We start from the raw sequence: 57671 nt of genomic DNA on the forward strand, positions 1-57671 counted from the left end.
TTCACCTTCTTTTGCAGCACTATTCACGAGCATAGCCTTTTCGGAAAGTTCCTGAGCTGCCTTTGAGACATTTTGAGCACTTGCCGATATTTCCTCAATACCACTTGTTGTCTCTTCAATGGAAGCAGAAGCATTTTGCAAAGCTTTGTTTATTTCTTCAGTCTTTGAAGCCAGCTCTTCTGCCGTGGCGTTCAGTTCTTCAGAAGCGCTTGCAAGAGACTGAGCAGCGTTGTTTACTTCATTAGAACCAGTAGAGATTGTTCTCATGGCTTCCTTGAGTAAATCGGCCATCTGCTGGAGTGCAACTGCCATCTGAGCAACTTCATCTTTTCCTTTGGCTTCAAACTTTACAGTTAAGTCACCTTTACCGAACTTTTCTACATTTGTCATCATTGACTTTATTGGTGCAGTTATGGAATTAGTAATCATTGTTATAAGTACTGCAATAGCAACGAGCAAAGGAATTCCTATAGCCAGAAAGACTATTAGTCTTTTATTTAGCGTTTGCTTGATATCATCGATATACACTCCACTACCAACTATCCAACCCCATGGGGCAAATTTCTTGACGTACGACAATTTAGGATAGTTTTCCTTAGTTGTTCCACCGGTTGCAAGAGGTTTTGGCCAAAGATATTCGACGTAACCACCATCAACATCGGCGTTGGTAACTTCTACAAACGCTTGGAATAGGTTTTTCTTACCATCAGTTTTAGATGGTTTCCCATTGACGGGTTGGATTAATGTTGCAGAATTGTAGTTAGAACTGTCAAGAATCTTCCCTTCAAGTTCTGGTTTTGTTGGATGCATAACCATCGTTGGAAAAGGTAACTTGTCGTCATTAATCCAAAAGTATTCAACTTTCTCATATCTCATAGCCCTTATAACTTCCTTAGCTATATTTTTTGCTTCTTCTTCACTCAATGTACCAGTTTGTGATAGTTTGTAGAAATGCTCAAGTACTGAATAAGCTGATTCAACAAGATGCTTTTGTTTTAGCATTCTTTCAGAACGCAACATAGAGTTAAGATTGACTATACTACTCACTGTGATAACTAAGAATAAAACCACGGGTGGAAGCAACATATACACAAAAAGTTTCCCACGCAGTGTCTTCATTAATTCCATCACCTCGGTTTAAAGGATAGACTAATTATGAACCTACTCACAGTGAAGATATTTTTCAAAGACGCCAATTATATAGTAGTTTTAGTGTAATTTTAGTTATTTCGATTTCCTTAGCGATTCTGCTTTGTGTAACTGCTCGCACTAGGTTTCAAAAGCGAGTTACGATAAAAAGCCCTGCTCCTGGCGACAAGTATGGGCGAGTTGTTATGATGTTTCCAAATACGGTTATGGAAAAGCTTTTCAGTAATTCAGCGTTTGCACCTATTCTTGGTGAAAGGACAAACTCAATGTTTGAATTGGTCATATTGTATGCAATGATTGGTTCCCCTGCGAAGAGCTTAAGAGTAAGAAAATCACTTTCAAATAGTTTATAACCCAAATGTCCTCTTAAACCGACGGCGTTTATCCCAGACATGTTTAAATCCGGAGAGACAAACGTCTCAACTGCCAAAGAGAAGTTGCCAAACTCTTTCTCGTAACCTACAATCCAGTATCCGGGGAATGGGACTACAATTATAAGAGCTGCTACGAGAACAAACTCTACACCAAGATAGAGGATGTTATCCATAACCTGTCACCTCCCGCCAAATGTAGAACTTTTATTTTCGATAGAGACTTTTAGAGTAAATCGTTCAACTGCATTGTAATGTTAATTCATTTTCTAATTTGTGCCATTCTTAGTGTTTTTTTCGTTGATCCTGTAATTTTTTGACGAATCAACCACAGTTTTAAATTTCTGTGCATTGCATAAAAATTGGGAGCTTCTAATATATTTGACCTGGAATTCTTTGAAAAGGTTCAAATAAAATCAAAAAATAAAGAGTTTTCTAAGAACTCTCTACGAAGTGGTGAAATGAGACTTGATAATGTTTTAATTTTCAAATAATGGAAAAATCCACTGGTCGAATTACGTCATTGATGTTCCCATTGTTATGTTTCCAAAAAAATCTTAACCATATTAGAACACATAAATTAACAGCTTTCAATTTCTCAAAAACTTGCTTTAGCTGGAGAATATCTTTCAGTACGAAAAGTGCGATTCACACGTTTTCTTACCAAGAATCATTATTAATATGCAATTGACGTTTTTGAGCAAAATTTTCACCGCATTTTCATAAATACGAATGCATCAAGTCCCTCTGTGATAAGTTCAGTAAATTCTAGTTTTTCTTTACCAAATAAATTTTTGAAGAGAACTTACTTGTATCATATCTCAATACTTCAGGACATGCCAGGCAAAGACTTTGATTTATACTGTTCAGTCTTTGGGAAACAGGTTGCCATGAATTTGGGAGTATTTTTTGCTGTAAGTTCAAAGAAGGCTAACTTAGGCAAATCAGTTAGATTCGAAGACAAACTCTTCGTCTGGATAAAACTTCTTCAAAACCGTTTCAACAACGCTCTCGGCTGTTACGACTTCGTTCAGGTAATTCTCAGCTCTGAGTTGCTGAAGATGCCGTTGTTTTTGTCTTATTTCCTTTCGCATGATACTATCGATTTCGCTCATCGTTGAGAGTAAACCAGCCGTATTTTGCTCGTAAAAATTGCGCATATGGACTATTCCTTGTATAATACTTGGTGTGCTGTATTATCAAGCGCTATAATTAGAGAAAAAATCAGTCACGGTTTCAGTCCCAGATGGCAGGTTACTTGCAGGAACGTGTTTTACTGACTTGATAACAGGCGAAGAGTTTTGGATTACTGCAGGAGTTATGACTATCGATATCCCAGCTAAAGGTTTTAGACTGCTAATAGTTACGAATAAGCCAAGAAATGGGTATAACATGTATAAGAGGATTTATTAAATTAAAGTCGGCATAGACCCAAGAAAAAAGGTGGTGCTAACAACTTGTGTTGAATTATCGATTTCCCGCCGAATACTACAACTCAATAGCAAATGTCTACGACAAAATGTACGAAGACGTTTATTGGAACATTGCAAGGCAACAAATCAAAGTGACAATTGAAAAGCACATATTCTCCATGAGTGGTTTGAGTGTTATCGATATCGGCGGTGGAACTGGATATTGGAGCCTCTGGGCATTGAAGAAAGGGGCGAAAGTGCTGTTTGTTGAACCAGCCCAAAGAATGATTGAGCAAGCAAAAGATAAACTAAGGAAAGAGATGGGGATGGATTTACGAGAGGTTCCTATCGAATTTATCAATTGTCCTGCAGAGGATTTAGACTTCCATCTACATCTTGAAGAGAAGTTCGATGTTATTTTACTGCTTGGAGATGTGCTGAGTTATGTGGACAATCTTGAAAAGACAATGGAAAATATATTAAGGGCGTCCAAGAAGGGCACCCTCGTTTTTGGAACGGTTGATAATTACTTTTCGTATCTTAAGGATGTTATCATCTATGGTTCTTGGGAGGATTACAATTACTTAGTAAATCACCGAAGACTTCCCGTTGGTTCAGAGTATGGAACTTTTGAAGCAAGAGCTTTTGAACCTGTGGAAATTGAAAATATATTCGAAGATTATGGGTTTAAAATGCTCGACCTAACAGCACTTGCAAGTATGCCAAGCCTTGAATCAAGTATCAAATATGGCAAGTATTTTATTTTTGAATCTGAGCATCTGTTTTTTGTTGCGAAAAAGGTTTAGTAATACCCAAGCCCTGTCATCTTTTGGATGTTCAGTTTTTTCAATAATTCGCTGACAGTTGTGTTTTCCTTTTCAGCGAGCAACTCTAAAGCTTTTTCTATATCGTAATTTGCTTGTCTGATAGTTTCAGAAACTACTTCGTGACCAAAGTAGTTTATCAACGGTGTGAGGTTGGAAGAAGACCTTTCAAGATTTTGCTGGCACCGTTCTTTATCAACGTCTAAAAGCTCTACATATTTTGCCAATGCATTGCACGATGAAGTGAGAAGTCTCATCGATTTGAGTGTGAAATGGACAACGATAGGTGCGAACTGATTGAGTTGTAAGTTACCTTGAGCACATGAATGGGAAACTATTTCATCGTGCCCGAAGACCACAAGGGCGTTTTGTAATACGTATTCCGGTACTACCGGGTTTACTTTACCAGGCATTATTGTGCTACCAACTTGGACGGCAGGGAGAACTATTTCGCCGATGGCAGTCCTAGGTCCACTACCAAGGAGTCGTATATCGTTGGATATTTTGTACAAGTTAACAGCGAGTGATTTCAAAAGTCCATGAACTTCAGCAAATGTATCAAGGTTTTGCGTGGCATCAATTAGGTTTTCGGCTTTTGCTATTTTCACGTTTGCAATCTGTCTTAGAACTTCCACTATTCTTAGGGTGTATTCTTTGGGAGCGCCAACTCCCGTACCTATTGCGGTTCCCCCAAGGTTCACGCTTCTTATACGTTCTTCTACCTTGTTTAGTCTCCATCTGTCACGTGCAAGTGCATCAGCCCATGCACCAAATTGTTGTCCCATCATTATTGGAACGGCATCCATCAATTGAGTTCGTCCGATAGTTCGAATAGAGTAGAATTCCTTTTCTTTCTCCTGAATCACTTCTTGGAGCTTGATAACCGCATCGACAAGTTCTCTCAATCTTACGATAACTGCCATCTTTCCTGCAGTAACGAATGTATCGTTCGTTGATTGGTGCATGTTAACATGGTTGTATGGGTCAACGAGATATTCTCCCTTTTTTCCACCAAGAATTTCTGTAGCTCGATTAGCAATCACTTCGTTTATATTTAAATTCACTGATGTACCAGCGCCACCAGACAGAGGGTCAACAACTACCCATTCCTTTAGTCTTTCCCATTCATCGCATGCAGTAGTTATTGCAGCAGATATGTTTTTATCAAGCCTTCCGATTTCGGCATTGAGTAGTGCAGCTGATTTTTTTACCATGAAGTAAGCCCAAATAAATTTTTCGTCAAATTGTTCACCAGTTTTTGGGAACAATTTCAAAGCCCTGACTGTTGCTATGCCGTAATAAGCGTCAACAGGTATTTGTTCTGTGCCAAGGTAATCGGTCTCTGTTCTGAATTCTAAAGCATTTGATTTTTCCATTTTAAATCCCCCTGTTGATTTCGATACCAAGTGGCGCTAATGCCCTTTCAAGAACTCCGTGCATGTAAGATATGACTATGCCGTAGTTTGTCATGGGGATACCAAGACGTTTGAACATTCTTACCCTTCTCATCATTTGATTTCTTGTGTTTACGCATCCGCCACAGTGTATGACAAGCTTTGCATCGGCTACTTCTTCGTATTCTGGTAAATCAACCCCTGCCCAGATTTTGAAGTTCAGATTTGCTCCAGTGTGGTTGACAAGCCAACGAGGAATTTTCACCCTTCCAATGTCTTCTGTGAGAGGCCTATGCGTGCAACCTTCCATGATTATTACTGTGTCACCGTCTTGGAGTTCTTCGATTTTGTAAACACTCTCAACAAAATACCTGATATCTCCACGATAATTTGCTTCTAAGATTGAAAACGTAGTTAATGGCACATCCTCTGGAATATCCGAAACAACTTTCATAACCGCTTGTGAGTCTGTTATTACAAGGCGTGGAGGTTCACTGAGTTTTTCTATTGTGTATCGCAGTTCTCGTTCTTTAGCAACAACAGCTATTGCCTCCCTATCGAGGATTTCTCTGATTGCATGGACCTGAGGCATTATGAGTCGACCTTTTGGTGCACCAAGGTCGATGGGAACAACAAGAACAACGATATCTCCAGCATCTATGAATTCTGGTATAAATGGAAGTTCTTCGTCGCTTGGTATAATTTCATTCAATGTTTTTCCTATGTTCTCAAATCCTTCTTTGTTAAGTGTGCTCACAACGAAGGTTTTTACGCCAAAGGTTTTCTCATATTCCTGAGCAACTGTCTGAGCATTTTCACCGAGTATATCTGATTTGTTCACAACAACTATGAAAGGTATTTCCAGTTCTTTGAATATCTCGGCTATCCTTTTTTCGTATTCGCCAGGAAAATCATCAACTACGAGTATGCCGGCATCCGATTTGTAGAACGCTCTTAACGCTTTCTGAACTCTTTTTTCTCCAAGTTCGCCAACATCATCAAGCCCAGGGGTATCTATCAATGTTACAGGACCAACAGGGTAAAGCTCCATAGATTTGTAAACAGGGTCTGTTGTTGTCCCGGGCACATCGCTTACTATGGAAATCTCCTGACCAGTTAGTGCATTCATGAATGATGACTTGCCAACATTTCTTCTTCCTACGATGGAAATGTATTTTCTAAACCCGCTTGTTGGTAACAAATACTGCACCTCCATTTTTGTTTTTATCTAACAATGTAGAAAAACTTTTCATCAGGCACTTTTGGCATACCATCAGGATAAAGTTCGTTAAGCTTTTTAAGGTATGAGAGAACTTCGTCCTTACACTCTGCAGCAGAAATGTAGTTGTATTGGCTTCTTTCAAGAGATGATTTAAGGACGTTTGCAGGTATTCCGAGCTGTTTGCTTGTTATTTCAACAGCTTTATCTACGTTTTTGTATGCCCACGCAAGGCTTTCTTTGAAAGACTTTTCGAAGAGTTTGACAGTTTGTGGATAATCTATCAGTTTACCTGTTACGAAAATTCCCGTTATCGGTATTCCAAATTTGAAACCAGTTGCCTTGTTCCATTCGTCCTGCAAGTCCATTATTATCTTTCCGTTTGACAAAGTCATGGTTACGAACGGTTCTGGGATTGCTGCAATTTTAATTTTTCCACTTCTGAAAAGCGAGACTATTTCTTGGGGTTGAGCGTAAGCAAATGTAACATCCTTGTCGGGTTCAAGTCCGTTCTTCACAAGTAAGAACCTGAGAACCACATCTGCCGTTTGACCTCTACCATGAGCTGTGTATATCTTTTCTCCCTTGAAGCTTTGGAAACCTTTAAATTCAAAGTCAGGGCTTGCTACAACGTAGAACAATCTCCAGCTGTAAACACCAACAAGCCTTACATCAACACCTTTTGTGTAAAGGTTTGCACCAAAGGTTACCGGTAATGCAGCGAAATTCACTTTCTTTGAAACAATGTAAGCTGTTGCTTCGTCCATTGTCTTCCAGAATTTTATATCGAGCGCCATATCTGTCTTTACTTCTTTGCTTATCAAACCTGCTACGGGGAATATTGTGGGACCAAACGGGTTAATGAACGTAACTCCGAATACCGCAACTGTGAATAAAATAGATACGAAGATAAAAATTTTCACAAATAACTTGATACCTCTCATCCTCTCCACCTCCCTAAGATTTTTGAAAGAATTTGAGATTCTGCTTTATGAAATTCCGGATTTGATATATCCTTTGGAACATTGGAAACGTCGAGTTCTTCAATTATGCTACTGGGCTTGTCACTCAACATATAGATTTTATCTGACAACAAGAGTGCTTCTCTGACATCGTGAGTTACAACAATCATCGAAAAGTTCATATCTTTCCTTCTTTCAATTATGTCCGAGATTATTGAAACCTTTAAATGCACATCGAGTGAAGCAAATGGTTCATCCAAAAGGAGTAGCTCTGGGTCAATAATCAAAGCCCTTGCGAGGTTCACTCGTTGTCTCATCCCACCACTTAATTTTGATGGTTTGAAATTAGCAAAGTCGTTTAGTTTCAAAGCTTTTAAGGTTTTAAATATTCGTTCTTCGTTTTCTTCAACAAATTTCAGATTTTCTATAACCGTTCTCCAAGGTATCAACCTTGGCTCTTGAAAGACGTACCCTATTCTCTGTACTTTGCGTTCGATAGTTCCTTCGTAATCGTCTATTAAACCAGCAATAATACGTATGAGTGTTGTCTTTCCACATCCAGAAGGACCAAGAAGGGCTATAGATTCTCCTCTGCTCAAATCAAAGGATATGTCTTCAATTACTTTCAATTTTCCGTAAGACTTGCTTATTGATTTCACATTTAGAATAACTTCGTTTAGTGTATTGCCCAATGTTTTACGATTTATTTTATCGAAATTAGCCAATTAAACCAACTCCCAGTTCTTTAGAAGTTTCCTGACAAAGTGGTTAAGTATGTTTTCGACGATAAGACCTATGAGTATTATGATTGCTGTGTATGCGTAAACCTTTTCTACTGCAACTGATTGTCTCGCCCAAGCTATGAGTACGCCAATACCTTTGTCTCCACACATGTATTCCGCTACTACAACGACTTTCCATACGTTACCTATGATTACTTGTAGAGCACTAAGAAGTTGAGGAACAATTGAACCAAGGTATATGTTCCTAACTACTTTTGAGCGAGACACTCTATATACCTTCGCCATCTCTATTAATCTCTTGTCTGTTGTTCTTATACCAACCGCTGTTGATAATATAGTATGTGGCAAAAGTGATAATATACTGACTATAACCGGTCCAAGCCATCCTATGCCCCAAATAAACATTACCAATGCAAGCCAGGTGATGATTGGTATTGCTTGGATAATGAGAATGCCAGGTCTTAAGATGTCGTATATTACGTCATTTAAACCTATCAAAAATCCTATCAGGACACCGAATGTCACCGTAATTGCTAAGACAACCCCTATTTTGGAAAGGGTCATAAACAAAGCCTCAAAAACTTCTGGTTTCTGTATCTCTGATACCAACGTCCTCAGAACTGTCAACGGGTCGGGAAGAATTAGTTGTGAGTTGATTACAAATGAGAGCACTGTCCATGTGATAAATATAACCAATATTCCCGTTAGATATTTCCAAAGATTTTCCAATTGTATTCTCCTTTCAGGTTTTTGGCTATTTATTTCTTATAATTTGGTTCATTTAAAAAATTACATATTGTGACATTTTTGACAAAGTATAGTTTGCTCTGCTATAATTATAATACCACAAAAAACAAGGGGGTGTGTCTATGCCAAAAGATATCACGGTCAGAACGGTTATGGCAGTTCTTGTCGACAAAAGAGAGCAAGCCGCTGTTGAAGTGCAAAAGCTTTTGACAGAGTATGGTTGTTATATCAAAACACGTTTGGGACTCCACGAAGGCGCAGGTCAGTATTGTTCACCCGTTGGACTTATTATTCTTGAATTAGTTGATGATGAGACAAAGCATGAAGAACTTTGCCAGAAATTGAATGCTATCGATGGTGTTCAAGCAAAGTACATGAAACTCGAAGTGTGACAGATATAGCTTGAGCATTTTAGTGGCGAGACGATGAACGTCTCGCCATGTTTAATTTTTTTATGCCCTTTCAACGTTTATTACTTCTTTTTCTTCACTCATTTCCGTCCTCTTTCTGTACCCATATCCCTCTCCTACAACAAGTCCGACACTTCTAATCATTTGTTTTGTGCATTCAACACAAGCTGTATCTCTTTCGAATAGACATATCTTTCCAGGATACAACGAATAATTTGGTCTATATGGGTTAGGAGTCAGGTTTGGCATAATTACGTTTGCGCCATATTTTAGTCCATACTGTCTTCCAAACGGATTTATCGAACCAAGGGCGGTTGTCGCTGGTATGTTTGCAGTCGGGACCACAATTCTTGCAAGTGCAATCATTCGAAGCGTCGTTTGTAAATCTCCGCCTTTTGCATCTTTCAGTGGTGTATCCGGATTTGGTATAAAAGGTCCAATACCTATCATGTCAGCATCAAGCTCTTTAAGGAATGCAAGGTCTAATGCTAAATCATACGCTGTTTGTCCAGGCAATCCAACCATGAACCCAGCACCAGTTTCGTAACCAAGACGTTTCAGTTCATACAAGTGTGCTTTCCTATTTTCAAAACTATCGCCCGGATGAAGTTTTGCGTAAAGTTCAGGTGAAGCAGTTTCGTGCCTCATTAAGTATCTGTCTGCTCCCAATTCTTTCCATATACGGTATTCTTCAAACTCACGTTCACCTATGCTGAGTGTGATTGCAACATCAAGCTTTTTTATTTCGGTTATCAGGTAACTTACGATTTCCGTTGTATAATACGGGTCTTCACCTGATTGAAGAACAATTGTCTTGATACCAAACTTTGCAATTAGCCTTGCTCGTTCAATAATTTCTTCAGGACTCATCCTGTACCGTTGTAAATTTTTGTTATCCGCTCTTAGCCCGCAGTAAAGGCAGTGTTGGGTGCAAATATTAGAAAACTCTATGATTGCCCTTAAATGAACTTCTTCACCAACGTATTTTCTTCTTATTTCATCAGCTGTTTTGAATATCTCCTCATCGTATTTTCCGCTCTCGATTATGTGCGTAAGATAATCCAAGTCAACGTTTTGTATCTTTTTCACATCCAACATGGGAAATCACCTCATTAAAATTTTCTTAAGAACTTGTTGAGAGTTTACGGAATTTAATGATGTCGTCCAAAGCTTGCAATATTAGATTTTTCTCTTCATCCGTTATTTCGCGTTCGCAGAACACAGCGTATTTATCATCTTCGTATGCGATGAAGCTTTCGCAGTAACTTTCTTCTCCTGCTCTTGCAATACAAGACAACCTACGCCCTATCTTTTCACATACCCATATTTTTGTGTTTAGTCTTTCTGCGTATGGTTTTAATACTTCACTGAGCTTTTCAAAATCTGACATCTCTCTCACCGCGGTCAATCCGCTCAAGGTATTTTTCAACCAGTTCTCTGTTATTTACACGCTCGAGCTCTTTTTGAATTAATTCGTAACCAAGTTTTTTAGTTTCTTCTGATGCATAATCGTTCAGATATTCTCTGAGCGTAAAGAGTGCGTTTGGTGTGCAGAATCTTTTTACAAATCCAGGAATGGCGAATTCCATAAAGTGTTCTCCTGTTCGGCCCATTCTGTAACACGCTGTACAGAAGGAAGGGATGTATCCTTCTTTCAAAAGGTCTTGGATTACCTCTTCAAGTGACCTGTTATCACCAAGTATGAACTGGCTTTTTCTCACTTTCTCTGGGTCATCTTGTGAATACGAACCGATGCCAATACTGGAGCCGCCATCGATTTGAGAAACGCCCATTTTGAGAACTTCTCTTCTCAATTCCGCTGGTTCACGAGCTGTGAGAATCATGCCAGTGTATGGAACAGCAAGCCTTATGATGGCAACAAGTTTCTTGAAGTCTTCATCGCTAACTTTATGTGGTGGATTGTATGAAATCTCGCTACCAACGGCCGGTTCTATTCTTGGGAAGGATATTGTGTGAGGACCAACTCCGAATCGTTCTTCAAGGTGTATTGTGTGGTAAATCAAACCCATTACTTCGAATTTCCAGTTGAACAAACCGAAGAGTGCTCCAATTCCTACATCGTCTATACCGGCAAGCATGGCACGGTCAAGACCATATAGTCTCCAAGCGTAATTCGATTTTGGACCACGTGGATGAAGTTTTTTGTAAGTTGGTTGATGATAGGTTTCTTGGAAGATTTGGAATGTTCCAATACCAGCTTCTTTGATGATTTTGTAACCTTCCACAGTTTGGGGTGCTGCATTCACATTTACCCTTCTTATCTCTCCGTTTCCGACTTTTGTTTCATAAATTATTCTAATTGTTTCAGCTATGAACTCGGGACTGTATTTTGGATGCTCGCCATAAACTACTATCAATCTTTTGTGACCTTTGGATACAAGAGCCCTGACTTCATTTCTAAGTTCCTCAAAGGTCAACGTTTTTCTGTAAACCTCTTGGTTAGAACTCCTAAATCCACAGTAGACACAGTCGTTAACACAGTCGTTTCCTATATAGAGTGGTGCAAAAAGGACAATTCTGTTGCCGTATATACGTTCCTTAAGAGTTCTGGCGGCGTGGAAGATTTCTTCGAGCAATTCTGGGTCTTCAACGTTGAGCAAAGTAGCCACTTCCTCAGGTTCGAGCCTGTTTTTGTTCAGTGATTTGTCAAGAATCTCTAAAACTCTTTTTCTATCAGGGTTCTTTGTTCTTTCAAGCAATTCCCAAATTTCTGCCTCTGGGACGAACGTTTTTTCCGTATCAATTTCTTTTGTAAATACATACATACTTTCCACCTCCGAATTTAATCGAATTAATATTTCAGTTTACAGCCACGCTTTTCACTTTCACACCTTTTATATTCCCCAATTTTCCCGTAAATGCTCCGACGTTGTCGTTTGTTGTTTTGACTATGAGGAACACAATGGCTATATTTTCATCTGGAACGGGATAACCTACTCTGAGTTTGATAATATCTGCATATTTATGGAGAAGCTCATTTACTTTAGAATAAGCGTTTTCTCTGTCATGGACAATTATGTCAATAGTGTAGTATCTTTCTGTCTTTTCTTCCATTTACTTCCCTCCACTTGCTTTTTCTGCAGAACTTTTTTCTTGTCTTCTTTTGGCTTTTGACCTGTCCGTATAGTGAGTGTGCAGATAATGGTGTGCTACGTGACCGTTAGGTTCTCCGACGAATTCCTCGTAAAGTTGAATAATTTCTGGGTTTTCGTGTGAGCGTCTGATAACGCTCATTTCGTCTATACTATAGATTGCTCTGGCACGCTTCTTAATGATATCTGGGTCTAAACTCTTGGGTTGCCCACCACCACCGATACAACCTCCCATACAAGCCATTACTTCAACGAAATCGTAGTTTCTCTTTCCTTCCTTGATTTCTTTCAGCAACTTCTTAGCATTTCCAGTTCCATTTACAATTGCAACTTTAAGCTTTCTTGTTTTAAAATCAACCTCAGCTTCTCTAATCCCATCCAATCCCCTAACTTCAGAAAAGACAAGCCTTGGTAATTTCTCACCTGTGAATTTTTCGTAAGCGGTCCTCAATGCAGCTTCCATAACACCACCAGTGACACCAAATATAGCACCTGCACCTGAGGAAGCACCGAGTGGACTGTCGTGCTTTTCCTCAGGAAGATTAACAAAGGAAATACCTTTGAACTTCAGCATCTTTGCAAATTCACGAGTTGTTATTACGTAATCTGTAACTTTTATACCGTTCACGACATGTTGAGGTCTTTCTATTTCGTCTTTTTTTGCTGTGCAGGGCATAACTGCTACCATGACAATATTCTCAGGCGCGACCCCAAGTTTCTTTGCAAAATACTCGCGAGTACTGCTCATTATTTGCATCGGAGATTTTGTTGTTGATAAGTTTGGTATAAACTCTGGAAATTCTTTTTCAACCATGTTCACCCAAGCTGGACAACAGCTTGTGAACATAGGTAATACTCCGCCTTCCGTTAGCCTATGGAGAAGTTCGTGCGCTTCTTCCACAATTGTTAGGTCTGCTCCGAAGTTGGTATCAAAAACGTAGTCGAAGCCTAATCTTCTAAGTGCCGCAACCATCTTTCCAGTACTCACAGTTCCTGGTTCCATGCCAAATTCTTCCCCAATCGCCACTCTCACCGAAGGAGCGGTTTGCGCAATAAACACTTTTCCGTTTTTGTTTTCAAGCATGTGGAGTAGTTTTTTCCAAGTTGGAGCTTCGTATATTGCCCCAACAGGACACAAGTAAGCACATTGCCCACAACTGATACAGTTTGTCTCATAAACCGGTAGCCCGAATTCCGTTTCAGGCACCGTTTCGTAGCCACGCTCTACCATTGAGTAAATGTTCATTCCCTGTATTTCACTACACACTCTCACACATCGTTGACACTTTATACACTTCGTTAGGTCACGATGAATCGATGGACTGCTTGTGTCTATATGCTTAGGGAAACTAACGGTAATTCCAAAGGTAGGTTGAACATCATACATGTGAACAAGATTTTGGAGTTCACACCTGCCATCGGCTTCACAATACATACATTCGTGTGGATGGTTTGCCATAATTAATTCAAGGTTCATTTTCACAGCATTTTCTACACGTTCAGTATTCGTTTTAATCACCATTCCATCGGCAACTTTTGTCGTGCACGCAGGTTGAAGGGTCTTAAAACCTTCGACTTCTACTACACAAACTCTGCAAGCACCTATGGGTTCGAGTTCAGGATGATGACATAACGTTGGTATGTTATACCCAAGCTTTGATGCAACTTCAAGTATAGTTTGCCCTTCTTCGACCTCGTATTTTTTACCGTTGATATAAATTGTAACCATAATACCCCTCCTTCCAGAGCGGAGCTGAAAACAAAAATCCCTCTTTCCTTTAACCAAGGAAAGAGGGACGAATTGGATTTAATTGAGCTTAAAGATATTTGTACAATGCAAAGCCATTATTGTCTAACACAAAGCTTTGCCTTTACTCTTTAATCTCCATCCCTCTTTCCTTGGTGTCAGAGCAATTTGCTCCTTCACCTCAGAAAGCATAAACAAACACTTAGAGAAAATATTCACATGTCGAATATATTATAACACAAAGCCGTACAGTGATACAAGTTGAATTTTTGGATATATTTTTAGAAAAAGGCTAATATTGGAAAATGTATGATATATTTGTGTATTTTTTCACTTTTTCTCTTTATGACTTTCGGATAACAAATAACAAAAAAAGCTGGTGTGCATAGAGCACACCAGCAATTCTAACTATGAGTTTTAGTTAACCTTTTCAACCTCTTTTGTTTGTTGAGCTTTTCTGACGGCTCTTGACCTATCGGTGTAGTGTGTATGCAACAAGTGGTGAGCAATATGGCTGTTTGGTTTTTCGAGGAACTCTTCGTAAAGTTTTATAATATCTGGGTTTTCGTGTGACCTTCTTAGCACGCTGAGTTCGTCGATGGTGTAAATCGCTTGTGCACGTTTTTTGAGAATGTCTGGATCAAGACTCTTCGGTTGTCCACCGCCACCAATACAACCACCAAGACACGCCATTATCTCGACGAAGTCGTAATATCTCTTTCCTTCTTTCATTTCTCTCAGCAATTTTTTCACATTTGCCATACCATGTGCAATAGCTACTTTGAGTTTTCTTCCTTTGATATCAATTTCAGCTTCTCTTACACCGTCAAGACCTCGCACACTTTCGAACACAAGTTTTGGTAATTTCTCGCCTGTCAGAACCTCGTAAGCTGTTCTGAGAGCCGCTTCCATAACACCACCAGTCACACCAAAGAGTGCACCAGCACCTGTTGACGTTCCAAGTGGGCTATCGTATTGTTCTTCTGGGAGGTTTACGAACGGTATACCTTTGAGTTTAATGAGCTTTCCGAGTTCTCTTGTTGTAATGACGTAATCTGTCACTTTGATACCATCTACCAATTGTTGTGGTCTTGTGATTTCATCTTTCTTTGCTGTACATGGCATAATTGAAACCATAACGATATCTTCAGGTTTTACACCTATCTTTTGTGCAAAGTATGTTTTAACTACACTGCTCATCATCTGTTGTGGGGATTTTGCTGTTGAAAGGTGTTCTCTGAGTTCTGGCCATTCCTTTTCCATTTCATTTACCCAACCAGGGCAGCAGCTTGTAAACATTGGGAATTTACCTCCGTTCTGGAGCCTTCCAATAAGTTCGTAACCCTCTTCCATAATTGTAAGGTCAGCTGCAAAGTTTGTATCAAAGACATAATCGAATCCAAGTCTTCTAAGTGCAGCAACCATCTTTCCTGTGCTTATGCTTCCAGGTTCCATTCCGAATTCTTCACCAATTGCAACCCTGACAGATGGAGCAGTCTGTGCAACATAAACTTTGCCAGGTTCCTTGCTGTTTAGCATCTTCCAAACTTTCTTCCAGTCTGGGGCTTCGTAAATAGCTCCTACTGGACACAGGTTAGCACACTGACCGCAACTTATACAGTCAGTTTCGTAAAGTGGGATGCCAAATTCTGTTTCTGGAAGGGATTCGTAACCACGTTCAATCATTGAGTATATGTTCATACCCTGTATTTCACTACACACTCTCACACATCTCTGACACTTGATACACTTGGACAGGTCTCTGTGAACAGAAGGACTACTCATATCTATTTCTTTTTCTATGTTAACATTTACCCCAAATATAGGCTGAACATCATACATGTGAACCAGTTTCTGGAGTTCACAGCGGCCGTCCGCTTCACAGTACATACATTCGTGAGGATGGTTCGACATTATCAAAGAGAGGTTGAACCTGACGGCACTTTCCACTCTTTCTGTGTTTGTCTTTATCTTCATCCCATCCGCTACTTTTGTTGTACAAGCAGGTTGGAGAGTCCTTGCACCCTCAATTTCGACAACACATATTCTGCAAGCCCCGATTGGTTCAAGTTCAGGATGGTGACAAAGGGTTGGAATTTTGAAACCTAAATCTGCCGCTGCTTCAAGAACGGTTTTGTTTTCTGGAACTTGATAAGGCTTATCGTTGATGTAGATAGTTACCATCGGCCACCCACCTCCGTATAATGATAGCAAAGAATAAATCTAATGTTATTCTACCACATAAGTAAAAATTTCACAAGTGACAAATAGTAAAATTCGAAAAGAAAATGAGAGAATTTCCGTTTTATATTTTGAAATTTAGTTCTAATTGCTATTTTTGAGAACATGCAAAACAAAGAAAAAATATATTTTTCACATGTGCTACCATAAGTTGCAATTAGAACTTTGTTGAAAAACTAAGATAATAATCTGTTGTTATAAATGGAATTGAAATTCTTTGGTCTGGATTGGCGTAAAAAACAACATTAAAGTAATTATAAATCCAGTCTGTGAAAGTGTATCCCTGAATTAGTCTAAGCGGGCTCTCGTGACCGTGCAGAGTTATTCGATACCCGATTTCTATTCCAGAGTATCTATCGTAATACCATATGCCTCCAAATCTTGCCATTACGTACTGCGATTGCCTTCTTGCTTCTTCCAAAATACTCTGCCAATCTTCCGGCGGCGTTTGTGATTGCCAAACGTTTATCAACATACCACCCTCCAATAGCGAAAAAACTTCAAAGTCCTTGCTAAGCAAGATTCCACCACTCAAAAAACCACGTGCTACTAGAACTGAAACGTACTCAGACTGACCAGGCAAGAAAATCGTTGCAAGTGCGGATTGCAGATAAGGACGAACAATTATCGGTCCGAGTATCGTGTTGTTGTGGATATGCGCCATATTGAGAAGGATATATGTTTGGAAGCTCGGGTCCACAGTCTCACCAAGATAGGCTTTGTTAATAAAGAACGGATCCCACAAGAATGTTTCAAGGTTAAAAACTGTGGATTCTGCTGGGAAATAGCGTATTTTGAGATTGAAAGCTCCTACGATATCGAACAATGGTTGCGTAGAAATTTCCCAGTTGCCAAACGAGAAACCTACAGAGGTAAACTCAACAAACAATCCTTCCTTATGTGGCGGTACGATGCTTACCACAAAATCTCCACTTTGCACTGCCAAAGAGATACTAAATGCAATAACTAGAAAACTTAGAGCAAGTATTCTTCGCACTTTCTTCATGTTTTCACCTCCTCAAGTGATTTGAAATAAATAAATCAAAAGAGTTAGAATTATCTTTTTCTTCATCCAGCACTTTTTAGACACTCTTTTTTACTCGAACGTTCAGCAAATTGAACATTTCGTATGGGAGTGTTAGATTTAATCAATTATACCACTTACTCCGTTATTTCACCAAAAGGCTTCTTTGGTGTGGTATAATAATCAAGAAAGCATTTGCCGATATCGTTTTTAAAACTGTTCGGAGGGATGAATTGTGGATAACGCAAATCAATACCTCAGCAAACCTTACGTGGAACTGAAGGAAGGTGCAAAAGAACAAATCAAAAGTTGCCAGCTTTTCATACTTGACATTGATGGGACATTCTATCTGAGTGGAAAACCTTTCGAAGGTTCCAGAAAATTTGTGGAGGCTCTTGAAAGATTGGGTAAAAAGCTAGTTTTTCTTACAAACAACTCCAATAGAACTATAGAAAGTTACATCAACGAATTTGCAGAGATGGGAATCAGGCTTAATAGAGACCAAATAGTCACGGCTGGAGTGGCGACAGCTGAGTATCTTTTCGAAGAATTCGGTCCAAAGCGTGTGTATATCGTTGGGACTGATGATATAAAGTTCGAGTTTCAAAGAGTTGGTCACACAGTTGTCGAAGAAGACCCGGAAGTCGTGGTTGTAACGTTTGATAAGACCCTAACGTATGAAAAAATCAAAAAAGCCACACAGTTTGTTTCAAAAGGTGCACTCTTTGTTGTAACTAACCCCGACCTCAACTGTCCTTCCTCTGAAGGACCACTTCCTGATGCAGGTGCGATTGCGTCGGTCATAAGAAAGGCTTCAGGGGTTTATCCCAACATCATTTTTGGAAAACCAGAACCTAAGCTAATCGAGATGGTGATTAGGCACAACAATGTCAGCAAAAATGAGGCTTGTATGGTGGGAGATAGATTGTACACAGACATACTTGCAGGTATCCAAGCGGGAACTTGGACAGTGTTAGTACTCACCGGAGAAGCTACTATGGAACAAGCTGAGAAAAGCCCGATAAAGCCGCATCTAATTGCGAAAGACATAGGGGTGCTTGCTGACATCCTGATTGGGGAAATATAGTATAGAACAGAACTTGGTAGGTATCCTTGATGATAAAATACGCACTTAGGAGTAAGCCAACGGAAAAGCTTGTAGAACTTGCACAAAGTGGTCTGACGGAAGCGATGGACCTTATCATAGAGAAATTTTACCCGATGGTTGTGAGGATAGCCTCACAGTTCTATGCTCCTTGGGCGGAATTCGATGACATTGTTCAAAACGGGCTGATAGGACTCATCAAAGCCATATTCTACTACGAACCTGGCAAAAGTTCATTTTCTACATTCGCATGGAGAAGCATAGAATCGGAAGTCAAAACATTTATAACCTACCAAAACAGAAAGAAGAACAAAATGTTATCTGATTCCACAAGCATGGACTCAATTTATGATGAAGTCGACGATGAGCAGATAGATTACTTTGTAGCCGATACGTCAGCAACGACGAATGTTGTTAGGAATACAATTCTGAGCATAGTTCACGAAGAGATTCTTGAATCCCTGAAGGAAGACGAAATTAAAATATTCGAACTTTGGTTGGATGGGTATAGCTACAAAGAGATAGAAGAGCAAGTAGGTGTTAACTTTAAAAAAGTCGACAACACCATTCAGAAGGTGAAGAGAATCATTAGAAGCAGACTTAGTGCTTCAATTCTTCCGTTCTTGGAAGGGTGATTATCGTAGATTAAACAAAGCGAGGGATATGTTTGGCAAGAGTTAAGAAGGTGCAATCCATACATGATATAGATTTTGAGAAGCTTTTGAACTCAGGGAAGAGGATTTTTCTTTTTGATTTCGACAATACAATAAACGTATGGCGTTCAACACATGTTCCAGAACAAGCTGCAAAGTTATTTGACTATCTTAAATCAAAAGGTGCAGAAATTTATATCGTTTCCAACGGTCGTAAGCGAAACTTGGATTACGAAGTCCCAGTTATTTGGCGTGCATTTAAGCCGTTGGCTTTTAAAGTGAGATTGAAACTCAAACAGAAACTTAAGCAAAAAGAAGAAATAGTAGTTATTGGTGACCAAATCTTTACGGACGTGCTTTTTGCGAAATTACTCGGAGTTGATGTCATCAAAGTCGAGCCGATTGATAAGTCAAAGGAAGCGTTTGGGACAAGAATACTAAGGTTTTTTGAGAAATTACTCCATAGGCTTACTCATCGGAGTAGGAGGGAATAATACTCATGAACCTTCAACAAGGAAGATACAATTTGTTGCAACTTCTGGAAGCAGCCTACAAAGGTGAAGTAATGCTACCAGATTTCCAAAGAAATTTTGTGTGGAAAAGAGAGGATATAGAAGAGCTAATTAAATCATTGCTGGAAGGGATGTTCATCGGAACATTCTTGATTCTTGATACAAGCCCAAACGTAATTCCTTTTGAGCCTGTATTTATTACAGGCGTCAAAGAAGTAAACCCAGAGGTAAAAGCAAATCCACACAAGCTCATCTTGGATGGTCAACAACGTTTAACTGCTATGTTCTACGCTATTTATTGTCCAAATATCCCATTGAAAAACACAGAAGCTCCGTATAGGTTTTTTATAAACCTCGAAAAGCTTGCAAACGATAACGTTGAGGATGCTGTGTTTAGCTGGTCTGTTAAATCATACGAATATGCTTCATACCTCGATGAAAATGGAAATCTCGATATTTCAAAACTTCTAGAAAAGAAAATTTTACCTTTGAGTATCTTCCAGAGGAAGAACGAATATTACAAAAACGTTTACGTGAAGCTCCAGAGCATGTTTGATGATAAAAAGCTCAGTAAAATAGACAAGTATATCGAGAACATGTTAGGATACGATGTTTTGACACTTTCTCTGGACTTTTCTTACAACCAAAAACCCGAAGAGATAGCTATATTGTTCGAAAGGATAAATAAAACAGGTATACGACTCTCCACATACGACTTGTTAAATGCAAGGTTGTACAAGTATATAAAGTTAAGAGAAGAGTGGGAGAAAGTTTTCGAAGAAAATCCTAATATCAGAAAATTGGCGGACAGAGTAGACAATACCAATGTGCCATATTCTTTTATACAAGCTCTTGCTTTATCCAAAGGAATGGGTATTAAGTCGAGAGAACTCATTAAAATCGACAACTCGGTTCTTAACAAGGAGACTTGGAACAAGGTTGTTGATGTTGCTGAAAACAAGCTTTTGCCGTATTTGGGACAAATCGATGAATTTGGAATTCCAGATATAAACAAATGGTTGCCGTATAATCCATTGGTAACATTGCTCACAGCTTTCTACTTGAGTTTAAATCACATAGATATTGAAAAAATCAAGGCATGGTATTGGAGTGCGGTATTTACAGAGAGGTATTCGGGCTCCTCAGAAACATCCACGATGAAAGATTTCAGGGAAGTAAACCTCTGGATGAAAGATGAGGAGTCTTTACCAGAGGTTGTGAGAGATTTTTTGACTCAATTATCGAAAGATTTATTCGTATTGAAGAATTTAACAAGGAGCGGCGGAGCAAAGTATAGAGGGGTATTTAACTTAATATTCATGAACAAAGCTCGAGATTTTTATTATCCTGAAAATTTGGCTTTTAATGATTTAGAAGACCATCACATATTTCCAAAAGCGTTCTTGAAGGAAAAGAACGTTGAGGTAGAAGCTGATACGTTGATGAATAGGACGTTGATTTTCTCAGAAACAAATAGAAAAATCTCAAACAAAAGTCCGGCAGAGTATATTGAAGAGATGATAAAAAAGCAGATGGAAATAGGTTTGACAAGACAGCAAGCTGAGGAGAAAGTCAAGGAAATTTTGAAGGCACACTTTATCGACGACGAAATGTATGAAATTCTGAAGAGCACAACTAAGAATTTATCTGCTGAGGAAATAAAGAGAAATTTTGAACGGTTTGTGAGTAAGCGGGAGAAACTGATGATTGAAAGGATAAAAGAGATTATAAGTTTTGAAAAATACAGCAAGTTCTTAGACAACAACCCTCGAAAGTTAAATAAATTGTTCTGGAAATCTTTGCTTGAAAAAAGTAACCAAAAGTTCAATCTTTTCTCTACAAGATCTAGTACACCAGATACATTTTTATCAAAGAGAATTTCAAAGGGTTTGGAACTTGTGTATTACATATTCAAGAACTACGGAGCTATTGGAACGTACATTGATTTTGGGAAGGAGCACAAGGAACTAAACAAGAAAGTTTTCGACTTTTTTTACAAACACCGAGCAGAGTTTGAAAAAGTATTAGGAAACGATATAGAATGGAAAAGAAATGACAAACATAGGTCATGTTTAATTTATAAAAAGATACCTGATGGTGGAATCTACAGAACAAAAACATGGGATGAACTTCAAAATAAGATGGTTGAGCATATGTTTAACCTTTACCAGATAGTTCAAAAATTCCTGCCTCAGGTTCAACAATTAGCAGAGCAGTACTTTGAAGGTAAGGGAAACAAAATCAGTGATGATTAAATCCTAAGTGAATGGGGTGATAAAGATGAAGAAAATCCGTTTAGGTATCGTTGGTTGTGGTATTGCGGCTCGTGAGTTGCATTTTCCTGCGCTGAAAGAGCTAACAGACAAGTTTGAAATAGTTGCCGTTACGAGTAGAACCAGAGAGCATGCTGAGGATTTTGCAAAGTTGGTATCTGAGACGTTAGGTTATACTCCGCAGGTATTTAACTCCTACGAAGAGTTACTACTCTCAAAGCAAGTTGATGCAGTGGATTTAACCTTACCCATAGAGTTGAACGTGCCTTTTATAAAGCAAGCCGTTGAACATGATTTGCATGTGATTTGTGAAAAACCGATATCAACCGATGTGAAAAGTGGGAAGGAATTAGTTGAGTTCTCACTTCAAAGTAACAAAGTGATATACATTGCTGAAAACTACAGGCATGCGTTTAAGTACAATAAGATAAGAGAATTGTTGCACGAAGGAGCTATTGGTCAGCCTATTTTCGTTAACTGGCATCTATGGATTGGTATGGATAAGGAGAACAAGTACGTGAAAACAACCTGGAGACAAGTTCCAAAACACATAGGTGGGTTTTTGTCAGATGGCGGGGTTCATCATATTGCCGCACTTAGGGTTATGTTAGGAGACATCGAGTGGGTTAGTGGGCAAGTCAAACGCATCACAGATTATTTGGGAGACGTTGATTTCCTTTCTACTCTTTTTGAATTCAAAACAGGTGTTGTAGGTAATTACACAGTTAGTTACGCAGTCAAAGGTGAAGAGTATTTCGAGATTGTTGGAACAGAAGGGAAGATAAGACTAACACCGAATTCAATAGTATTGTATGGAAAGGTAAACGAAGAGATACCACTTATCCAGGAGAATACGTTCAAGAAGGAATTTGAAGACTTCTACGAAGTCCTGACAACCGAAAAGCCGAACATCCTTGGAAACCCTGCGGAAGCGCTCAAAGACCTTGCATTTTTTGAGGCGGCTATCAAGTCGAAAGGTGAAAAGGTAGAGATAGAAAGGCTGATAAAAGAGGCTTAAAAGAGGTTGAACAGTGTAGTATGGAAAACAACAAAGACACGATTATCCATGTTTCATTATTAGATAGAGATGTTCTGCTTACGCCTCACGTATACGAACGCATGGTTGAAAGAGGTATCACTTTGGAAGACCTTATAAAATTGCTTGAATCAAAAGATTCAATGGCAATGATGCAAAAGAATTTTAGGCTCAAAATCACCAACGGCGAAATCAGTGCTATATTGCAACTTTCAGGAAAAGTTTTGTATGTTATAACCGTATTCTGGGAAGATAAGAAAAAAGAAAAGAAAGGGGCTACCGTATAGGGTAGCCGTTCTTTTTAAAAAATTAAGGATTTGTCCTGATGGCTTAGTGGTAAAATTGATGTGTGGTTTGGTTTCTTGGGAAGGTGGTTGGTGTGAAGGAACCAAGAAGTATTAGAACCTTCGTTCTATCTTTTTCTATTTGGGTAATTTTATCCGGCTTGATTTTACTTACAAGCTCTTGTATTCCAGTCAGAGATACCCAAGTTCCGCAAGTGAGCTTGTTTGTGTCATACGAAGTTGTCGAAGCAAACGTGAATGTGAAGGTAAATGTTGAATTCTCCGATAACGAGTTAGTTGATAAGATAGAGCTCTACAATGGAACAGAGAAGATTTATGAAAAGGAAGTCAAATCAAAATCCGGAACAGAAATATTTCCACTTACTGTACCTATAGAAATAGATGTGGTTAAGCAGTATCAATTTAAGGCAAGAGCTATCGACAAAAGTGGTAACTCCGTCGAGTCTTCTACTTACAATTTAACGTTAGATTTCCACCGACCACAGTTAAGTATTGTAAACGATTATGTGGGTTTTAATGTCAATGTATCAATCCAGAGCGGACCTAAGGTAAAGAAAGTGGAGATATATTCTAATGATAATCTTGTGGGGATGAAAGATACCAACCTAACAAGTGGAAGTGTAATGATTCTTGTTAACCTTCCAGACGATGCTCAAGAGACGGTACAACTCACCGCAAAAGCAACAAGTGAGTTTGGCATCGTTGGTGAAGTTTCTAAGACGGTAATTGTGGATAAAGTCCAACCTCAGGTTCGCATCCTGACAACGATTAGTGAACCGTACGTGAGTGGGACAAGAGTAATTGATGTTGAAGCTTCAGATGACAAAACGCTTGAAAAAGTTGAATATTACCTTAACTCGACAAAAATCGGTGAAAAGACTTTAAGTCCTTTCTCTATTACTGTTGATACGACAAAATATCCAGATGGCGAATACACGTTTAAAGCCAAAGCTTACGATAAAGCAGGTAACACAAACGAGGCAACGATTTTGTTTAAGATAGACAATAACCCTCCAAGTCTTTCGATAAAGTCATTGACAAACGGTTCATATATCTCTGGAACGAAAAATATTGAAGTATCAGCAGTCGATGGGAATGGGATAAGTAAAGTTGAACTGTATTTAAACAACAACAAAATAGGAGAAAAGACTAATTCACCTTACACATTTGCTTTGGGCACTACGAGCTATTCAGATGGACCATACACTTTGAAGGCAGTAGCTTTCGATGTATTTGACAAACGCAGTGAAACAAGTTTACAAGTTAATTTCGATAATACGCTTCCAAATGTTAGTATTACATCACCAACAAATGGAGAAGTCATCATTGGAGTGGCGCAAGTCAATGTTAATGCATCTGATAATTTCGGAATAAGCAAAGTTGAGCTTTACGTAGGATATTCAAAGGTAGGCGAAAAGACGGAAGCACCATATACGTTTGTCATTGACACAAGGAAACACCTTTCGGGTAGTTATTCTTTGAAAGCTGCAGCGTATGATTTGGCTGAAAATAAGAAAGAGGCGAGCATAAATGTAACTTTGCAAAAGCCATCCGCTGGTGATGTTATTTGGAAGTTCAAAGCAGGTGGGGCAATATACAGCTGTCCTGCTATTGACACAAACTGGAGTAGGGAAGCAATTTACTTCGGTAGTGACGATGGATATTTGTATGCGTTATCACTTGATAGCTTATTTAAATGGAAGTACGAAACCAACGATTGGGTACACACTTCACCTGCTGTTGATTCACATGGAACAATTTATGTGGGAAGTGACGATGGATATTTGTACGCCGTCAACCCAGATGGGACTATTAAGTGGAAACATCCAGTTAACGGTTGGGTAAGGTCTTCACCAGCTTTGGACTATCCTACTGTTTACGTTGCAACTACGAATGGAGAAGTTTACGCAATTCGCACGTACGACGGCACGCGAAAATGGAAAGTTCAACTTGGGGATGCGGTGTATTCATCACCAGCTATAGGAAGTTATGGAACGATATACATAGGATGCAATGATGGGTATCTTTATGCACTTGATGATTGGGACGGCGATGAGGAATGGAAATTTAAAACTAACGGAGCTATTTACTCATCCCCGGCGATAGGTAGTGATGGAACGATATACGTAGGTAGTGACGATGGTTCTATTTACGCAATAAGGTCGGATGGTACCTCCAAATGGCAAGTTCAAACAGGTGACTGGGTACGTTCTTCACCAGTGATAGGTTCTGATGGGACGGTCTATGCCGGCAGTGATGATGGATGTCTGTATGCAATTAACAGTGATGGGACGATAAAATGGACGTTCAAAACAAATGGTTATATAAGAGCTACACCAGTTATTAGTTCAGATGGGACGATATACGTCCCAAGTAATGATGGATATGTCTACGCAATTTCATCTGATAAAAAGCAAAAATGGAAAATATTTGTGGGATACAATCCTTCTTCTGCAACTTTAGATGATGATGGGACACTCTATGTGGGAACAGACGATGGATATTTATACGCGATTTACACAGGCTTGTCTTATGGCTTGGCGTATAGTGATTGGCCTAAGTTCAAAAGGAATTTGAGAAACACTGGAAAATTATGGGATAGTCTAAGCTGGTAAAATTCTGTTACGAAGAAAACAGAAGACCACCCGGTTAGGTGGTCTTTTGTATTCATACAGAGTTTATATAAACTTTGCTACTTCTTCAAGCGGTTTTCTTTTCCTATTGCCCTGCTCAATGGTAGCGTGTTTTTCGTTCAGCATATCAAAATTTCCCCAATAGCCTACTGCTATTAAGGTTATTATTATCCCATTCAACCCAAAGAGTTCTTTGACCTTCAATGGGTCATAGCCAGCAACTGGGTGTGCAACAAGTCCCATCTGTGTTGCTTGGGCTAACAGTAATCCAACGGCAGTTCCTGTGTCAAATAGCGAGTAATTTCTCCTATCGCTCAACTGACAACCGAATTCGTCGTCTGTGTAAACGATAAGCATAACCGGTGCTTGTTTCATCCAGTAATTACCTTCAGAGAGTGTGGAATGAAGTTTCTCGAGATTTTCCTTCGTTCTCACCACAAGAAATCTCCAAGGCTGTTTGTTCATACATGAAGGTGCAAGATGTGCCGCTTTTAAAAGAGTTTCTATCTTCTCATCTTCAACAGGGTCTGGTCTTACGCCTCTGAATGCCCTTCTCACAAGGATGTTGTCGTTAAGGGTTTGGTCTTCTTCAATGATTTTTTTGTATTCTTCCAACACTTCTTCTGCGTGCCCATTTACGCTGACTTTAATCCATTCTCTTCTGATTCTCCCCCATGGGTCGACTATGAATGTAGACCTTATTAATTTTCCATCTTTTGCTGCACCAAATTGCTCTGCTACTATCTTATCCGGGTCTGAAAGTAATTTTACTCTTAGACCCTTTTTAGATTTAAAACTTGCAATAGCTTTGCAATCGTCAGGGGATATTCCTATTACATTACCGTTAAATTCATCGAGAAGTCTTGTGAAATCGATACCCTCGAGTGTACAACCTGGAGTGTTTGCTTTGGGATAGAAATAAACCACTGTATACCTTCCCAAAAGGTTTGTCCAGGAAAAATCTTTTCCTTCTTCATCTTTTAAAGTAAACTGGGGAATGAGCTTAAAGCGTGATTGAATCATAACTCCAACCCCCTCAAAGCAACAGGTGTTTTATCAATTTGGTATGGAGCGAGTTGCTCTTCGTAAACCGGCTTGTTTGGGTTCATGTATATCACTCCAAGTGCAAGCTTTGAGGTGTCAGTTGCAATTTTAAATGCAGCTTGTCTGTCGTTTGGGTCGTAACTGTCTGGAAGCAGATATGTGTTTTCTCTGTACCACTGGTATGTGTTAACTTTGTTGAACGTGACACATGGTTGCAATATATCAATTAGAGCGTATCCTTTGTGTTTTATAGCCATTTTGATGAGTTCTACAGTAAGTTGGAAATTTCCGGAAAAGCTTCTGGCAACAAAAGACGCATCAAGAGCAACAGCAACAGCAATGGGGTTGAATGGGTCAACAATAACTCCATCGAATTGGAGCGTTGTGACTTGCCCTCGTGCAGTTGTTGGTGATGCCTGACCTTTTGTCAATCCGTATATTTGGTTATCGTGCACAATGTTTGTTATATCAGGATTCTTTCTTATTGTGTGGATAAAATGATTACCACCTTCACCGTATGTACAACCATCTCCGCTCTCAGCAATTACGATAAGGTTGGGATTAACCATCTTTATAGCAACTGCTGCAGGTAGTGACCTCCCATGCAGTCCGTTAAACATATTAGCTCTAACGTACTGAGGCATTTTCGCTGCCTGACCTATACCAGAGACCAACACAACTTGGGTTGGGTCAAGTTGTAACTGTGCAAGAGCTGTTTTTAGTTCATTGATTATTCCAAAATTTCCGCATCCTGGACACCAGGCGATGTCCGCATCGGGAATGTCGTAAATTTTTGGGTCAAATGCGGTATTCGTATAGCTCATATTACTCAACCTCCTTGGAAATAGCTTCCATAACCTGTTCCACTGAGAACGGGAATCCGTCGTATTTCAATATTCTTCTTCGGGTGTCTACAGCATCAAATGTTAGTTTTATAAGATTCGCAAATTGTCCTGTTGCATTTTGCTCAAGGAATATTACCTTTTCCGCTTTTTTCAGGTAACTCTCCGCAATTGGTGGCACGGGGTACACCTGCGAGAAGTGAAGCATCGCTACATCTTTGTTACCAAGTTGTTCAAGAGCTTCCTTGACTATCAATTGAGTGGAGCCCCATGTGACAATGAGGTATCTGTAGTTCTCACTCCCGAAAAGCTTTGGAGGAACTGCATCCTGGATAATTTTATTCATCTTCTTTAACCGTTTTTCGACCATTTTTCTCCTTACTTGAGCACTTTCTGTTATGTGTCCGTATTCATCGTGCTCGTCGCTATCAACTCTTACCAGTCCCTTTCCATAACCAGGAATGCCACGTGGCGATATTCCGTCTTCTGTAAGTGCGTATCTTCTGTAATTCTCATCGGTTTTGATGATATAACGTTCTATGTTTACTTCCGGCATTTCATCGACATTGTAGAACGAATCAAGAAAATACTGGTCTGTGAGGATAAAAACTGGTATCTGATATTTATCAGCCATGTTGAACGCTTTTGCACTGAGCTCATAGGCTTCGCACAAATTTCCAGGAGCGTAAATGATTCTTGGGAAATCACCGTGCCCTGCGTATAACACGAGGTTCAAATCCCCTTGCTCAGTTCTTGTTGGTAAACCTGTAGCTGGTCCTGGCCTTTGACCAAGGTGCACAACTATCGGTGTTTCAATCATACCCGATAAACTGATGGCTTCTGTCATCAGCGCGAATCCACCACCGGAGGTTGATACCATTGCACGAGCTCCTGCGTACCATGCAGCAATTGCCATATTGGCAGCTGCAATTTCATCTTCCGCTTGGTCGACAAGTATACCGTACTGTTTTGACAACCTTGATAGTTCTGTAAATACCGTTGTTGCTGGTGACATAGGGTAAGATGATATGAAATTACAACCGCCGGCTATAGCACCTTTTGCGACTGCTTCGGACCCATTTAGAAGGTATTGTTTTTTTACTTCGTCGGAAGGCGTGATTTCAAACCTTAGACCTAACGATTTACCGATTTCGTAACCTTTTAGGGCTGCATTAACGTTTGCCTTAACTACCTCTTCGGACTTCTTAGAAAAGTAGGCTTTTATATTGTTAACCAAGGCATCTTCCTCGGCGTTTATAATCCCAGCCAGGATACCTATCGCTACTGAGTTCTCGTATATCTTGTTACCAAAACTTTCTGCAATCTCTTCAAGCAGGATGCCTATAGAGTTCTTTTCATTTTCAACATATTTCTTTTCACCAAGGATAATCGTTTCTTCCGTGATACGTGGTCTTAATCGTTCTATAGCGTTGTCGTTGAGAGGGACTAAAATATCGATACGGTCTACGTAGGCCTTTACTGGTTGAGATGATATACGTATCTCCGTTGAGTTATTACCTCCGCGCACCCTTGACATGTATTCTTTTGTTGCAAAGACATGGAATCCAGAATCCTTTGCTACTCTTGTTAAAATGTGTTCTACGGCTTGAATACCCTGCCCTGCAGCACCACTTAATACAATTGAAATCTCACTCTTCTTTTCCATACTCATATCGCCTCCAAAATCCTTTCGAATATTTCTTTATTCGCAGTATAAATTCGTTCATTCATTAAATCTTCCATAGCCATCAGATAATGTTTAGGTTCGACACCAGGTATAAGGTTGTTTCTTGCAACTACCCCGAGTAGTGCGATGTTTTGCATACGCGCATCTGGCAAATCGTATTTGACTTTGTATACTTTTACGCCTCGCGTGTTAGCTACGTTTTCAATTTCTTCTTCCTTTATTTCACCTTCCCTGCCTAACCTTACGGATAATGGCTGCCAGGATGTGTTGTAATAAACAAGAGTTCCGCCGTCCTTCAGGTAGTTAAGCGCACGTGCAGCTTCGTGTCTTTCAAGTGCAAGTGCCAAGTCAACATCTCCAGGTATCACAAGTGGAGAGTTCGCATCCCCAATTCTTATGTGTGAAGAGACAATCCCACCCCTTTGGGCTAAGCCGTGAGTATCGACACCTATGCATTTTTGACCACTGTAATCGATGGCACGGATTAATACTTCGCTCAGAAGACCTATTCCTTGTCCGCCAACACCTATGAGGAATATGTCAAACTTTCTCATTTCGCATCACCACCTGATTCCACTTTTTCAAACTCCAACGCTCCAGATGGACAAACAACCATACATGAACCATCGCCAATACAGAGGTCTTCGTGGACAAAGATGCTTCCATCATCCGCCCTTTGGAACGATGGGCAAGCAAATTTAGTTATACACACACCGGCAAGTGTGCATCTGTTAGTTACCTTCATCTGAGGTACTTTTATAACTCCCTTCCTTCTTCTTTCCCTTGTGAATTTCAACATGCATGGATGTTTTGCAATCACAACGTTGAATTCTTTTGTTTCAAGAGCTGTTCGCAAGATTTCTTCTAGTTTATCTTGCTGGTATGTATCGACTTCCCAAATATGCTTTACACCAATTGCTTCAAGTAACTGCCTGATCTTCATTACTTTTCCAGGATGGTCTTGGTGACCAGTCATAGCTGTTGTCCCATTCTCCATAATCACGAGTGTAAAGTTGTGCTTGTTGAATACGGCGTTTATAATCCCCGGTATTCCAGCGTGGAAGAATGTGGAATCTCCAAGAAATGCGACAACTTTTCTATTTGGGTTGAACATGCTAAGACCAGATGATGTTCCTGTCGAGTGACCCATCGATAGAAGGACTTGCCCTACGTTGTAAGGTTCCAAAAAGCCGAGTGTGTGACATCCAATATCCGCTACAGATATATCTTTTTCTTTCAAAATTTTTGAGAGGACATAGAAAACAGGTCTGTGACCACAACCCGGACAAAGTTGTGGTGGACGGCTTAGAACTCGCATTGTGTTGGTTGGAACTTTGATATTTCTGACCAACTCCGGTGCAAATTTCGAAAGAACTGAATAAACTTTTTCTGGAGTATATTCTCCAATCCACTCTTCTATGTCAGTTTTCCCAACGATTTTTACATCTATCCTTTCTTCAAAGGCTATTGCTTTTACCTTCTCTTCGATGAAATCATCTAACTCTTCCAGAACTTTTACTATTTTGTGCTTTTTAAGAAATTCTGTTATTGCCTTCCTTGGCAACGGATAAACCATGCCAAGTCTTAAAATGTCTACTTTTTTCACATTCTCTCCCAGGACATCGAGCAATGAAAGGTAGGGGAGTCCAGCTGTTATAATTCCTATCTCACTCCCGTTGTTTGTTATAAAAGCATATTTTTCCGAAATCTCAGCCCACATTTGCAGTTTTTCAAGTGCCCTTCTTTTCATCACCGGAACATTTTGAGCTATAGGAATGTATGGACCGTTGTTTTTAGCATCAAAGACAGGAGAACCTAGTGGGGAGGGAATAAACGTTCCAAAGTTGACTTTTTGTTTGAAGTGGGCTGTGTGGGTGGTTAAGCGCAGAATTACAGGAGAACGTAGCCTTTTAGAGTATTCGACAGCTTGTTTGAACATATCGTAAACCTCTTGCGCATCTTTTGGTTCAAAGACAGGGGTGTAGGAAAGCCTTGCGTAATGTCGGTTATCTTGCTCATTTTGTGAACTGTTGGCACCCGGGTCATCACCTATTACAATTACCATCCCACCAGGGATTTCCATCATACTTAGCTGGACAAACGAATCGGCAACCACGTTCATACCAACACTTTTGAAAAACACACATGAGGTAAATCCATTGATTGCTGCGCCAAACGCTACTTCTAATGCTACTTTTTCGTTTGTTGAAAACTCGAAGTACAGTGGATTTTTGTCCTTTGGTATGGCATTTATCGCTTCGGCTATTTCAGGTGTAGGTGAACCAGGATATGATGTCACCACTCTTACACCGCTTTCAATCATCGCCCTCACAATTGCAGTGTTTCCGATAACAATTTCCGAAAAAGGACCTTTCTGGATTAACAACTCTCCCAAGTTTTTCATCCAATCACCTCACTCATGTCGAAGTTAGTGAATTAGGTTTAACTTATTATAACATAAAAAGATAGACTTTGTCTACATATGTATTTTAATTAAAGGATTTGATAAATCAAAAACAAGCATAGGAATGAATTATTGAAAAACAACAACGAATGAGAAGATAATATTCAATAATTGTCTCTGGTGAATAACACCTGGTAGTTGCAATTACATAGGATAGGATTTAGTATATTATTGAAAAGAAAAAACTTAATATTCCCCAGCCCTTAAAGGTGCACTTACGTGCTTAAAAGGGAACTCCGGTGAAAATCCGGGACGGTCGGGCCACCGTGAGTGGGGACGAAACCTGCAAAATGCCACTGGCTTTAATGCTGGGAAGGCGCAGGGAGTAGGATGATCCACAAGTCGGGAGACCTGCCTTTAAGGGAATGGGCACCCCAAAAACCATCGATTTTTGGGGGTATTTTTCTTTGAATTTCTGAAAGGGGGTATATGTTGTGAAGATTCACGAGTATTTGGCAAAGGATATCCTGCGAGCTGAAGGAGTAAGAGTACCAAGAAGCTATTTGGTGACGTCTGAAGAACTAGCAGAGGAAAAGTCTTTAACAAAGTGCTTGGAAAGGCTAGGTTTTCCACAGGTCCTTAAAGCTCAAGTATTAGTTGGTGGAAGGATGAAAGCTGGCGGAATTGTGGTTGCCGAGGATTTAGAGAAAAGTATTGAAGGCATCAAGAAGATTTTAGGGATGAAGATAAAAGGAGAAGAACCTTATGGGGTGTTAGTTGAAGAATACATCCCTCATGACACCGAGAGGTATATTTCACTTTCGATTGACAGAAATATGAGAGATGTTGTGTTTGTGTATTCTGAGGTTGGTGGTGTAGACATAGAGGAGTTTGCTTTAAAGTATCCTGATAAGTTATTACGTACAAATTATATATACGAGCTTCCAAAAGACCTTCAGGAATTTGCGCAGAAGTTGTACGAAATTTTTGTTAGATATGACTTGAATTTATTAGAAATCAATCCTTTCGTTTTCAAAGATGGGGATTTTTATGCGTTAGACGCTGTCTTCCATGTAGACGACAGTGCGTTATTTAGACAATTGTGGGCATATGAGGATGATGAAGAAACAAATTCTTTCGTGCCGTTTGAAAACGGAGAAATTGGCGTAATTGGGTGTGGTGCAGGCATTGTCATGGCAACGATAGACGCTCTTGTTGAATATGGTTACAAACCGGCTAATTTTTGTGACTTAGGCGGAGGAGCAACAATGGAAAGCGTGTACGAGGCGTTGAAAAAAGTCAAATCTTTGAGTAATAAAGCTGTTTTGAATATCTTTGGGGGCATCACAGATTGTTTGGAAATAGCTAAAGGTGTCGTAAATTTCAAAGAAGAGAACCCGGATTTTGAAATTTACATAAGGTTATCTGGAAACAACGAGTTTTTGGCAAGAGAGCTACTGAAACAACATAATATTGATGCTGTTAATGATATGAAAGAACTAATTGAAAGTCTTCAGAAGGTCACGAAAACTTTAAGTAGGGGGGTTGGCGATGTTTTGTAAAACAAATAGAGTTTGCGTTTACGGTGGGACAGGAAGGTATGGAAGCTATCACCTAAAAAGGATGATTGAATACGGAACGAATGTAGTATGTGTGGTGAGTAAGAATAAACAAATACAGCGCATAGAGGGTGTACCAGTTTATCAAAGTCTCGGTGAGAGTTTTGAAAAGCCAGATACGGCTGTTTTTTTCGTGCCACCTCAAAATGTTTTAGAAGCGTTTAAGGATGCTGTTGATAATGGTGTGGTGAATTTTGTAATAATAACTGAACATGTGCCTGTTCATGATACGTTAAAGATGTTGAAATTAGCAAAAGAAAAGGGAGCCAGAATGGTTGGTCCCAATTGCCCAGGTGTTATAAACCCTCATGAACGAGTTAAGGTTGGTATCATGCCAGAAAAGTATTTTAAAGCAGGAAACGTAGCCATCATTTCAAGAAGTGGAACGCTGATGTATGAAACGGCAAAACATCTGAGCGAGGGTCCAGGTGTCGGTGTAGCACTTGGGTTAGGTGGAGACCCCGTTGTGGGAACAAATGTTTCGGAAGCTTTTGAGATAGTGAAAAAACTAGGTTACGAAAAAGTATTGCTAATCGGTGAAATTGGTGGTGAAGATGAGGTGAGAGGCGTTGAGCACGCATTAAAAATAGGATTTTCTCCAGAAAACATTGTTGCTTTCTTCGCAGGTAGACATGCTCCAGAAGGGAAACGTATGGGGCACGCGGGAGCAATTATTGAAGGAGAAAGGGGAAAAGTTTCTTTTAAGGAACAAAGACTAAAAGAATTAGGAGTTAGGGTGGTGAAATTTCCGTGGGAAGTAAAAGACGCTTGGAGAAATTGCTGAAAGAATACTTCCTTTCCTCATTTGGAGTATTCCTCACAGCTCTGGGGTTGGTTATTTTCCTCATCCCTAATAACATTGCGGCTGGTGGGGCATCAGGTCTTGCAATTGTCTTGAACAGATTAATCCCACTTTCGGTGGGTATTTGGATGTATATCATAAATATTACACTTTTTCTGACAGCATTTTTGATAATAGGGTTTGACTTCAGTTTTAAAACAATATACTGCACTTTTTTGCTGAATTTTTTGATAGATTTCTTCGATAGGATAGCACCTATTTACAAGTATCAAGGTAAAGACGTGATTCTTGCTGTATTCTTTGGGGATATATTAACTGCCATTGGTATGGCTATAGCGTTTTCTCAGAACGCTTCGACAGGTGGGACTGATATTATCGCAAAAATATTGAATAAGTTTTTTGGTGCACCATTTGGTATGTCAATTTTGTTTATTGACTTTGCCATAGGTCTTGCTGCAGGACTTGTTTACAACATTGATACGGGTTTGTATTCGATACTTGCCATAATAGTCAACGGAACAACTATTGACTTTGTACTGAAGGGCTTGGAGCTTTCCGTAAATGTATGGGTCGTTTCCGAGAAAATTGACGAAATCAGGGATTTTGTTTTATCAGAATTAGGTAGAGGTTGCACCGTTTTCGAAGCCAAAGGTGGGTATACTAATCTGCCACGCAATGTGTTGTTGGTTGTCTTGAAAAGACGAGAACTTCACGAATTGGTAAACGCAATCAGAACTGTTGATCCAAAAGCTTTCTTTCTTGTAAACGAGGCTAGATACGTTTACGGAAAAGGTTTCAAAGAGATTGTATAGTAAATCCCTTCCCATGCTCTTTGCTCATAGCTTCGCCCCTTTGACGGGGGCTTTTTTATTTAAAATCATGTATTGACAAGGTATGGTAGTTTTGTGATATAATAAGGGCAAATAGGTTACGTTAGAAACACTGAGAAAAAACGAGTAAAATAGAGATTTAACGAAATTTAGTCAGGAGGATGTCATAACGTGCTTGATTATCAAAATTTATCAATTGAGAACTTCATGAATGTTGAAATCAATATGAAATCTAAAGCTAAACGCAGCTGCCCGCTTTATGGTGGTCAGCTTGCGTTTGGCTTGGGATAAAATCAAACGCAAGCAAGTAACAAAAGACTACCATAGGCGGGCTACAGTGAAAAACTGTAGCCCGCTTTTTTATTAGCCTTATGAATTCTTCAATCCATCAAAAAGAAGGAGGTATCCTTTATGGGGTTCAAGGTCGGTATAGTAGGTGCAACAGGGGCGGTTGGAAGGACGATGGTCGAGGTTCTTGAAAAAAGTGAGGTTCCAGTTTCCGAACTCAGGCTCTTTGCATCGGAAAGGTCAGCTGGACAAACTCTAACGTTCAAAGGTGTGCAAGTGATGGTTGAGGTTCTTACAGAAGAAGCTATGAGGGAAGGTTTTGACTATTTACTTTTCTCAGCTGGTGCGGATGTTTCAAGAAGATACGCGCCAATTGCAGCACAAGCGGGAACAACGGTGATTGATAACTCATCTGCATTCAGGATGGTCCCAGAAATTCCGCTTGTTGTTCCAGAAATAAATGGGAAGTTGCTAAAGGGATATCATGGAATTGTCGCAAACCCGAATTGTTCAACTATTCAAATGGTCTTGGCGCTCTACAGGGTACACGACAGATACCATCTGCACGAGATATTTGTCTCAACATACCAGGCAGTTTCTGGAGCAGGTCATAAGGCAGTTGTTGAATACGAAAGGCAACTTGCCGGTGATACAACAAATATGGTTTTCCCAAGACAGATAGCCCATAACGTCATTCCGCTCATAGGTGATTTAAAAGATGATATATCTCAAGAGGAATGGAAGATGATAAACGAAACAAGGAAAATATTGAATTCAAGGTCTATTGCCGTATTCCCAACAACTGTAAGGGTTCCTGTTAGGGTGGGACATTCGGAAAGTGTCGTAGCTCGGACTCTCTTCCCAATAATGTCAAAGGAAGACTTAGTAGAAACTATTGCTTCAGGTGAGGATGTAATAGTTCATGACGATATCATTACACCAATAGAGGTAGCTGGTGACGACTATGTTCACGTTAGTAGAATAAGGCTCTTTGACGCGCACACATTTGGATTGTGGGTTGTGGCAGACAACCTGAGAGTTGGAGCTGCAACGAATGCTGTTAGGATTCTGAAGCTACACAGTCAGCTGAATTCTGATTTAGTTTTTGAAAGTGAGGCGAGGGAAGTTGAGGGAAGATGAGTTAAGAAAGCTCGGAATTAGTTTGATTTGCAACTACTCGGCTACGGGTAATACTTTTGTCGTTGTTGATACGACGAAGACAACTCTAAACGATGTGGCAAAAGAAAAGATTGTGCTTGAAGTTGTCGAAGACAGAGATGGAGTTATCTTTGTTGAACAACATAGTAAGCGGTTCTTTATGGATTATTTTAACAGAGATGGAAAACGAGCAACTTTTTGTGGAAATGGAGCAAGAACGTTTTTGAAATTTCTCTCAGAGAATTTCAACGTTTCTGGAAAAGTCTCCATAGAAACCAATGCAGGTGTGCTTAATGGATACATCGGAGAGAAAATTTTTGTCCAAATGCCAGACCCTGTGGTTAATTATTTCGTGCCTCAAGAAGAACTTTCGGGTTTTGCAGGGATATTGATTACAGTAGGTGTACCACACCTTGTTATGAACGTCGGAAAAGCAATCTGGGGGTTCGATATGGAAATTGCAAGGTTGCTTAGACATAAGTTCAATGCCAATGTTAATTTGTTTAATGTCTTAGATGCCAGCACCTTTGAGATTAGGACGTTTGAACGAGGTGTTGAAAGAGAAACATTATCCTGCGGCTCAGGAACGACGGCAACTGCGTATTTCGTCAAGTATTATATTCTTCGTGACAACAAAATACCAGACAAATTAACAGCTCAAACAAAAGGCGGAATTCTCAATGTGCTTTTTGAGAGTGATGGAATTTATTTGGAAGGGGGAGTCGAACATGAGTAATTCATCAGGTCAGATGCGTATGTTTCACGGGGTTGGAACAGCTATAGTAACACCGTTCATGAACGGTGAGGTTGACTACGAAAGTTATGAAAGGATTCTAAGATGGCAGATTGAAAGCGGTGTAAATGCCGTTATCGTCGCTGGAACAACAGGCGAAGGTGCTACTTTGACAGTTGAAGAAAGAGAACGTTTAACAGCGTTAACAAAGGAAATTTGTGAAGGTAAGGCTCAAGTTGTTGTTGGAACAGGGACCAATGATACGAAAAAGACATTGGAGCTTTCTATAAGTGCGCAAAAGTTTGGTGCAGATGCTGTATTAATAGTTACTCCCTACTACAACAAACCTACACAGGAAGGTCTTTACGCACACTATAAGTATCTCTCAGAAAGACTCGACATTCCAATAATCATCTACAACGTTCCTTCTCGAACCGGTGTGAATATATCTCCTGAAACCGTGGCACGATTGGCAGTGGAGTGTCGAAATATAAAAGCAATAAAGGAAGCAAATCCAGATGTTGCTCAATCTGATGAGATTTACAGATTGACAAAGGACCTCGACTTCTACATCTACTCAGGGAACGATGATAGAGCATTTCATATGATATGCGCGGGTGCAAAGGGAGTAATTTCTGTGGCTTCGAACGTTGTTCCCGCTCGAATGGTAGAGATGGTCAATGCAATCTTTTCAGCTGACATCTCAAAAGCCCTCAAAATTCACATGGAGCTTACCCCATTGTTCAAAGCCCTTTTCATAGAAACCAATCCACTTCCTGTTAAAGCGGCTATGCATTTGATGGGATTACTTAAAAACGAATTCAGACTACCGCTTGTTCCACCGAAGGAATCAACTGTAGAAAGACTGAGGGTGATTCTTAAGGAATTGGGGGCGATAGAATGAATAGACCAAACAAAGTGAACATAAGATACGGTTTAGTGGGCGCAAACGGGAAAATGGGTGCGGAGATTCAAAGTTATTTCTCATCGTTAGGTGATTTGTGCGTTTTGAGAAAAGATAGGGGGGTTTTTGAAGAGATTGAGCGACCACAAGTGATAATTGATTTTTCATCTCCTGATGCTGTTTTTGAAACAATTGAACTGTGCAGAAAATACAGCTGTGGACTTGTGATAGGTACAACCGCGCTAACCGAAGAGCATTTTGCAAGACTGAAAGAATTATCTGAACATGTTCCCGTGGTTCAAAGTTATAACTTTTCAACGGGAATCGCTATCTTAAAAAGAATTGTAAAGGAATATGCGAGCTATTTCGAGGATTGGGATGCGGCTATGGTTGAAATTCATCATAACCAGAAAAAGGATGCTCCATCCGGCACTGCCAAAATGCTTAAGCAAGTTTTGGGAAAGGAGATACCTATAAGCTCTATAAGAGTTGGTGGAATCTTTGGTGAACATACGTTGATTTTTTCTAATTCAGGTGAAACTGTTGAGATTACGCATAGAGCTTTATCAAGAAGAGCATTTGCGATAGGTGTAAGGAATGCTGCACTGTTTGTGCTGGGAAAAAAGAAGGGATTTTTTAGCTACGATGACGTTTTGGAATCTGCGCAAGCCAGATAATCGGTGAGTGGAGGGGTTAGGATGGACATTAAAAAGAGTGTAAGTGAATTATCAAGTGAAGAAATCATCGAGATTATTGCGAAAAGTAAGAAAAGGGACCTGGTAAGGGTCTACATTTCGGGAAGGTTAGACAGTGTTGATTTTGGCAAGTACAAATCTGAAGAAATTGAATTTGATTTCGTTGTAGGGAAAGATTTTGGAGTATTATTTGGGGATTTTGAAATCATCTCACAGGTGCTTAGAAATGAAGGGATAGAAAAATACAAAGTGGAATACATTGCTAGGAATTCGGCAATTCCGCTGGCAGATATATCACGATTCAACGCAAGGATAGAGCCAGGTGCAATTATCCGCGAGCTCGTTGAAATTAGTGACAGAGCGGTTGTAATGATGGGAGCTGTAATAAATATCGGCGCTGTAATTGGTGAGGGGACAATGGTTGATATGAATGCTGTAATTGGTGCACGAGCTCGTATTGGAAAGTATTGTCACATAGGTGCTGGGGCGGTTGTGGCAGGTGTTGTTGAACCACCAAGTGCTACACCTGTTGTTATTGAGGACTATGTGCTCGTTGGGGCGAACGCTGTGATTTTGGAAGGCGTAAGAGTAGGACATCATGCCGTTGTTGCCGCCGGTGCAGTTGTCGTTGATGATGTGGAACCTTACACCGTTGTCGCAGGTGTTCCAGCTAAGGTAATCAAAAGGGTTGATGAAAAGACAGCTAATAAGACACAAATTTTGGAAAGTCTCAGAGAAATTAACAGGTAAGCTGTTCAAAGAGCAGGTAGGTGAAGAAAAATTGGTGAAAAACATTCTTCAAAATAGAATAGTTGTTCAAAAATATGGAGGCTCATCGGTAGCTGACCCGGACAGAATTAGAAATGTTGCACGTAGAATAGCAAAGAAAGTCCAAGAAGGTTACAAAGTGGTGACCGTTGTCTCTGCAATGGGTAAGACAACGGACAATTTGATTTCACTTGCTAAGAGTGTATCAAGCAAACCTGACGAAAGAGAACTTGATATGCTTCTCACCACAGGTGAGCAGGTTTCGTGCGCACTTGTTGCGATGGCTTTAAAAGACATGGGAATTAATGCAATTTCTTTAAATGCTTTCCAGGTCAAAATTCTAACCACAAAGTCTTATAACAACGCGAGAATAATGGATATAAGTGTTAAAAAACTGAAAGAATATCTTGATAGCTACGACGTGCTTGTGATAACCGGTTTCCAAGGAATTACCGAAGACGAGCATCTTACAACACTTGGTAGAGGTGGTTCCGATACCTCGGCGGTGGCTTTGGCTGCCAAATTAAAGTGCGATTGTGAGATTTACAGTGATGTTGCAGGTGTTTATACGTGCGACCCAAAGCTTTATCCCGAAACAAAGAAACTCAAGTATGTTACGTACGATGATATGCTTGAGATGGCAGCAACAGGTGCAAAGGTACTACATTCGCGTTCAGTTGAAATAGCCAAGAAATACAAGGTGCGAGTGTATTGTGGTTCATCATTTAACGATGAGGAGGGAACTTGGGTGGTTGACAGAATACCTGAATGGCTCGAAGAACCACTTGTTACAGGGGTTAGTTTGGACAAAAATCAGGTGAAGGTTTCTATAATGGATTTGCCAAATGATGCAAAAGTGGTAACGGATATCTTTAAGAGAGTTGCAGAGAAAGGGATAAACGTCGATATGATATCTCTCGTAAAGAACGGTACATCAACACACGTGTCGTTTACGGTCGTTCCAGAAAGGCTTGACAAAATAGAAGAACTGCTCAATGAAACACTTGCTGATTACGGTGCTAAATACCATTTCTATGGGAAATTTTCAAAAATCACTGTTGTTGGAACAGGCATGAGGTCTCATCACGGCGTTGCTTCAAAGCTTTTGGAAGTGCTTTCCGAACACGGTATCGAACCAGAGCTAATAACTACATCGGAAATCAAAATCTCCGTTTTGGTTCCAGAAAATGTGGCAGAAGAACTGGTAAAAAGCATTTGCAAGGCTTTTGATTTGTAAACTTGAAAAAATTCGGGGAGGAATCTAAATGAACGTTTCGACAGAAGAGACATATATAGCTGGGACGTATAATAGGTATCCCATCAAAGTATTACATGCTAAAGGAATTTATGTCTGGGATAATGATGGAAAATCTTACATCGATACATTCATGGGTATTGGTGTCCTTCTTTTTGGGCACAACCATGAGAAGATAATAAATGCAATGAAAAGAAAGATGGAAAAGTACATTCATCTTTCGAACTTTTTCCTTGATGAGGATGCCTTGTTTGTTGCGCAAAGACTCGTCGAAGAAACGAGAAGATACGGAAAAGTTTTTTTCACAAACTCGGGTGCGGAAAGTACAGAATGTGCCCTAAAAGTGGTCAGAAAGGTCAAAAAAACGGGTAAAATACTTTCATTCGTTAGAAACTTTCATGGAAGGACTTTAAGTGCGTTGAGTGTAACTGGATTTGAAAACATAAGAAGTCAATTCATTAATGATGAGAATGTTGTTTTTCTTCCATATGATTATGAAACTGTAAAAAGGTTTTTGGAAGACGAAGAACACATAGCGGCGGTCTTTTTGGAAGTAGTACATGGTAGTGGTGGTTTAGATGTTATTCCGGAGGGAATCGTCCAGTTGATATCAGAATACAAAAAAGAACATGGATATCTTATCGTCGCTGATGAAGTCCAAAGCGGACTCGGTAGAACAGGCAAGTTTTATGCGTATCAGCATTTTTCAATTCAACCAGACATTGTTACTGTGGCAAAGGGTATAGGTGGCGGACTACCACTTGGAGCATGTATCATGCTTGAGGAATATGCTGATGTTTTTAAAACAGGTGAACACGGTTCTACTTTTGCTCCCAATCCGGTAGCACTTGCTGCAGGAAGAGCGGTTTTGGAGATGATTGATGAAAATTTGCTAAACCATGTTGTAAAAATGGGTAAGTATTTTGAAGAACGTTTTTCAAACCTTGGTGATGTACTCGGTATGGGATTGATGAGAGGACTAAAGCCGAAGTTGTCTGTTGACTCAAAGTGGATAGAAAGGTTTATAAACCAAGGACTCTTGGTTAATATCTTAGGAAACGGTGTTGTCCGGTTTCTGCTACCACTAAATATAACCATAGAGCAAATCGACGAGATTTACGAGAGATTTTGTGAAGTTATTGTTCACTAAAATATACGCATTATTAAAACGCCAAGCATCAATCCTGCGTTTGCAATAAGGTACGATGTATCGCTTTTAGACCAGTTGAGTGTGTAGTAATGTGTTCTTTTCGATATACCGTATTTTCGAGCCTGAAGGGCTAAGGATAGCTCTTCAGCTTTTCTTAATGAAGAAACTAACAAAGGAATTATTATGCTCGTAATTGCAGATAGTTTGTTTCTGAGGCCTTTTTCAGAATACTTGGCACCTCGAGATATCTGGGCTTTGATAATTCTGTCAGCTTCATCAAGGAGTATGGGAATGAAACGGATTGATATCGCAAGCATCATGCCGAAATCTTCCCGCTGTTCGTCTTTTACACCAAAGTATTTAAGAATGTCCACGATACCTCGTGCCGTTAGCAATGGAGGGGTAGTGTAAGTGAACATGGTGGCGAAAAGAAAGATGAGTGATAATCGTAGACCTATGTAAAGGCTGGAAGATATACCACCGATGAAATACTGAACCACAACAGCAAAAACTATCAAAAACCACATGCTTTTCAAACTTCTCAAGTAAACAACCGGCTTAATCCTTGATAGTGCCATGAATAAAATAAAAAAGGCCACAGGGATAATATAACCTAAGAGGTTTTTAACGAGCATAATACTAGTAACCTGAAAGAGCACTGAAATCATCTTTGTTCTGGGGTCTAAGTTGTGAATAGGGGAATCTTTTGGAATGTATTTTCCTATGGTCAGTCTCAATATAAATCACCTGCTCAAAGTTGTTAGTGATTAGAAAATCATTTGCTTGTCCTCAAACTTTTTGAATTTAAAAATGCGACGTATTCACTAATTACGTTTGCATAGTAGCTGAAGAACTTGACTGTGTAAATGTTATACTTATCGGTTCTGCCGTTGTACGCGGATATTGCTCTTGCAAGGTCCCAATCAAATACGTAGCGAAGGGTTAAGTAGATGTAACGGTATGCAATTCTTACTTGCCAATCTGGATAATTAATGAGTTCTGCATGGTTTCTGTATTGTCGTTTGAATTGTTTAACATCTTCGTAAAAATTAACTACATAGAATACGGCGCTCTCATGGAGTTGAAAATAACCAACGGCTTTACCTTGGTCACCAAAAATGTTCATAAAATTTGTTTCCGTAAGACCAAAGGCAAGGATGTATAAAGGATCCACACTCTTCGGAACTATCTTTGATTCCTCTTCCAAAGCTTTGGCCATAAGTTTTGCATGGTTTTCTGGCACTTTGCGAGATGTTAAAAACACATAGGCGAATTCGAAAAGTTCGCCTGCAATTAGGGTGTTTGAAATTGATATCAGAAGAATAATCCAAATAATTTTAATAAACTTTGGGTATTGCTTCATAGACCACCTCTTCTATTTCGTCAGAAGAGAATTTCCAGTTCACAACCTTCGAAACATTTAAACCGTTCTCTCGCAACCCCTTTATTTACAGCAATTTCTATGTATCCTGTGCTATCTTCGTGGACTAACAATTCACCTTCTTCAACATCTGCATAAGTCTCAACGACGGGAACAAGAACGGTTTTATTTCCAACCTTTATTTTTACCTGTTCTTTGTCAGCAACCCAAGAAAAAGGTATGTTTGTTTCTATGTTGCCGAATCTATCGAAATAAGCAACTTCACCAGAGATACCTGTAGCACTCAGATGAGCCTTTCGGTAAGGCACGGTGGCATAATTTGGCAATCTCGTTCCCAAATCATCGAAAATACCTTTTGTGATATATGCGGCAGCTGGAGAGAAAATGTCCCGTCCGTGGAAGGTTTTGGACGTTCCAAAGTGATATTTTTTGTTCACGAGGTCTACAATTTTTCTCGGCTGGTGTCTTTCCAAGACTAAAGTAAGAACACCATTGTCAGGTGCGACGAAATAATATTTTTCTGTCTCGACAGCTATAGCTTTTCTAGCGGTTCCAACACCGTAATCTATTACAACCAGGAAAACGGATTTTTCAGGGAAGTAATCAACACTTCTGTCTAATATGTACATCGCTTCCCGCACGTTGTACGGTGTGATATTGTGTGTGAGGTCTATAATTTCCGCATCTGTTATCTGACGAATTACACCTTTGCAGATTCCAACGTAATGTGAATTACCCCAATCTGTCATGAATACAATCACATATGACACCTTCCTTTCTATTTCTTTTTTCATGTTTCTTATTTAGTTGAACTTAGATGTGATTGTACAATTCTGCTAACCATTTTACCATAAAATCAACGAGGTATGGAACAACCTCATCGTCTGGAAGGAACTGTGGGTTGTGTAATCCAACGATTTCGTTCTTAGTTCTAACACCAGCCCAAAACATTATAGATGGATATTTCATGGTGAAGAATCCAAAATCTTCACCCGTGTACTTCATCCCACAATCTATGAATTTATAAGAGTTTTCAGTAAGGAAATTTTTGAACACTTCAAAGAGATTCGCATTGTTTATAACAGGTGGGTAAAGACTTCCTTTTTCCAGATTGCCCTCATATTTCTCTGCCATCTTTTTCAATTTTTCGAAATTTTCCAAGACGATTTCGAGTGTCTCTCCACGAATAGAACCCTCTATCTGTGCATAATCTGCAACGGCGTTTCGAACACTTCCACCAAATATTCTTCCGAAACCTGCCAACACCCTTTGACCTTTTGTCGCATCGTCAATGGGGTTATCATAGAATTCAGAAAGGAAACCTACCGCTTTTTTGATAGCATCAATCCCTTTTTCTTTTTGTGCGATATGTGCTGATAGTCCTTTGAATTTAGCTGTGATTTCCATTGCGCAAGCGAACAATGTTCCGTTGGTTGAAGCAAACTCACCAAGTTGGTATTCATCTGTTACATGCAATGCCGTTGCAAATTTTACTTTGTACTTCTCCCTCATTTCATCGAGGACGTATTTCGCACCACCGATAGTCTCTTCAGCTGGTTGAAAGACAAAAACGTAATTTCCTACAATGCTTTCTTCTAATACTTTCTTAATCACTCCATACATTACGGACATATGGATATCATGCCCACATGCGTGCATAAAACCTTCGTTTTTGGAAGCAAATTCCCAACCGGTTTCTTCTTTTATAGGGAGTGCATCCATATCAGCTCGATAAAGAACAGAAGGCTTTGTGGGTTCACGTTCGATTAAAACCACTAACCCTGTCTTAGCGACTTTTTCGTACTTAGCTCCAAGCTTTTCCAACGCTTCAATAAGTATTTGTTGAGTTTTGTATTCGTTGAACGCAACTTCTGGAGACATATGGAGTCTATGTCTGAGTTCAACAGGTGAAATTGCGTTAGATATTCTAGACATCCTCATCTCTCCTTCAAGCATTCAGATTACATCTGCTTTTATTAAAATTATACCAAAAATCAGAGAAAAGAAAAAAGTCCACCTTTTCAGGTGGACAAAAGTTTTCGTAAGGTGAGGTTATGCGTACCAGCATAGAGGCATTAGGGCTGGGAATGAGGATTTTAGACTTTGAAATCGAACTGCCTGACTGTTCCGACATTTCCATCTTCCGTAAGATAAACGCCGGTTCGCCTTACAACGGAATCGTAGTAATCAAATGGCGTGCTAACACTTCCAAGAAATATAGCTCCGACATTTAAGTCAAGCAAACCGACAAGTTTTTCCCTCCCGTTTTCATCGGTTGTCCAAATTTTCAATTTTAGGAATTCTAAATCATCTTCGTCTATCCAATTATCACCATCGCTATCCAACTTGGAGAGTTCAGAAAATCCATCTTTTGTTACAGGACCTAACAATTCTGTTGCATCGTCTACCTTTCCATTTCCATTCTTGTCGTATACTAATATTCCTCTTCCACCACCAATGTAGAATTTATCCACTTCTCCATCGAAATTCAAATCAAGTTCTACTAATTGTTCTTTGGCAGTTGGAGTTTTCAAGTCAAGAATCAGAGGGTCTACAACCTTTCCATAAGCCTTTTCGTAAGAATAGCTAAACTGGAAAAGAGATAGTTGTATGGAGAAATCTATAATTCTGCCATCTTTTGTTCTCACCTGACCATTCGCTGAGAAATTCGAGTACTGAATGTTAAGTGTCTCCATCTCGCTTTCAATCTCTGTAACATCTTGAGCATCTTTTTTAGTTACGGAAATTTCGTATTGAGGACCTGGTAGGTAAATTTTTAGCTTTTTGCCCGTAAGTTTTTCAAGCATCATCTTCAATATCTTTATTTTGTTCAAAGTCTTTTCATCAATCACAGGTGTCTTCTCATGCACCGTAATTTCGATAGTTGAAGGCATCCTGTATGTGCGAATCTTTGACGAATTTCTAACATAGTTCAAACTAAGGTTTTCGGATGAGAGTGCCACGTTGTATTCTTCTATTCTCATTGTGCCACCACCATCCTTTGGGCTTGGGAGGCTAAGTTTTTCTAATTTTTCTAATTATATTATCGGAACATTAAGCACAAGTTGTAGAGAACCTGTAGACAAAATTTGAAAAAACACGAATAACATTTTTGTTCCACAAGGAAGGTATGATATAATCTTTTGTAAAGTTATTTAGTGAAATTAATGAAAGTTTAACTTTATCGTTGTGGAGGGGTATTTATGAAGTGGAAGTTGTCAGGAACATTTATCGGAAGGAGGTTACTTTTCGTTCTATTTATGCTCTTAGGTAGCTTCACGACAATATTTGGTTTCAAAGTTACATTCGTCGTTGAGGTTCCGACTTACACACCTTTCGACGACGAGATTTATATAGCAGGGACATTTAACAACTGGAACCCTGGGGACCCAAAGTATAGGTTGGTTAAATCAGGTGATACATACACAATAACACTCGATTTGAGCGGTCTTATCGAATACAAATTTACACGTGGTTCTTGGGAGACAGTTGAAAAAGGTCAACGGGGTCAGGAGATACCTAACAGAGTACTGAATGTGGACAAAGATATGATTGTTAATATAACTGTGAATCATTGGAGGGATTTTGTGGAAAAACAACAGGCTGGTTTAAGAAAAACTTACACAGGAAACATAAAGCTCATAAAAGATTTTTACTCTCCCGAATTAGGAAATAAAAGGGACATAATCATTTACCTTCCTCCGGACTACGAAACTTCAAATGAAAGATATCCAGTTTTGTATATGCACGATGGGCAGAACATTTTTGATGCATCAACATCGTTCTCTGGAGTTGAGTGGGGAGCTGATGAGACAGCCGAAGATTTAATAAAGAAAGGCCTGATACGTCCCATCATAATTGTTGGCATATACAACACTGGTGTAGAAAGAATTAATGAGTATTCTCCGTGGGTTGACAGTAACTATGGTGGAGGAAAGGGGGAGTCCTATGCTAAGTTTATTGTGAATACGCTTAAGCCTTATATCGATGAGCACTTCAGAACTTTACCAGATAGAGAAAATACTGCGATATTGGGTTCTTCTATGGGAGGATTGATTTCTCTTTACATAGGTTTTGAATACAATGATGTTTTCTCAAAAGTTGGAGCGATGAGTCCCTCTATATGGTTTGCGAACAGGCGGTTAATTGAATATGTAAAAAACACCGAAGTGAAAGACTTTACTATGATATATGTTGACATGGGGACTGCAGAAGGCTCCAATCCGGAAGCTCACCTGAACGACGCTCGTGAACTTTACAAACTCTTACTTGGCAAGCAAAACCTTGATGTTATGTACTTAGAAGATAGGGGAGCACCACATTCGGAGAGTGCATGGGCAAGAAGATTACCTGAAACTTTGTTGTATTTCTTTGGTAAGTAAAGCATAAGAAAGAGAGGGTGAGAGTATGTTGAGAAAAATTCGTTTTTTGTTTTTGTTATTGTCAATCTTTTTAACACTTTCGAGTTTGTTGTTCTCTTGGAGTGGACATGAGTCTTATACTTACCTGGTTGTAAAATCATTGAATCTGAATCTCGACAAGTTAGTTGAGATAAGACCTTATACGTATAAAGAAACCCGAGTTTACAACACGAAGTATTACTACACTGATGACTTTGCTGGTCAAAGAAAATTCTTTGACCCAATGAACGATGGAAAGTTTCCACCAGACCCGTCTCCCGTTGATGGAAAGCTTCCTGCATGGCAAATATTAACTATTTACGCTCAGTTCCCAGATTTTGGCATGGACGAAGAATTAGAACTTTCGCCTCTCCAGTCACTTATAGGTAACAGTCAAGGTGTTAGACATATGAGATATAAACTGGGACTTATCGAAGCATTCGAGGGTGATAAGTCGTTTTTGTATTTTGTTGATATGTCCAAAGAGGCATTTGCTAAAGGAGATGAGTATTGGGGTTATAGGTTCCTTTCTTATGCTCTCCACTACATGGAAGACCTTTTTCAGCCATATCACGAAACTCCTGGCACTTTCTGGGAAGTCGTGAGAAGTCTGATGGATAAGAAAACAAAGAATCTTTTGAACAACGCTCATTACGCTTACGATAATTATTTAGCTTACTTGATTCATTATTCAAAACACAGCGAAGAAATTCGCAATCTGATAATAAACACTCCGAAAAGAAGGATACCTTCCAACTACGAGGCACTTATAAACGAAGTTATGATGTACGGTTATTCAAGATTTCCTGAAGTCCACAAGCATATAAAAACTGCGATGAGAGATATTTTGATAGAAAGGGTGCCAACAATCGATGATTACCGGAAGTTAGAAGCGGAAGGTAAACTTGATGGACTATACAAAGTGACAAAAGAGATAATAGTGGTTATGACAGGAACGATAAAAGCCTTTCTTGAAAGTTATCTAACAACCAATGCACAGAACTAATTGAATCGACTTAGGAAGAGTATGCAAAGCATATACGGAGAATAAGATTCGATTGTTATGCTTTTGATATCTAAAGAATAAAAATACATGAATAAAGTGATTTTTCAATGATGCGTGGAGTTTTTTGGACTCCACGTTTTTTTATTAAGAATGTATAATGGATAACAGACTAATGCATGTCAGTGTAGGAGGTGCGGGTATGTGGGAACATGTTAAGGCTACTGACCCTGAGATTTATGAGGTGCTTTTAAAAGAATGGGAAAGGCAAGAGTACGGACTTGAGCTTATAGCCTCCGAAAACTTTGTTTCTTTGGCTGTGATGGAAGCGATGGGTAGCGTTTTAACGAACAAGTACGCAGAAGGGTATCCAAAGAAGAGATATTATGGAGGTTGCGAGTGGGTAGACGTTGCCGAAACACTTGCAAGAGAACGTGCAAAAAAACTTTTTAATGCAAAGTACGCCAACGTTCAACCACACTCAGGTTCTCAAGCAAATATGGGAGCATATTTTGCACTTGCAGAGCCTGGTTCTGTCCTTATGGGTATGTCTCTGAGTCATGGTGGACACCTCACACATGGTGCGAGCGTAAATTTCTCAGGTCAAATCTACAAGGTGGTCCAATACGGTGTCAATCCGCAGACGGAAGTAATTGATTACGATGAAGTTAGAAGGCTTGCATTGGAACACAGACCAAAGATAATCGTGGCAGGTGGCAGTGCTTATTCAAGGATTATAGATTTCAAAAAATTCAGAGAAATTGCAGACGAAGTGGGAGCTTACCTCGTTGTTGATATGGCACACTTTGCAGGTCTTGTTGCAGCAGGACTTTACCCAAACCCACTTGAATATGCACACGTTGTCACAAGTACGACACATAAAACGTTGCGCGGTCCACGTGGTGGTTTGATTTTGACAAACGATGAGGAAATTTACAAAGCAATCAATAAAGCCATATTCCCTGGTATTCAGGGTGGTCCGTTAATGCATGTGATAGCCGCTAAAGCAGTCTGCTTTAAAGAAGCTCTTACTGAAGAGTTCAAAGAATACCAAAAACAGGTTGTGGCGAATGCCAAAGCGTTGGCAAAAGCATTGGAAGAAAGAGGACTTAGGATTGTATCTGGAGGAACGGATACTCACTTGATGCTCGTTGATTTGAATCCTCTCAACGTAACAGGTAAAGCTGCTGAAACAGCGCTTGGATACTGTCATATCACAGTTAACAAGAACACAATACCAAACGAAACAAGGTCACCATTTGTTGCCAGCGGTATAAGGCTTGGAACTCCTGCTCTAACTACGCGTGGCATGAAAGAGAAAGAAATGGAAATTATTGCAGACCTAATTGTTAAAGTTTTGAGGAACATCAAAGATGAGGAAGGTAACATCGATGAAAGTATTGCCAAAGAAGTTTCCTCACAAGTAATCGAATTGTGCAAGCAATTCCCATTGTATGAAGGAAAAATAAAGTTATCCTGAGATAAGGTAAAATAGGAGGTGCGACGATGGTTGTCAGACCGTTCAAGGCTTTGAGACCAACAAAAGAAATGGTTTCTAAAATTGCTGCCAAACCATACGATGTTGTAACAGAAGAGCAGGCAAGAGAAGTTGCAAGAAACAACCCTTACATATTCTACAAGGTTTCCAGACCCGAGATAAACTTTGACCATCCTGTGGATACACACGACCCAAAGGTCCTAGAAACCGGAAGAAAGCATCTGGAATGGCTTATTGAAAATGGTTATATGTTCGTTGAAGATAAGCCTTGCATTTACATATATCAGCAACATTGGAGAGACCATATTCAGACAGGTTTCTTCGCCACATTTTCAGTGGACGAATACATCGATAACAAGATAAAGAAGCACGAGCTCACAAGAAAAGACAAGGAAGATGAAAGAGCACTCCATGTTAAAGTAGTCAAAGCGCACACTGGACCAGTATTTTTGATGTACAAATCTAAACCAGAAATCGATAATTTGATTTTCAAGCATGCAACTGGAACCCCGGAATACGATTTTACTGATGAAACGGGAGTAAGACATATAGTTTGGGTTTTGAAAGATGAAGAAGAAATTAAAAAGATAGTTGATGCTTTTAAGAATGTTGATGCATTCTACATTGCCGACGGTCATCACAGAGCTGCAGCAGCGGTAAGGGCTGCGATTGATTTTAGAAACGAAAATCCGAGCTACACTGGAGAAGAAGAATTTAACTTCTTCTTGGCGGCGCTCTTTCCACACAATCAATTAAAGATACTCGATTACAACAGGGTAGTTAAGGATTTGAACGGCATGAGTGAAGATGAGTTCTTGAAAAAGGTCTCGGAAAAGTTTGAAGTTACACCAGTAGAAGGTGTTTACAAACCGGAAAAGAAACACACAATTGGTATGTATTTGTCAGGTAAGTGGTATAGATTGGAACCGAAGAGTGGAACGTACGATGAAAACGATGTTATCGCCTCGCTCGATGTGTCGATATTGCAAAATAACCTTCTGGCTCCGATACTTGGAATCGAAAACCCAAGAACTGACAAGAGAATAGACTTTGTTGGTGGAATTCTTGGGATTGAAGAGCTGATTAGACTTGTTGATAGTGGGGCGTTCAAGGTAGCGTTCGCTATGTATCCTACTTCTATCGATGACCTTTTGAGAGTTTCTGATGAAGGTAAAATCATGCCTCCTAAGTCTACATGGTTCGAACCGAAATTGAAGAGCGGTATTGTAGTTCATCTGATTTAAATAAGTTGTTATAGCATTAGAAAAGGCGCCTTACTGGCGCCTTTTCTTTATTTCACGTAATCTTCGCAAAATTGCTTTAGCTCGTTTATCACCAATACCTTCTACTTTCTGCAACACACTTGGGTTGGTCTTAACCAGTTGGTCTATAGACCTGAAAGACTTTATAACATTTTGTGATATGTTCATCGGTATATGAACTTCGTTTCTTAGAATTCTGTAACCTCTTGGCCTTACGATGGTGTCTGAAACTTGTTGTGAATTCACAACGTCGTATCCTAATGCTTTAGCAAAGGGAACAAGTCGGTGGTCGATTTTTAGCATAGTTTCGAGAATCTGTTTTGCCTCGTCTTCGGTAATATCTTTTTTTGAGTAGTCCATGATTATCAATGTTAGTATCTCATCTAAGTCTTTAAGAACTTCACGCAACCTAAGTTGAGACAACCGCCCTTCAACACCCAGTTCAACGATACTGATTTCAATGCTGGACGATATAGACTTGATTTCTATGCCTCTAATGAGTATCTCACAAACAGAACCCAATGAAACGTTTCCTTCAATCTCAAGTTTGTCAAGCAATTCTAAACTTTTGTTAAAAGATTCTCTGAACCTTTCGAGAGCGTTAATTGTCTGACCAACTTTCGTTAAGACAAGGTTTATATCACCGAAAACGTACTTTTTGTCTTTATAATACAGTGTTACAACGTTTCTTCGTTTTGAAATGGCTACAACCATAACCCCCAACTGTTTAGCCAATCTTTCGGCTGTTCTGTGACGAGTTCCAGTTTCCGTTGTTGGAATACTTGGGTCAGGCACTATGTGAACATTCGCCGCTAAGATTTTTGATGCGTTTTTGTCCATAACTATAGCTCCGTCCATTTTTGAAAGTTCGTACAATCGTTCGGGTGAGAATGGACAGTCTAATTTGAAGCCTGATTGCAGTATGCTGGAATATTTTGGGAATTCTTCTTCATCGATAAAAACTATCAACGCTCCCAACTGGGCATGGATGATATCATCGAGGGCTTTTCTAAGTTTTGTGCCCGGGGACAGAAGTTTTATCTTTTCCGCAAGCTCTAGTTCAACAATTTCAGGCATGTTATCACATCCTCGGAAATCATTATTTTTTGGGTATTTAAAAAAACTAGCACCTTGTGAAACGATTTATAGTCTCTAAGGGTTTTCCAAGGTTTGATGTGATACAATTGCTGTGAACAATTTGATGTTTCAAACTTGTAGTCAAAACTTCCGTTAATATTATACACTATTACGTGAGTTTGTGTTATAATGATTTATGATTTTTGTCTTCGAACGAGTAACAAATCCCATTAAATCGTCAAGGGAGGAAACGCAGGTGTATGTAGTGGGTATAGATTTAGGTGGAACCTTTTTCAAAGTAGGTCTAGTTGATGCAAAGGACGGAAAGATTGTAAGAAAGATTGAGAGAGAAACGAAGGTGCATGAAGGTAGAATTAAAGTGGTTGAGCGTATGGCACAAGCTGTCTTGGAAGTAACCGAAGGTTACGAATACGCTGGCGTTGGAGTGGGTTCACCAGGGTCTATAGACCATGATAAAGGGATTGTGCGTTTTTCACCAAACTTTCCAGACTGGGTGGATTTCGAACTTGGTGGCAAGCTCTCTTCTTTGCTCAACAAGCCTGTCTTTGTTGAAAACGATGCGAACGCATTTGTACTTGGTGAAAAGTGGTTTGGGGCAGGTAAAGGACACGAGCATATAGTTGCACTAACACTTGGGACAGGCGTGGGTGGAGGTGTTATTTCCCACGGTGTCCTCATAACTGGAAAGGATGGAATAGGAACTGAATTGGGACATGTTATAGTAGAACCGAATGGACCGTTGTGTGGGTGTGGAAATTATGGTTGCCTTGAAGCGATAGCTTCTGCAACGGCAATAAAAAGAATGGCTTTGGAAGGACAAAGAAAATTTCCAGAGTCCGAAATATTCAAAGCAGAAGAAGTCAGCGCTAAGGCTGTTTTCGATGCAGCAAGAAACGGTGATTTGCTTGGTCAAGCGATAGTGAATAGGGTTATTAATGCATTAGCTATAGGTGTGACTAATTTTATCCACATATTTAATCCAAGCATAATTGTCATCGGTGGAGGAGTTTCCCGTGCTGGTGACATTCTCTTCAAACCACTGAGAGAAAAGGTTGAACATCTTGTTATGCCTTCTTTCAAAGGTACCTATGAGATTGTCCAAAGTCCATTAGTTGAAGATGCAGGCATACTTGGAGCAGCTTCTATCGTGTTGCAGAGAAACGTGAGCCAACAATAAGTTGGATAATTTCAAGTCATCACATTTGGAGGTGTTTTTAGCATGAGCAAGTATTTTCTTTACGTTTTAGTTGCAACGTTTGTAGTTCTCGCTGTTATTGTTGGAACGGCCGCAGATTCCAAAACGGGTCCAAAGTTGGGGTATATTGATCCAAACAAGGTTTTACAAAACTACGATAAGTGGGTCAATTTCCAAAAGCAGATGCAAGACGAAATAGCAAAATACCAAGCAGAACTCGACAAAATCAAAGACCAAAATCAAAAACAGCAAAAGTATTTAGAATACCAGCAACTAATTAATAGCAAAATAGCGCAAACTCAACAACAGATAGAAGCCGAGATTTTGGCAAAGGTCAGAGAATATGCGGAAATAATGGGGTATGATTTTATTTTCAACAGCACGACGATGGCTTACGGAAGTCAAGCTTACAATATAACGGATGCGTTCATTAAGTATTTAAAAACCTCTAGGAAGTAATGAAGTAACAACTAGGGCACGGAAAACTACTTGGAATATGCGTCATAAGATAGTAGAAACGGAAAAGGGTTTTGACCAGATTTCCTGCGAAGGCATATACAAAAGGTTTGGCAGAAAAGAAGTCCTTAAAGGCGTTAATATGTATGTGAACACCGGAGAGGTAGTAGGCTTGCTTGGTCCAAATGGGTCAGGCAAGACTACTTTATTTAATATCATACTCGGTGTGGTTGTTCCAACGAAAGGAAAAGTATATTTCAACGGTAAGAATATCACAAACATGCCTATTCATAAAAGGGCCAGGCTTGGGATAACGTATCTCCAGCAAGAGACTTCGGTTTTCAGGGATTTAAGGGTGGAGGACAACATCAGGCTTGTTTTGGAGTTTCAAAAACTCAAGAAAAACGAAATAGAATCCATAATCAATAACACACTTACCGAGTTTGGAATAGAAACATTAAGGAGGCAGTACGCATTCTCCCTTTCTGGTGGTGAGAAAAGAAGATTGGAACTAGCAAGGATGATGTCACTAGAACCAAGATTTGTCCTTCTCGATGAACCGTTTATCGGTATAGATCCCAAAACTGTAAAAGAAATACAAAAAGTTGTGTTAAGTTTGAAAGAAAGAGGAATGGGTGTAATTATTACCGACCATTCCGTAGAAGCGTTGAAACCTATTGTTGATAGATTGTACGTGATACACAAAGGAGAAGTTTTGGCAGAAGGTAAGCCCGAGGAAGTTTTGTCAAACGAAATGGTCAAAACTGTCTACCTTGGTGAAGAATAAATCAATAAAATTACTACCGGAGGTCCCAATGATTTTATTGTTCAAAAAGAAAGGACTTTTGCGATTCTTATCGGCTATCGAAACTTCAAATGCAATTATTAGGACTTTATTAAGAGCGGGTTTAAAAATCCAGTATTCCGAAGGCTTTCATCCAAAACCGAAGGTTTCGTTTTTGGACACGGTTGCCACAGGTGTAATTGATTTGGCACTTTATGTAAATGTCAAACTTGAACAAACCGACGATAGTCTTGAAATTGCAAAAATAAAACGTAGTATAAGGGATGTTTCTGTGAATGGTTTAGAGTTGGTTGAGATATTTCCAACAGATATTAATCTAAATGGAATTGTTACTTCCTATGAGTATGTTTTATTTTCGCGAAAAGCTCCAGCCTTAGAACAGACAGTTTATAAGCACTCAGGTAAATCATTCGTGCCAAGTGAAGTAATGAACCACTATGAAGTCACTTTGAAAAAAGGACTTTATATGGTAAAATACACTGTAGACCGACAGAAGATATTTAACCCTTACTTGATAGACGGTGTTTTCTTAGCTATCAGAACAAAAGCATTTTCAAAAGAAACCGAACTACGCGATTTGTTAACTAAAAACGGGGGGAAACCTTCATGAAAGTTCTTGTTGTTGATGATTCGGATGTGCTGAGAAAGATTACAGTGTTCAATTTGAAAAAATTGGGAATGGAAGTCGAAGAAGCTGTGGATGGAGTAGATGGACTCGAGAAAATGCGTTCGTGGCGTCCAGATGTGGTTATTCTAGATATCATGATGCCTCGAATGGATGGTTTCACCGTCTTGAAAGAGATGAAGAAAGACGAAACGATAAAAGATATCCCAGTTATTGTTTTGACCGCAAAGGGTGGTCAAGATGATGAACAAATAGCACTCTCGCTTGGTGCGAAAAAAGTTATGACAAAACCGTTCAGCCCCACACAGCTTGTTGAGGAGGTTAAAAGTTTAGTAAATGGCTGATAGAGAAAATGAAGTACAGATTATGGAAATACTGAAACCTCTTGTAGAATCCTTGGAGAAGATAGCGAGACTATTCGAAAGGAATTTTAAACCAGTGAATAGTCTAGAAGAACTGTTTGTTGCAACTAAAGAGCTCTACGATTATATACAAAGATGGGTTGTAGATCAGAAGTCTAACAACGAAGCGCTACGACAACTTGTTGATGCGCAGCTTGAAGAATTAACTGCAACGTACGAGGGACTATCTGCCTTGTTTGAAATAAATAAGATAATTTCTTCTGTTGAAGAACCTTGGATGATTTTGAATAGTGTTCTGAAGCTGTTAAAAAATGCTGTTAACTTTTCCGCAGCTGCTGTTTTACTCAGGATTAATGATAAGCAATATCTAGAATACCACGGTGATAAAAGCGCTGAGAATATCATTAATGAATTAATTAAAAGACACCAACGAGAAGAAAACACAATTTTCGTTGATGTTGACAATGATTTTGGAGGATATATTGCAATCCCTCTTAAATCAGAAATAGGGGACTATGGAATAATGGTTCTTTCCGCTTACGGTTCCCGGAAGATATTCACGGCAGGAGATAAAAAAATTGCCGAATCGGTTGCACAACAAATTCTTACAGCTGTGAATAGATATGTGATGCTTCAAAGAGAGATAGAGAAAAAGCGACTAGAAGAGCAGATTCAGATAGCGCGAAGTATTCAAATGGGGCTGTTGCCGAAGGAATTCCCCACTAATGAAAGGTTCGATATCGGTGCACAAAGCGCACCAGCAATTCAAGTCGGTGGCGATTATTACGATGTCTTTGCAAGAGATGATGGAACGATTATATGCTGCATAGCAGATGTTTCTGGAAAAGGCTTGCCAGCAGCACTTATAATGTCTTCTTTTAGAAGCATGTTTAGACTTTCAACTAAAATTTCTGATGATTTAAAAATGTTGGCTGAACAATTCGACAGGATGATACACCAAGATTTTGAAACAGGAAGGTTTATTACATCGATTATCTTTAAAATCACTCCTGATGGTGATTTAGAGTACGTTAACGCAGGGCACGACCCTTTGTATATACTTAGGGATAACAGAATAATAAAACTTGAATCTACGGGCACACCTTTTGGGATACTTGGCGAAGGTTGGTACGATGTTGAGAAATTCAAGCTCCAAAAGAATGACCTGATAGTAGCTTACACAGATGGCGTTGTTGAAGCTCGAAATATAGCAGGCGAAGAATTCGGATTTGAGAGATTACAAGAGCTGATAATAAGGAACAGATACTTGAAAGCATCAGACATAGTTGATAAAATAATGAACGCGGTCTTTGAGTTCTCTCATGGAACAGTTCAGCATGATGACACTACGGTGCTAGTTGTAAAATACGAATAGATTGGCTATAATACATTTTAAATAAACAAAAAGAAAGTTGGAGGGATTGGCATGATTGAAGTTGGTGACCTTGAGAAAGGCATGTACATAAAGTACGAAGGTGACATATACAGAATCATTGATGTCAACAAACACTTCAGAGGAAGAGGTTCTGGACTC

56 protein-coding genes and 1 riboswitch (1 of these 57 running past the window's edge) are annotated in these 57671 nt (G+C 39.5%); of the genes, 30 read left to right on the plus strand and 26 right to left on the minus strand.

The genetic code is table 11. The features are described from left to right. The 3 genes from AC3M61_RS03315 to AC3M61_RS03325 form a co-directional block, all read right to left on the minus strand. Positions 1-1128, minus strand: a 1128-nt coding sequence (locus AC3M61_RS03315; protein ID WP_500779495.1) for a cache domain-containing protein, incomplete at its 3' end; no start/stop codon positions are given. 148 nt (positions 1129-1276) lie between these two features. After that, the gene (locus AC3M61_RS03320) at positions 1277-1696 is read right to left on the minus strand and encodes a hypothetical protein (RefSeq protein WP_500779496.1); all 420 of its coding nucleotides are present in this window, start codon (positions 1694-1696) and stop codon (positions 1277-1279) included. Positions 1697-2464: 768 nt separating this feature from the next. Further along, complete coding sequence (locus AC3M61_RS03325) at positions 2465-2680, minus strand: hypothetical protein (RefSeq protein ID WP_500779497.1); 216 nt, start codon at positions 2678-2680, stop codon at positions 2465-2467. Between the two features lie 299 nt (positions 2681-2979). Between AC3M61_RS03325 and AC3M61_RS03330 the strand changes: the two genes are divergently transcribed. Then, the gene (locus tag AC3M61_RS03330) at positions 2980-3738 is read left to right on the plus strand and encodes a class I SAM-dependent methyltransferase (protein WP_500779498.1); all 759 of its coding nucleotides are present in this window, start codon (positions 2980-2982) and stop codon (positions 3736-3738) included. Here the strand turns inward: AC3M61_RS03330 and AC3M61_RS03335 are convergent. From AC3M61_RS03335 to AC3M61_RS03355, 5 genes are read right to left on the minus strand one after another with little or no spacing between them, the layout of a single operon-like run. Next, the gene (locus tag AC3M61_RS03335) at positions 3735-5132 is read right to left on the minus strand and encodes an aspartate ammonia-lyase (protein ID WP_500779499.1); all 1398 of its coding nucleotides are present in this window, start codon (positions 5130-5132) and stop codon (positions 3735-3737) included. The two genes, AC3M61_RS03330 and AC3M61_RS03335, sit on opposite strands and share 4 nt — an antisense overlap. 1 nt (position 5133) lies before the next feature. Next, positions 5134-6351, minus strand: coding sequence for a [FeFe] hydrogenase H-cluster maturation GTPase HydF (gene hydF / locus AC3M61_RS03340; protein ID WP_500779500.1), 1218 nt, complete (start codon positions 6349-6351; stop codon positions 5134-5136). A gap of 23 nt (positions 6352-6374) precedes the next feature. Continuing rightward, positions 6375-7313: an ABC transporter substrate-binding protein gene (locus tag AC3M61_RS03345; protein WP_500779501.1), complete on the minus strand. Its 939-nt coding sequence runs from the start codon at positions 7311-7313 to the stop codon at positions 6375-6377. Further along, positions 7310-8056 (minus strand): ABC transporter ATP-binding protein, encoded by a 747-nt coding sequence (locus AC3M61_RS03350; protein ID WP_500779502.1) that lies wholly within the window; start codon positions 8054-8056, stop codon positions 7310-7312. Before AC3M61_RS03350 ends, AC3M61_RS03345 begins: the two co-directional genes overlap by 4 nt. Continuing rightward, positions 8057-8803 carry an ABC transporter permease subunit gene (locus AC3M61_RS03355; RefSeq protein WP_029684122.1) on the minus strand — a complete coding sequence of 249 codons (747 nt, stop codon included), beginning with the start codon at positions 8801-8803 and terminating at the stop codon, positions 8057-8059. It lies immediately after the preceding gene. Between the two features lie 140 nt (positions 8804-8943). Here AC3M61_RS03355 and AC3M61_RS03360 point away from each other — a divergent pair, with 140 nt between their 5' ends. Next, on the plus strand, positions 8944-9213 hold the full coding sequence (locus tag AC3M61_RS03360) for a CPF_0552 family protein (RefSeq protein ID WP_014450895.1): 270 nt from the start codon (positions 8944-8946) through the stop codon (positions 9211-9213). 60 nt (positions 9214-9273) lie between these two features. On the opposite strand, the gene hydE is transcribed toward AC3M61_RS03360, so the two are convergent. The 7 genes from hydE to AC3M61_RS03395 form a co-directional block, all read right to left on the minus strand. Continuing rightward, on the minus strand, positions 9274-10329 hold the full coding sequence (gene hydE / locus AC3M61_RS03365) for a [FeFe] hydrogenase H-cluster radical SAM maturase HydE (RefSeq protein ID WP_500779503.1): 1056 nt from the start codon (positions 10327-10329) through the stop codon (positions 9274-9276). A gap of 25 nt (positions 10330-10354) precedes the next feature. Then, positions 10355-10621, minus strand: coding sequence for a hypothetical protein (locus AC3M61_RS03370; RefSeq protein WP_500779728.1), 267 nt, complete (start codon positions 10619-10621; stop codon positions 10355-10357). Next, positions 10608-12017, minus strand: a complete 1410-nt coding sequence (gene hydG / locus AC3M61_RS03375) for a [FeFe] hydrogenase H-cluster radical SAM maturase HydG (RefSeq protein WP_500779504.1) — start codon at positions 12015-12017, stop codon at positions 10608-10610. Before hydG ends, AC3M61_RS03370 begins: the two co-directional genes overlap by 14 nt. A gap of 34 nt (positions 12018-12051) precedes the next feature. Next, positions 12052-12306, minus strand: coding sequence for a TM1266 family iron-only hydrogenase system putative regulator (locus AC3M61_RS03380; protein ID WP_029684127.1), 255 nt, complete (start codon positions 12304-12306; stop codon positions 12052-12054). Continuing rightward, a complete protein-coding gene (locus AC3M61_RS03385; RefSeq protein ID WP_500779505.1) occupies positions 12307-14073 on the minus strand; it encodes an NADH-dependent [FeFe] hydrogenase, group A6 in 1767 nt (588 codons plus the stop codon). It abuts the gene before it with no gap. Positions 14074-14508: 435 nt separating this feature from the next. After that, positions 14509-16275, minus strand: coding sequence for an NADH-dependent [FeFe] hydrogenase, group A6 (locus tag AC3M61_RS03390; RefSeq protein ID WP_500779506.1), 1767 nt, complete (start codon positions 16273-16275; stop codon positions 14509-14511). A gap of 214 nt (positions 16276-16489) precedes the next feature. After that, a complete protein-coding gene (locus AC3M61_RS03395) occupies positions 16490-17338 on the minus strand; it encodes a hypothetical protein (RefSeq protein ID WP_500779507.1) in 849 nt (282 codons plus the stop codon). 253 nt (positions 17339-17591) lie between these two features. Here AC3M61_RS03395 and AC3M61_RS03400 point away from each other — a divergent pair, with 253 nt between their 5' ends. The 7 genes from AC3M61_RS03400 (at position 17592) to AC3M61_RS03430 (ending at position 25855) form a co-directional block, all read left to right on the plus strand. Beyond that, a complete protein-coding gene (locus AC3M61_RS03400) occupies positions 17592-18443 on the plus strand; it encodes an HAD-IIA family hydrolase (RefSeq protein ID WP_500779508.1) in 852 nt (283 codons plus the stop codon). Positions 18444-18472: 29 nt separating this feature from the next. Then, a complete protein-coding gene (locus AC3M61_RS03405) occupies positions 18473-19096 on the plus strand; it encodes a sigma-70 family RNA polymerase sigma factor (RefSeq protein ID WP_500779509.1) in 624 nt (207 codons plus the stop codon). A gap of 32 nt (positions 19097-19128) precedes the next feature. Then, positions 19129-19608, plus strand: coding sequence for a YqeG family HAD IIIA-type phosphatase (locus AC3M61_RS03410; protein ID WP_500779510.1), 480 nt, complete (start codon positions 19129-19131; stop codon positions 19606-19608). Between the two features lie 5 nt (positions 19609-19613). Further along, a complete protein-coding gene (locus AC3M61_RS03415; protein ID WP_500779511.1) occupies positions 19614-21881 on the plus strand; it encodes a DUF4268 domain-containing protein in 2268 nt (755 codons plus the stop codon). 25 nt (positions 21882-21906) lie between these two features. Continuing rightward, the gene (locus AC3M61_RS03420) at positions 21907-22917 is read left to right on the plus strand and encodes a Gfo/Idh/MocA family protein (RefSeq protein WP_500779512.1); all 1011 of its coding nucleotides are present in this window, start codon (positions 21907-21909) and stop codon (positions 22915-22917) included. Positions 22918-22937: 20 nt separating this feature from the next. Then, complete coding sequence (locus tag AC3M61_RS03425) at positions 22938-23222, plus strand: DUF4258 domain-containing protein (protein ID WP_500779513.1); 285 nt, start codon at positions 22938-22940, stop codon at positions 23220-23222. A 92-nt stretch (positions 23223-23314) separates the two neighbouring features. Then, the gene (locus AC3M61_RS03430; protein WP_500779514.1) at positions 23315-25855 is read left to right on the plus strand and encodes a beta-alanine-activating enzyme beta-propeller domain-containing protein; all 2541 of its coding nucleotides are present in this window, start codon (positions 23315-23317) and stop codon (positions 25853-25855) included. Positions 25856-25918: 63 nt separating this feature from the next. On the opposite strand, the gene AC3M61_RS03435 is transcribed toward AC3M61_RS03430, so the two are convergent. From AC3M61_RS03435 to AC3M61_RS03455, 5 genes are read right to left on the minus strand one after another with little or no spacing between them, the layout of a single operon-like run. Further along, a complete protein-coding gene (locus tag AC3M61_RS03435; protein WP_500779515.1) occupies positions 25919-26896 on the minus strand; it encodes a redoxin domain-containing protein in 978 nt (325 codons plus the stop codon). After that, a complete protein-coding gene (locus tag AC3M61_RS03440) occupies positions 26893-27741 on the minus strand; it encodes a thiamine pyrophosphate-dependent enzyme (RefSeq protein WP_500779516.1) in 849 nt (282 codons plus the stop codon). The genes AC3M61_RS03435 and AC3M61_RS03440 overlap by 4 nt, the downstream gene beginning before the upstream one ends. A gap of 1 nt (position 27742) precedes the next feature. Beyond that, positions 27743-29425 carry a 2-oxoacid:acceptor oxidoreductase subunit alpha gene (locus tag AC3M61_RS03445; protein ID WP_500779517.1) on the minus strand — a complete coding sequence of 561 codons (1683 nt, stop codon included), beginning with the start codon at positions 29423-29425 and terminating at the stop codon, positions 27743-27745. 2 nt (positions 29426-29427) lie between these two features. Continuing rightward, positions 29428-30000, minus strand: coding sequence for a 2-oxoacid:acceptor oxidoreductase family protein (locus tag AC3M61_RS03450; protein WP_500779518.1), 573 nt, complete (start codon positions 29998-30000; stop codon positions 29428-29430). Beyond that, positions 29997-31850, minus strand: coding sequence for a thiamine pyrophosphate-dependent enzyme (locus AC3M61_RS03455; protein WP_500779519.1), 1854 nt, complete (start codon positions 31848-31850; stop codon positions 29997-29999). Before AC3M61_RS03455 ends, AC3M61_RS03450 begins: the two co-directional genes overlap by 4 nt. Positions 31851-32100: 250 nt before the next feature. Then, a riboswitch (cobalamin riboswitch) is annotated at positions 32101-32283 on the plus strand. Positions 32284-32344: 61 nt separating this feature from the next. On the opposite strand from AC3M61_RS03455, the gene AC3M61_RS03460 reads away from it, so the two are divergent. From AC3M61_RS03460 to AC3M61_RS03505, 10 genes are all read left to right on the plus strand, one after another. Next, complete coding sequence (locus tag AC3M61_RS03460) at positions 32345-33412, plus strand: ATP-grasp domain-containing protein (RefSeq protein ID WP_500779520.1); 1068 nt, start codon at positions 32345-32347, stop codon at positions 33410-33412. Then, positions 33402-34253, plus strand: coding sequence for a succinate--CoA ligase subunit alpha (locus AC3M61_RS03465; protein ID WP_500779521.1), 852 nt, complete (start codon positions 33402-33404; stop codon positions 34251-34253). The genes AC3M61_RS03460 and AC3M61_RS03465 overlap by 11 nt, the downstream gene beginning before the upstream one ends. After that, entirely contained in the window at positions 34220-35083 is an 864-nt protein-coding gene (locus AC3M61_RS03470) for a YitT family protein (protein WP_500779522.1), read from the plus strand. The genes AC3M61_RS03465 and AC3M61_RS03470 overlap by 34 nt, the downstream gene beginning before the upstream one ends. 429 nt (positions 35084-35512) lie before the next feature. Then, on the plus strand, positions 35513-36529 hold the full coding sequence (locus AC3M61_RS03475) for an aspartate-semialdehyde dehydrogenase (protein WP_500779523.1): 1017 nt from the start codon (positions 35513-35515) through the stop codon (positions 36527-36529). Further along, a complete protein-coding gene (gene dapF, locus AC3M61_RS03480) occupies positions 36516-37283 on the plus strand; it encodes a diaminopimelate epimerase (protein ID WP_500779524.1) in 768 nt (255 codons plus the stop codon). Before AC3M61_RS03475 ends, dapF begins: the two co-directional genes overlap by 14 nt. A 19-nt stretch (positions 37284-37302) precedes the next feature. After that, positions 37303-38184 carry a 4-hydroxy-tetrahydrodipicolinate synthase gene (gene dapA / locus AC3M61_RS03485; protein WP_500779729.1) on the plus strand — a complete coding sequence of 294 codons (882 nt, stop codon included), beginning with the start codon at positions 37303-37305 and terminating at the stop codon, positions 38182-38184. A 20-nt stretch (positions 38185-38204) separates the two neighbouring features. Further along, positions 38205-38861: a 4-hydroxy-tetrahydrodipicolinate reductase gene (locus tag AC3M61_RS03490; protein ID WP_500779730.1), complete on the plus strand. Its 657-nt coding sequence runs from the start codon at positions 38205-38207 to the stop codon at positions 38859-38861. Between the two features lie 21 nt (positions 38862-38882). Then, positions 38883-39629: a 2,3,4,5-tetrahydropyridine-2,6-dicarboxylate N-acetyltransferase gene (dapD, locus tag AC3M61_RS03495; RefSeq protein WP_500779525.1), complete on the plus strand. Its 747-nt coding sequence runs from the start codon at positions 38883-38885 to the stop codon at positions 39627-39629. 31 nt (positions 39630-39660) lie between these two features. Continuing rightward, positions 39661-40884 carry an aspartate kinase gene (locus AC3M61_RS03500; protein ID WP_500779731.1) on the plus strand — a complete coding sequence of 408 codons (1224 nt, stop codon included), beginning with the start codon at positions 39661-39663 and terminating at the stop codon, positions 40882-40884. Positions 40885-40912: 28 nt separating this feature from the next. Continuing rightward, a complete protein-coding gene (locus tag AC3M61_RS03505) occupies positions 40913-42052 on the plus strand; it encodes an aspartate aminotransferase family protein (RefSeq protein WP_500779526.1) in 1140 nt (379 codons plus the stop codon). Here the strand turns inward: AC3M61_RS03505 and AC3M61_RS03510 are convergent. From AC3M61_RS03510 to AC3M61_RS03530, 5 genes are all read right to left on the minus strand, one after another. After that, complete coding sequence (locus AC3M61_RS03510; RefSeq protein WP_500779527.1) at positions 42049-42789, minus strand: energy-coupling factor transporter transmembrane component T family protein; 741 nt, start codon at positions 42787-42789, stop codon at positions 42049-42051. The two genes, AC3M61_RS03505 and AC3M61_RS03510, sit on opposite strands and share 4 nt — an antisense overlap. A gap of 38 nt (positions 42790-42827) precedes the next feature. Beyond that, a complete protein-coding gene (locus AC3M61_RS03515) occupies positions 42828-43415 on the minus strand; it encodes a hypothetical protein (protein WP_500779528.1) in 588 nt (195 codons plus the stop codon). A gap of 20 nt (positions 43416-43435) precedes the next feature. After that, positions 43436-44194 (minus strand): SAM hydrolase/SAM-dependent halogenase family protein, encoded by a 759-nt coding sequence (locus AC3M61_RS03520; RefSeq protein ID WP_500779529.1) that lies wholly within the window; start codon positions 44192-44194, stop codon positions 43436-43438. 52 nt (positions 44195-44246) lie between these two features. Further along, positions 44247-45368 (minus strand): M20 family metallopeptidase, encoded by a 1122-nt coding sequence (locus AC3M61_RS03525; RefSeq protein ID WP_500779530.1) that lies wholly within the window; start codon positions 45366-45368, stop codon positions 44247-44249. 161 nt (positions 45369-45529) lie between these two features. Then, complete coding sequence (locus AC3M61_RS03530) at positions 45530-46417, minus strand: SPM autocatalytic domain-containing protein (protein WP_500779531.1); 888 nt, start codon at positions 46415-46417, stop codon at positions 45530-45532. A 219-nt stretch (positions 46418-46636) separates the two neighbouring features. Between AC3M61_RS03530 and AC3M61_RS03535 the strand changes: the two genes are divergently transcribed. The 4 genes from AC3M61_RS03535 to AC3M61_RS03550 all read left to right on the plus strand — a co-directional run bounded on the left by AC3M61_RS03535 (position 46637) and on the right by AC3M61_RS03550 (position 51578). Beyond that, on the plus strand, positions 46637-47815 hold the full coding sequence (locus tag AC3M61_RS03535; RefSeq protein WP_500779532.1) for an alpha/beta hydrolase-fold protein: 1179 nt from the start codon (positions 46637-46639) through the stop codon (positions 47813-47815). A 25-nt stretch (positions 47816-47840) separates the two neighbouring features. Then, entirely contained in the window at positions 47841-48839 is a 999-nt protein-coding gene (locus AC3M61_RS03540; RefSeq protein ID WP_500779533.1) for a hypothetical protein, read from the plus strand. Between the two features lie 199 nt (positions 48840-49038). Further along, complete coding sequence (gene glyA / locus AC3M61_RS03545) at positions 49039-50316, plus strand: serine hydroxymethyltransferase (protein ID WP_500779534.1); 1278 nt, start codon at positions 49039-49041, stop codon at positions 50314-50316. A gap of 26 nt (positions 50317-50342) precedes the next feature. Then, entirely contained in the window at positions 50343-51578 is a 1236-nt protein-coding gene (locus AC3M61_RS03550; protein ID WP_500779535.1) for a DUF1015 domain-containing protein, read from the plus strand. Between the two features lie 30 nt (positions 51579-51608). Here AC3M61_RS03550 and disA read toward each other — a convergent pair whose 3' ends face one another. Further along, a complete protein-coding gene (disA, locus tag AC3M61_RS03555; protein ID WP_500779536.1) occupies positions 51609-52673 on the minus strand; it encodes a DNA integrity scanning diadenylate cyclase DisA in 1065 nt (354 codons plus the stop codon). 256 nt (positions 52674-52929) lie between these two features. Between disA and AC3M61_RS03560 the strand changes: the two genes are divergently transcribed. The 7 genes in view from AC3M61_RS03560 to efp are tightly spaced (at most 51 nt apart) and all read left to right on the plus strand, a layout consistent with a single transcriptional unit that may run on beyond the window. Beyond that, complete coding sequence (locus AC3M61_RS03560) at positions 52930-53871, plus strand: ROK family protein (RefSeq protein ID WP_500779537.1); 942 nt, start codon at positions 52930-52932, stop codon at positions 53869-53871. 42 nt (positions 53872-53913) lie between these two features. After that, positions 53914-54348, plus strand: a complete 435-nt coding sequence (locus AC3M61_RS03565) for an OmpH/Skp family outer membrane protein (protein WP_500779538.1) — start codon at positions 53914-53916, stop codon at positions 54346-54348. Between the two features lie 37 nt (positions 54349-54385). After that, positions 54386-55132: an LPS export ABC transporter ATP-binding protein gene (gene lptB, locus AC3M61_RS03570; RefSeq protein WP_500779539.1), complete on the plus strand. Its 747-nt coding sequence runs from the start codon at positions 54386-54388 to the stop codon at positions 55130-55132. A 28-nt stretch (positions 55133-55160) separates the two neighbouring features. Next, positions 55161-55760, plus strand: a complete 600-nt coding sequence (locus AC3M61_RS03575) for a TIGR03936 family radical SAM-associated protein (RefSeq protein ID WP_500779540.1) — start codon at positions 55161-55163, stop codon at positions 55758-55760. After that, positions 55757-56119 carry a response regulator transcription factor gene (locus AC3M61_RS03580; RefSeq protein ID WP_500779541.1) on the plus strand — a complete coding sequence of 121 codons (363 nt, stop codon included), beginning with the start codon at positions 55757-55759 and terminating at the stop codon, positions 56117-56119. Before AC3M61_RS03575 ends, AC3M61_RS03580 begins: the two co-directional genes overlap by 4 nt. Beyond that, positions 56112-57512: a SpoIIE family protein phosphatase gene (locus tag AC3M61_RS03585; RefSeq protein ID WP_500779542.1), complete on the plus strand. Its 1401-nt coding sequence runs from the start codon at positions 56112-56114 to the stop codon at positions 57510-57512. The genes AC3M61_RS03580 and AC3M61_RS03585 overlap by 8 nt, the downstream gene beginning before the upstream one ends. Before the next feature lie 51 nt (positions 57513-57563). Further along, a protein-coding gene (gene efp / locus AC3M61_RS03590; protein WP_014450941.1) for an elongation factor P crosses the window boundary here: on the plus strand, positions 57564-57671 show its 5' end (the start). Its footprint extends 450 nt past the window's final position; 108 of the gene's 558 nt are visible here — the first part of the coding sequence; it begins with the start codon at positions 57564-57566; its stop codon lies off the right edge, out of view.

The sequence above is a fragment of the Fervidobacterium sp. genome (assembly GCF_059913585.1).

Excerpts from the sequence above, each read along its gene's own strand:
- AC3M61_RS03425 (WP_500779513.1), top strand. The coding sequence starts at position 22,938 with ATGGAAAACAACAAAGACACGATTATCCATGTTTCATTATTAGATAGA.
- AC3M61_RS03455 (WP_500779519.1), bottom strand. The coding sequence starts at position 31,850 with ATGAAAAACTTGGGAGAGTTGTTAATCCAGAAAGGTCCTTTTTCGGAA.
- AC3M61_RS03325 (WP_500779497.1), bottom strand. The coding sequence starts at position 2,680 with ATGCGCAATTTTTACGAGCAAAATACGGCTGGTTTACTCTCAACGATG.
- AC3M61_RS03405 (WP_500779509.1), top strand. The coding sequence starts at position 18,473 with ATGATAAAATACGCACTTAGGAGTAAGCCAACGGAAAAGCTTGTAGAA.
- dapD (WP_500779525.1), top strand. The coding sequence starts at position 38,883 with ATGGACATTAAAAAGAGTGTAAGTGAATTATCAAGTGAAGAAATCATC.
- AC3M61_RS03320 (WP_500779496.1), bottom strand. The coding sequence starts at position 1,696 with ATGGATAACATCCTCTATCTTGGTGTAGAGTTTGTTCTCGTAGCAGCT.
- AC3M61_RS03535 (WP_500779532.1), top strand. The coding sequence starts at position 46,637 with ATGAAGTGGAAGTTGTCAGGAACATTTATCGGAAGGAGGTTACTTTTC.
- AC3M61_RS03335 (WP_500779499.1), bottom strand. The coding sequence starts at position 5,132 with ATGGAAAAATCAAATGCTTTAGAATTCAGAACAGAGACCGATTACCTT.
- AC3M61_RS03465 (WP_500779521.1), top strand. The coding sequence starts at position 33,402 with ATGTTTTGTAAAACAAATAGAGTTTGCGTTTACGGTGGGACAGGAAGG.
- AC3M61_RS03450 (WP_500779518.1), bottom strand. The coding sequence starts at position 30,000 with ATGAGAAAGTTTGACATATTCCTCATAGGTGTTGGCGGACAAGGAATA.
- AC3M61_RS03505 (WP_500779526.1), top strand. The coding sequence starts at position 40,913 with ATGAACGTTTCGACAGAAGAGACATATATAGCTGGGACGTATAATAGG.
- AC3M61_RS03445 (WP_500779517.1), bottom strand. The coding sequence starts at position 29,425 with ATGGAAAAGAAGAGTGAGATTTCAATTGTATTAAGTGGTGCTGCAGGG.
- AC3M61_RS03360 (WP_014450895.1), top strand. The coding sequence starts at position 8,944 with ATGCCAAAAGATATCACGGTCAGAACGGTTATGGCAGTTCTTGTCGAC.
- AC3M61_RS03565 (WP_500779538.1), top strand. The coding sequence starts at position 53,914 with ATGAGCAAGTATTTTCTTTACGTTTTAGTTGCAACGTTTGTAGTTCTC.
- AC3M61_RS03525 (WP_500779530.1), bottom strand. The coding sequence starts at position 45,368 with ATGTCTAGAATATCTAACGCAATTTCACCTGTTGAACTCAGACATAGA.
- AC3M61_RS03530 (WP_500779531.1), bottom strand. The coding sequence starts at position 46,417 with ATGAGAATAGAAGAATACAACGTGGCACTCTCATCCGAAAACCTTAGT.
- AC3M61_RS03515 (WP_500779528.1), bottom strand. The coding sequence starts at position 43,415 with ATGAAGCAATACCCAAAGTTTATTAAAATTATTTGGATTATTCTTCTG.
- AC3M61_RS03550 (WP_500779535.1), top strand. The coding sequence starts at position 50,343 with ATGGTTGTCAGACCGTTCAAGGCTTTGAGACCAACAAAAGAAATGGTT.
- AC3M61_RS03580 (WP_500779541.1), top strand. The coding sequence starts at position 55,757 with ATGAAAGTTCTTGTTGTTGATGATTCGGATGTGCTGAGAAAGATTACA.
- AC3M61_RS03585 (WP_500779542.1), top strand. The coding sequence starts at position 56,112 with ATGGCTGATAGAGAAAATGAAGTACAGATTATGGAAATACTGAAACCT.
- hydE (WP_500779503.1), bottom strand. The coding sequence starts at position 10,329 with ATGTTGGATGTGAAAAAGATACAAAACGTTGACTTGGATTATCTTACG.
- AC3M61_RS03370 (WP_500779728.1), bottom strand. The coding sequence starts at position 10,621 with ATGTCAGATTTTGAAAAGCTCAGTGAAGTATTAAAACCATACGCAGAA.
- AC3M61_RS03540 (WP_500779533.1), top strand. The coding sequence starts at position 47,841 with ATGTTGAGAAAAATTCGTTTTTTGTTTTTGTTATTGTCAATCTTTTTA.
- AC3M61_RS03575 (WP_500779540.1), top strand. The coding sequence starts at position 55,161 with ATGATTTTATTGTTCAAAAAGAAAGGACTTTTGCGATTCTTATCGGCT.
- AC3M61_RS03440 (WP_500779516.1), bottom strand. The coding sequence starts at position 27,741 with ATGAGCTATACGAATACCGCATTTGACCCAAAAATTTACGACATTCCC.
- lptB (WP_500779539.1), top strand. The coding sequence starts at position 54,386 with ATGCGTCATAAGATAGTAGAAACGGAAAAGGGTTTTGACCAGATTTCC.
- AC3M61_RS03435 (WP_500779515.1), bottom strand. The coding sequence starts at position 26,896 with ATGATTCAATCACGCTTTAAGCTCATTCCCCAGTTTACTTTAAAAGAT.
- disA (WP_500779536.1), bottom strand. The coding sequence starts at position 52,673 with ATGCCTGAAATTGTTGAACTAGAGCTTGCGGAAAAGATAAAACTTCTG.
- AC3M61_RS03385 (WP_500779505.1), bottom strand. The coding sequence starts at position 14,073 with ATGGTTACAATTTATATCAACGGTAAAAAATACGAGGTCGAAGAAGGG.
- dapA (WP_500779729.1), top strand. The coding sequence starts at position 37,303 with ATGTTTCACGGGGTTGGAACAGCTATAGTAACACCGTTCATGAACGGT.
- AC3M61_RS03395 (WP_500779507.1), bottom strand. The coding sequence starts at position 17,338 with ATGAAGAAAGTGCGAAGAATACTTGCTCTAAGTTTTCTAGTTATTGCA.
- hydG (WP_500779504.1), bottom strand. The coding sequence starts at position 12,017 with ATGTATGTATTTACAAAAGAAATTGATACGGAAAAAACGTTCGTCCCA.
- AC3M61_RS03345 (WP_500779501.1), bottom strand. The coding sequence starts at position 7,313 with ATGAGAGGTATCAAGTTATTTGTGAAAATTTTTATCTTCGTATCTATT.
- AC3M61_RS03415 (WP_500779511.1), top strand. The coding sequence starts at position 19,614 with ATGAACCTTCAACAAGGAAGATACAATTTGTTGCAACTTCTGGAAGCA.
- AC3M61_RS03390 (WP_500779506.1), bottom strand. The coding sequence starts at position 16,275 with ATGGTAACTATCTACATCAACGATAAGCCTTATCAAGTTCCAGAAAAC.
- AC3M61_RS03380 (WP_029684127.1), bottom strand. The coding sequence starts at position 12,306 with ATGGAAGAAAAGACAGAAAGATACTACACTATTGACATAATTGTCCAT.
- AC3M61_RS03475 (WP_500779523.1), top strand. The coding sequence starts at position 35,513 with ATGGGGTTCAAGGTCGGTATAGTAGGTGCAACAGGGGCGGTTGGAAGG.
- glyA (WP_500779534.1), top strand. The coding sequence starts at position 49,039 with ATGTGGGAACATGTTAAGGCTACTGACCCTGAGATTTATGAGGTGCTT.
- AC3M61_RS03420 (WP_500779512.1), top strand. The coding sequence starts at position 21,907 with ATGAAGAAAATCCGTTTAGGTATCGTTGGTTGTGGTATTGCGGCTCGT.